The sequence below is a fragment of the Bacillus fonticola genome (genome assembly GCF_012955605.1).
GTDB lineage: Bacteria > Bacillota > Bacilli > Bacillales > JC228 > Bacillus_CG > Bacillus_CG fonticola.
The window spans coordinates 1,414,215-1,471,083 of sequence record NZ_CP052135.1; the positions used below are offsets into that span (position 1 = coordinate 1,414,215).

Annotated in this window: 62 protein-coding genes, 1 riboswitch and 2 other annotated features (2 of these 65 only partly in view); of the genes, 43 read left to right on the forward strand and 19 right to left on the reverse strand. The window is 44.2% G+C overall.

Annotated features, from left to right (window positions below; translation table 11 throughout):
* The 3 genes from HHK01_RS06945 to HHK01_RS06955 form a co-directional block, all read left to right on the forward strand.
* On the forward strand, positions 1–144 hold the 3' portion of the coding sequence (locus HHK01_RS06945) for a YozE family protein (protein ID WP_170007108.1). Its footprint begins 90 nt before the window's first position; only the last 144 of its 234 coding nucleotides appear in the window; its start codon lies off the left edge, out of view; it ends in the stop codon at positions 142–144.
* A 78-nt stretch (positions 145–222) separates the two neighbouring features.
* Positions 223–942: a hypothetical protein gene (locus tag HHK01_RS06950; protein ID WP_170007110.1), complete on the forward strand. Its 720-nt coding sequence runs from the start codon at positions 223–225 to the stop codon at positions 940–942.
* A gap of 217 nt (positions 943–1,159) precedes the next feature.
* Positions 1,160–1,333: a YozD family protein gene (locus HHK01_RS06955; RefSeq protein ID WP_170007111.1), complete on the forward strand. Its 174-nt coding sequence runs from the start codon at positions 1,160–1,162 to the stop codon at positions 1,331–1,333.
* A gap of 38 nt (positions 1,334–1,371) precedes the next feature.
* Here HHK01_RS06955 and HHK01_RS06960 read toward each other — a convergent pair whose 3' ends face one another.
* Positions 1,372–2,493, reverse strand: a complete 1,122-nt coding sequence (locus tag HHK01_RS06960; protein ID WP_170007112.1) for a DUF2515 family protein — start codon at positions 2,491–2,493, stop codon at positions 1,372–1,374.
* A 168-nt stretch (positions 2,494–2,661) separates the two neighbouring features.
* Here HHK01_RS06960 and HHK01_RS06965 point away from each other — a divergent pair, with 168 nt between their 5' ends.
* Positions 2,662–2,976: a hypothetical protein gene (locus tag HHK01_RS06965; protein ID WP_170007113.1), complete on the forward strand. Its 315-nt coding sequence runs from the start codon at positions 2,662–2,664 to the stop codon at positions 2,974–2,976.
* Positions 2,977–3,046: 70 nt separating this feature from the next.
* On the opposite strand, the gene HHK01_RS06970 is transcribed toward HHK01_RS06965, so the two are convergent.
* Positions 3,047–3,190 (reverse strand): hypothetical protein, encoded by a 144-nt coding sequence (locus HHK01_RS06970; RefSeq protein WP_170007114.1) that lies wholly within the window; start codon positions 3,188–3,190, stop codon positions 3,047–3,049.
* A 191-nt stretch (positions 3,191–3,381) separates the two neighbouring features.
* On the opposite strand from HHK01_RS06970, the gene deoD reads away from it, so the two are divergent.
* The 4 genes from deoD to HHK01_RS06990 all read left to right on the forward strand — a co-directional run bounded on the left by deoD (position 3,382) and on the right by HHK01_RS06990 (position 7,541).
* A complete protein-coding gene (gene deoD / locus HHK01_RS06975; RefSeq protein WP_170007115.1) occupies positions 3,382–4,086 on the forward strand; it encodes a purine-nucleoside phosphorylase in 705 nt (234 codons plus the stop codon).
* 119 nt (positions 4,087–4,205) lie between these two features.
* The gene (locus HHK01_RS06980) at positions 4,206–4,781 is read left to right on the forward strand and encodes a YitT family protein (RefSeq protein WP_170007116.1); all 576 of its coding nucleotides are present in this window, start codon (positions 4,206–4,208) and stop codon (positions 4,779–4,781) included.
* A gap of 99 nt (positions 4,782–4,880) precedes the next feature.
* Positions 4,881–6,467: a S41 family peptidase gene (locus HHK01_RS06985; RefSeq protein WP_228027692.1), complete on the forward strand. Its 1,587-nt coding sequence runs from the start codon at positions 4,881–4,883 to the stop codon at positions 6,465–6,467.
* 123 nt (positions 6,468–6,590) lie between these two features.
* Complete coding sequence (locus tag HHK01_RS06990; protein ID WP_170007117.1) at positions 6,591–7,541, forward strand: LCP family protein; 951 nt, start codon at positions 6,591–6,593, stop codon at positions 7,539–7,541.
* 16 nt (positions 7,542–7,557) lie between these two features.
* Here the strand turns inward: HHK01_RS06990 and HHK01_RS06995 are convergent, their stop codons facing one another.
* Complete coding sequence (locus HHK01_RS06995) at positions 7,558–8,181, reverse strand: class I SAM-dependent methyltransferase (RefSeq protein ID WP_170007118.1); 624 nt, start codon at positions 8,179–8,181, stop codon at positions 7,558–7,560.
* Positions 8,182–8,406: 225 nt separating this feature from the next.
* On the opposite strand from HHK01_RS06995, the gene HHK01_RS07000 reads away from it, so the two are divergent.
* From HHK01_RS07000 to HHK01_RS07010, 3 genes are all read left to right on the forward strand, one after another.
* Entirely contained in the window at positions 8,407–8,772 is a 366-nt protein-coding gene (locus tag HHK01_RS07000) for a MarR family winged helix-turn-helix transcriptional regulator (protein ID WP_228027693.1), read from the forward strand.
* A 29-nt stretch (positions 8,773–8,801) separates the two neighbouring features.
* The gene (locus tag HHK01_RS07005) at positions 8,802–10,433 is read left to right on the forward strand and encodes an MDR family MFS transporter (RefSeq protein ID WP_170007120.1); all 1,632 of its coding nucleotides are present in this window, start codon (positions 8,802–8,804) and stop codon (positions 10,431–10,433) included.
* 89 nt (positions 10,434–10,522) lie between these two features.
* Positions 10,523–11,338: a hypothetical protein gene (locus HHK01_RS07010; RefSeq protein WP_170007121.1), complete on the forward strand. Its 816-nt coding sequence runs from the start codon at positions 10,523–10,525 to the stop codon at positions 11,336–11,338.
* Between the two features lie 16 nt (positions 11,339–11,354).
* On the opposite strand, the gene HHK01_RS07015 is transcribed toward HHK01_RS07010, so the two are convergent.
* Positions 11,355–11,603: a DNA alkylation repair protein gene (locus HHK01_RS07015; protein ID WP_170008701.1), complete on the reverse strand. Its 249-nt coding sequence runs from the start codon at positions 11,601–11,603 to the stop codon at positions 11,355–11,357.
* A 71-nt stretch (positions 11,604–11,674) separates the two neighbouring features.
* Between HHK01_RS07015 and HHK01_RS07020 the strand changes: the two genes are divergently transcribed.
* The 4 genes from HHK01_RS07020 (at position 11,675) to HHK01_RS07035 (ending at position 14,513) form a co-directional block, all read left to right on the forward strand.
* A complete protein-coding gene (locus HHK01_RS07020; protein WP_170007122.1) occupies positions 11,675–11,935 on the forward strand; it encodes a hypothetical protein in 261 nt (86 codons plus the stop codon).
* A 330-nt stretch (positions 11,936–12,265) separates the two neighbouring features.
* Positions 12,266–13,231 carry a CAP domain-containing protein gene (locus HHK01_RS15440; RefSeq protein ID WP_228027695.1) on the forward strand — a complete coding sequence of 322 codons (966 nt, stop codon included), beginning with the start codon at positions 12,266–12,268 and terminating at the stop codon, positions 13,229–13,231.
* Between the two features lie 121 nt (positions 13,232–13,352).
* Positions 13,353–13,880: a hypothetical protein gene (locus tag HHK01_RS07030; RefSeq protein ID WP_170007123.1), complete on the forward strand. Its 528-nt coding sequence runs from the start codon at positions 13,353–13,355 to the stop codon at positions 13,878–13,880.
* A 63-nt stretch (positions 13,881–13,943) separates the two neighbouring features.
* Positions 13,944–14,513, forward strand: coding sequence for a GNAT family N-acetyltransferase (locus HHK01_RS07035; RefSeq protein ID WP_170007124.1), 570 nt, complete (start codon positions 13,944–13,946; stop codon positions 14,511–14,513).
* Here HHK01_RS07035 and HHK01_RS07040 read toward each other — a convergent pair.
* Positions 14,497–14,967 carry an Hsp20/alpha crystallin family protein gene (locus HHK01_RS07040; protein WP_170007125.1) on the reverse strand — a complete coding sequence of 157 codons (471 nt, stop codon included), beginning with the start codon at positions 14,965–14,967 and terminating at the stop codon, positions 14,497–14,499. The two genes, HHK01_RS07035 and HHK01_RS07040, sit on opposite strands and share 17 nt — an antisense overlap.
* Before the next feature lie 104 nt (positions 14,968–15,071).
* Here HHK01_RS07040 and HHK01_RS07045 point away from each other — a divergent pair, with 104 nt between their 5' ends.
* Entirely contained in the window at positions 15,072–15,845 is a 774-nt protein-coding gene (locus HHK01_RS07045; protein WP_170007126.1) for an SDR family oxidoreductase, read from the forward strand.
* A 48-nt stretch (positions 15,846–15,893) separates the two neighbouring features.
* Here the strand turns inward: HHK01_RS07045 and HHK01_RS07050 are convergent, their stop codons facing one another.
* Entirely contained in the window at positions 15,894–17,258 is a 1,365-nt protein-coding gene (locus HHK01_RS07050; RefSeq protein ID WP_170007127.1) for an MATE family efflux transporter, read from the reverse strand.
* Positions 17,259–17,521: 263 nt separating this feature from the next.
* On the opposite strand from HHK01_RS07050, the gene HHK01_RS07055 reads away from it, so the two are divergent.
* A complete protein-coding gene (locus tag HHK01_RS07055; RefSeq protein ID WP_170007128.1) occupies positions 17,522–17,680 on the forward strand; it encodes a YflJ family protein in 159 nt (52 codons plus the stop codon).
* 44 nt (positions 17,681–17,724) lie between these two features.
* Here HHK01_RS07055 and HHK01_RS07060 read toward each other — a convergent pair whose 3' ends face one another.
* The 3 genes from HHK01_RS07060 to HHK01_RS07070 form a co-directional block, all read right to left on the reverse strand.
* Entirely contained in the window at positions 17,725–18,294 is a 570-nt protein-coding gene (locus tag HHK01_RS07060; RefSeq protein WP_170007129.1) for a GNAT family N-acetyltransferase, read from the reverse strand.
* Between the two features lie 199 nt (positions 18,295–18,493).
* Complete coding sequence (locus HHK01_RS07065) at positions 18,494–19,090, reverse strand: DedA family protein (protein WP_170007130.1); 597 nt, start codon at positions 19,088–19,090, stop codon at positions 18,494–18,496.
* A complete protein-coding gene (locus HHK01_RS07070) occupies positions 19,091–19,870 on the reverse strand; it encodes an undecaprenyl-diphosphate phosphatase (protein ID WP_170007131.1) in 780 nt (259 codons plus the stop codon).
* Positions 19,871–20,130: 260 nt separating this feature from the next.
* Here HHK01_RS07070 and HHK01_RS07075 point away from each other — a divergent pair, with 260 nt between their 5' ends.
* The 5 genes from HHK01_RS07075 to ribH all read left to right on the forward strand — a co-directional run bounded on the left by HHK01_RS07075 (position 20,131) and on the right by ribH (position 25,160).
* The gene (locus HHK01_RS07075; protein WP_170007132.1) at positions 20,131–20,763 is read left to right on the forward strand and encodes a hypothetical protein; all 633 of its coding nucleotides are present in this window, start codon (positions 20,131–20,133) and stop codon (positions 20,761–20,763) included.
* 161 nt (positions 20,764–20,924) lie between these two features.
* A riboswitch (FMN riboswitch) is annotated at positions 20,925–21,072 on the forward strand.
* A 237-nt stretch (positions 21,073–21,309) separates the two neighbouring features.
* Complete coding sequence (gene ribD / locus HHK01_RS07080; protein WP_170007133.1) at positions 21,310–22,425, forward strand: bifunctional diaminohydroxyphosphoribosylaminopyrimidine deaminase/5-amino-6-(5-phosphoribosylamino)uracil reductase RibD; 1,116 nt, start codon at positions 21,310–21,312, stop codon at positions 22,423–22,425.
* Positions 22,406–23,056: a riboflavin synthase gene (ribE, locus tag HHK01_RS07085; RefSeq protein ID WP_170007134.1), complete on the forward strand. Its 651-nt coding sequence runs from the start codon at positions 22,406–22,408 to the stop codon at positions 23,054–23,056. Before ribD ends, ribE begins: the two co-directional genes overlap by 20 nt.
* Before the next feature lie 5 nt (positions 23,057–23,061).
* Complete coding sequence (locus HHK01_RS07090; protein WP_170007135.1) at positions 23,062–24,261, forward strand: bifunctional 3,4-dihydroxy-2-butanone-4-phosphate synthase/GTP cyclohydrolase II; 1,200 nt, start codon at positions 23,062–23,064, stop codon at positions 24,259–24,261.
* Between the two features lie 431 nt (positions 24,262–24,692).
* A complete protein-coding gene (gene ribH, locus HHK01_RS07095) occupies positions 24,693–25,160 on the forward strand; it encodes a 6,7-dimethyl-8-ribityllumazine synthase (protein ID WP_170007136.1) in 468 nt (155 codons plus the stop codon).
* A 499-nt stretch (positions 25,161–25,659) separates the two neighbouring features.
* On the opposite strand, the gene HHK01_RS07100 is transcribed toward ribH, so the two are convergent.
* On the reverse strand, positions 25,660–26,487 hold the full coding sequence (locus HHK01_RS07100) for a manganese catalase (RefSeq protein ID WP_170007137.1): 828 nt from the start codon (positions 26,485–26,487) through the stop codon (positions 25,660–25,662).
* Between the two features lie 254 nt (positions 26,488–26,741).
* Between HHK01_RS07100 and HHK01_RS07105 the strand changes: the two genes are divergently transcribed.
* Both HHK01_RS07105 and dapF read left to right on the forward strand, forming a co-directional pair.
* Positions 26,742–28,010 carry an NCS2 family permease gene (locus HHK01_RS07105; protein WP_170007138.1) on the forward strand — a complete coding sequence of 423 codons (1,269 nt, stop codon included), beginning with the start codon at positions 26,742–26,744 and terminating at the stop codon, positions 28,008–28,010.
* Between the two features lie 147 nt (positions 28,011–28,157).
* Positions 28,158–29,132 (forward strand): diaminopimelate epimerase, encoded by a 975-nt coding sequence (gene dapF / locus HHK01_RS07110; protein WP_170007139.1) that lies wholly within the window; start codon positions 28,158–28,160, stop codon positions 29,130–29,132.
* Here the strand turns inward: dapF and ligD are convergent.
* On the reverse strand, positions 29,129–30,961 hold the full coding sequence (ligD, locus tag HHK01_RS07115; protein ID WP_228027696.1) for a DNA ligase D: 1,833 nt from the start codon (positions 30,959–30,961) through the stop codon (positions 29,129–29,131). The genes dapF and ligD overlap by 4 nt on opposite strands.
* A 114-nt stretch (positions 30,962–31,075) precedes the next feature.
* On the opposite strand from ligD, the gene ku reads away from it, so the two are divergent.
* The gene (gene ku, locus HHK01_RS07120) at positions 31,076–31,903 is read left to right on the forward strand and encodes a non-homologous end joining protein Ku (RefSeq protein WP_170007141.1); all 828 of its coding nucleotides are present in this window, start codon (positions 31,076–31,078) and stop codon (positions 31,901–31,903) included.
* The gene (locus HHK01_RS07125; RefSeq protein ID WP_170007142.1) at positions 31,900–32,340 is read left to right on the forward strand and encodes an OsmC family protein; all 441 of its coding nucleotides are present in this window, start codon (positions 31,900–31,902) and stop codon (positions 32,338–32,340) included. The genes ku and HHK01_RS07125 overlap by 4 nt, the downstream gene beginning before the upstream one ends.
* Positions 32,341–32,704: 364 nt before the next feature.
* Here HHK01_RS07125 and sspL read toward each other — a convergent pair whose 3' ends face one another.
* Positions 32,705–32,845: a small, acid-soluble spore protein L gene (gene sspL, locus HHK01_RS07130; protein ID WP_170007143.1), complete on the reverse strand. Its 141-nt coding sequence runs from the start codon at positions 32,843–32,845 to the stop codon at positions 32,705–32,707.
* A gap of 131 nt (positions 32,846–32,976) precedes the next feature.
* Between sspL and HHK01_RS15755 the strand changes: the two genes are divergently transcribed.
* Complete coding sequence (locus HHK01_RS15755) at positions 32,977–33,099, forward strand: hypothetical protein (protein ID WP_265575560.1); 123 nt, start codon at positions 32,977–32,979, stop codon at positions 33,097–33,099.
* Positions 33,100–33,137: 38 nt separating this feature from the next.
* Here the strand turns inward: HHK01_RS15755 and HHK01_RS07135 are convergent, their stop codons facing one another.
* The gene (locus HHK01_RS07135; RefSeq protein ID WP_170007144.1) at positions 33,138–34,418 is read right to left on the reverse strand and encodes a bacillibactin exporter BcbE; all 1,281 of its coding nucleotides are present in this window, start codon (positions 34,416–34,418) and stop codon (positions 33,138–33,140) included.
* A gap of 134 nt (positions 34,419–34,552) precedes the next feature.
* Positions 34,553–34,767 (forward strand) — a binding site (T-box leader).
* A 33-nt stretch (positions 34,768–34,800) separates the two neighbouring features.
* Positions 34,801–35,044, forward strand: a binding site (T-box leader).
* A gap of 79 nt (positions 35,045–35,123) precedes the next feature.
* On the opposite strand from HHK01_RS07135, the gene trpE reads away from it, so the two are divergent.
* The 7 genes from trpE to trpA are packed head-to-tail and all read left to right on the forward strand — an operon-like array spanning position 35,124 to position 41,531.
* Positions 35,124–36,521 (forward strand): anthranilate synthase component I, encoded by a 1,398-nt coding sequence (trpE, locus tag HHK01_RS07140; protein ID WP_170007145.1) that lies wholly within the window; start codon positions 35,124–35,126, stop codon positions 36,519–36,521.
* A complete protein-coding gene (locus HHK01_RS07145; RefSeq protein ID WP_170007146.1) occupies positions 36,522–37,115 on the forward strand; it encodes an anthranilate synthase component II in 594 nt (197 codons plus the stop codon).
* Positions 37,112–38,140 carry an anthranilate phosphoribosyltransferase gene (trpD, locus tag HHK01_RS07150; protein WP_170007147.1) on the forward strand — a complete coding sequence of 343 codons (1,029 nt, stop codon included), beginning with the start codon at positions 37,112–37,114 and terminating at the stop codon, positions 38,138–38,140. The genes HHK01_RS07145 and trpD overlap by 4 nt, the downstream gene beginning before the upstream one ends.
* Positions 38,137–38,940: an indole-3-glycerol phosphate synthase TrpC gene (trpC, locus tag HHK01_RS07155; RefSeq protein WP_170007148.1), complete on the forward strand. Its 804-nt coding sequence runs from the start codon at positions 38,137–38,139 to the stop codon at positions 38,938–38,940. Before trpD ends, trpC begins: the two co-directional genes overlap by 4 nt.
* The gene (locus HHK01_RS07160; RefSeq protein ID WP_170007149.1) at positions 38,924–39,535 is read left to right on the forward strand and encodes a phosphoribosylanthranilate isomerase; all 612 of its coding nucleotides are present in this window, start codon (positions 38,924–38,926) and stop codon (positions 39,533–39,535) included. The genes trpC and HHK01_RS07160 overlap by 17 nt, the downstream gene beginning before the upstream one ends.
* Positions 39,532–40,740 carry a tryptophan synthase subunit beta gene (gene trpB / locus HHK01_RS07165; protein WP_170007150.1) on the forward strand — a complete coding sequence of 403 codons (1,209 nt, stop codon included), beginning with the start codon at positions 39,532–39,534 and terminating at the stop codon, positions 40,738–40,740. The genes HHK01_RS07160 and trpB overlap by 4 nt, the downstream gene beginning before the upstream one ends.
* Positions 40,737–41,531, forward strand: coding sequence for a tryptophan synthase subunit alpha (gene trpA, locus HHK01_RS07170; RefSeq protein WP_170007151.1), 795 nt, complete (start codon positions 40,737–40,739; stop codon positions 41,529–41,531). The genes trpB and trpA overlap by 4 nt, the downstream gene beginning before the upstream one ends.
* A gap of 95 nt (positions 41,532–41,626) precedes the next feature.
* Here the strand turns inward: trpA and HHK01_RS15760 are convergent, their stop codons facing one another.
* On the reverse strand, positions 41,627–41,755 hold the full coding sequence (locus HHK01_RS15760) for a hypothetical protein (RefSeq protein WP_265575561.1): 129 nt from the start codon (positions 41,753–41,755) through the stop codon (positions 41,627–41,629).
* A 23-nt stretch (positions 41,756–41,778) separates the two neighbouring features.
* Entirely contained in the window at positions 41,779–42,513 is a 735-nt protein-coding gene (locus tag HHK01_RS07175; RefSeq protein ID WP_170007152.1) for a class I SAM-dependent methyltransferase, read from the reverse strand.
* Positions 42,514–42,704: 191 nt separating this feature from the next.
* On the opposite strand from HHK01_RS07175, the gene HHK01_RS07180 reads away from it, so the two are divergent.
* Both HHK01_RS07180 and HHK01_RS07185 read left to right on the forward strand, forming a co-directional pair.
* Positions 42,705–42,971, forward strand: a complete 267-nt coding sequence (locus HHK01_RS07180) for a hypothetical protein (protein ID WP_170007153.1) — start codon at positions 42,705–42,707, stop codon at positions 42,969–42,971.
* Between the two features lie 39 nt (positions 42,972–43,010).
* On the forward strand, positions 43,011–43,115 hold the full coding sequence (locus HHK01_RS07185) for a YjcZ family sporulation protein (protein ID WP_170007154.1): 105 nt from the start codon (positions 43,011–43,013) through the stop codon (positions 43,113–43,115).
* Positions 43,116–43,421: 306 nt separating this feature from the next.
* Here HHK01_RS07185 and HHK01_RS07190 read toward each other — a convergent pair whose 3' ends face one another.
* Genes HHK01_RS07190 through pxpB form a run of 3 tightly spaced genes read right to left on the reverse strand, consistent with a single transcriptional unit; the run spans position 43,422 to position 45,822 of the window.
* A complete protein-coding gene (locus tag HHK01_RS07190; RefSeq protein WP_170007155.1) occupies positions 43,422–44,174 on the reverse strand; it encodes a LamB/YcsF family protein in 753 nt (250 codons plus the stop codon).
* A complete protein-coding gene (locus HHK01_RS07195) occupies positions 44,171–45,130 on the reverse strand; it encodes a 5-oxoprolinase subunit C family protein (RefSeq protein ID WP_170007156.1) in 960 nt (319 codons plus the stop codon). The genes HHK01_RS07190 and HHK01_RS07195 overlap by 4 nt, the downstream gene beginning before the upstream one ends.
* Positions 45,127–45,822: a 5-oxoprolinase subunit PxpB gene (gene pxpB, locus HHK01_RS07200; RefSeq protein ID WP_170007157.1), complete on the reverse strand. Its 696-nt coding sequence runs from the start codon at positions 45,820–45,822 to the stop codon at positions 45,127–45,129. The genes HHK01_RS07195 and pxpB overlap by 4 nt, the downstream gene beginning before the upstream one ends.
* A 507-nt stretch (positions 45,823–46,329) precedes the next feature.
* Here pxpB and HHK01_RS07205 point away from each other — a divergent pair.
* Positions 46,330–49,149, forward strand: a complete 2,820-nt coding sequence (locus tag HHK01_RS07205) for a 2-oxoglutarate dehydrogenase E1 component (protein ID WP_170007158.1) — start codon at positions 46,330–46,332, stop codon at positions 49,147–49,149.
* A gap of 28 nt (positions 49,150–49,177) precedes the next feature.
* Positions 49,178–50,440, forward strand: a complete 1,263-nt coding sequence (gene odhB / locus HHK01_RS07210; protein ID WP_170007159.1) for a 2-oxoglutarate dehydrogenase complex dihydrolipoyllysine-residue succinyltransferase — start codon at positions 49,178–49,180, stop codon at positions 50,438–50,440.
* A gap of 640 nt (positions 50,441–51,080) precedes the next feature.
* Here odhB and HHK01_RS07215 read toward each other — a convergent pair.
* On the reverse strand, positions 51,081–52,046 hold the full coding sequence (locus HHK01_RS07215) for an HD domain-containing protein (RefSeq protein ID WP_170007160.1): 966 nt from the start codon (positions 52,044–52,046) through the stop codon (positions 51,081–51,083).
* A gap of 166 nt (positions 52,047–52,212) precedes the next feature.
* Between HHK01_RS07215 and HHK01_RS07220 the strand changes: the two genes are divergently transcribed.
* The 5 genes from HHK01_RS07220 to pulA form a co-directional block, all read left to right on the forward strand.
* The gene (locus HHK01_RS07220; protein ID WP_170007161.1) at positions 52,213–52,410 is read left to right on the forward strand and encodes a DUF6501 family protein; all 198 of its coding nucleotides are present in this window, start codon (positions 52,213–52,215) and stop codon (positions 52,408–52,410) included.
* A gap of 71 nt (positions 52,411–52,481) precedes the next feature.
* Positions 52,482–53,264, forward strand: a complete 783-nt coding sequence (locus HHK01_RS07225; RefSeq protein ID WP_170007162.1) for a gamma-glutamylcyclotransferase — start codon at positions 52,482–52,484, stop codon at positions 53,262–53,264.
* A 46-nt stretch (positions 53,265–53,310) separates the two neighbouring features.
* Positions 53,311–53,733, forward strand: coding sequence for a GNAT family N-acetyltransferase (locus tag HHK01_RS07230; RefSeq protein WP_170008702.1), 423 nt, complete (start codon positions 53,311–53,313; stop codon positions 53,731–53,733).
* Between the two features lie 395 nt (positions 53,734–54,128).
* Positions 54,129–54,323 (forward strand): pullulanase-associated domain-containing protein, encoded by a 195-nt coding sequence (locus HHK01_RS15540; RefSeq protein WP_228027697.1) that lies wholly within the window; start codon positions 54,129–54,131, stop codon positions 54,321–54,323.
* Between the two features lie 85 nt (positions 54,324–54,408).
* Positions 54,409–56,869, forward strand: the 5' portion of a protein-coding gene (gene pulA / locus HHK01_RS07235; protein WP_228027698.1) for a type I pullulanase. 68 nt of this gene lie beyond the right edge of the window; only the first 2,461 of its 2,529 coding nucleotides appear in the window; its start codon is at positions 54,409–54,411; the stop codon falls past the right edge of the window.

Genomic DNA, 56,869 nt, shown 5'->3' on the forward strand with positions numbered 1-56,869 from the left:
GACCACAGCTTTCCAAAGCATACTTCCGATTACGATGAGGTAAGTCGATACTTAGAAGAGCAGGTTGATTATTTACCGTCCCTGGCTGTATTTGATTACGCGTGGCAAGAGTATGAAGAAATTGAAGAAAAAGGGAAGAGATGATTCGCTCATCTCTTCCCCTTTTTTGTGTGGTTTGCATATACTACTACTAATTCTGACAGGTCTAGGAGATGGGAGGCTATGAGCAAACGAAAACAACCGAAGTTTCAGATAGGTGATACCGTTGTTGTGACGTTGTACGGTACAGTAGGAAAAATTACAAACGTAAAGGAATTAGAAGGTGTGTATGTTTATGAAGTGAACGGCAGCGGAGGCCTTTTTATGGAGACAGTGTTAACACATTTTTCAGAATACGAAGAGGAAGCACATGAACGTGAACACATCGAACTGTATTACGCCTTTAATTTTGGAGATATCGTGCAGGTGAGAGGAAGAGGATCCGACTTGTATAAAGTGGTCGGGTTTCGGACAGAAGTATGGCGCTACGAAGAAGATGCTTGGGAAGATATCGTATATGAACTGTCACGTACGAAAGACGGTCAATGGTTAGAAGTGGGTGAAGAAGACTTGACACTCGTAGTCAAACCAGATCAGAAAAAAACATACTCACAAATGATCGGTATGCATACAGAAAAAAAGAAACAGGAACCACCTAAGCAAAACTTAACAAAGCAACCACCAAAAGTTTCGCTTTCTAAAACAAAGTTAGTGCAACTTCACGAACAAAAGCGAGAAAAAATGAATGCGTTACTCGACTTATACAATGATTATCGCTATTTACACCAATTATTTGGTGACGACCATTATCATCAGGCCCAGGGGATGATTTTGCGGAAGCTAAAGCAACTTGCGAACGAATGGAAGTCACTTCCTACCGAGAAACGAGCGTCGTCATCATAAGCATAAAAACAAAGAAACCACTTGTCACAACCGTGATGAAAACACCTTTCGTAAAAGTTTCCATATATTGAAGAATTTTTTCTTCTGACATGTATAGTGCCCCCTAAATTATCAAGATAGTGCAGTCTATGCTTGTCCTTTTAGAAACATGCCTTCCTCTCTTAACGCATAAAAAAAGTTGTTGTCTCATAGGATGGAAGTAAAAGGGGAGATGAACTTGGGTGAGATGGAAGTGTACATTGATACAGAAGAAATGGCATCGTTTATTTTTCGTGAACTCATCGAACGCGGGTTCGTCCCATCAGAGGATGAATCAAACGAATTAGCTGATATTTTTTTCGAATATTTGCTTCTTAAATGTGTTATAGACGAAGAAATGGAAGATGGATAAATGAACTGGCTACTAGGGGAAACCCAGTAGCCAGTTTTTTATTGGAAGAATTCGTGAAGCGCATCTCCTATCCAATCCATGGTTTGTAATGCGACGGTTGCTTTCCGTAAGGCGCTCGTGTGATCGGTGAGACGGCAGTAGGAAGCTTGCCCGTAATGAAATGTGTCAGGTAAGGTCGCTGTTTTACACCAGTCCTCCGGTTGCCAATCTGGAATGTTGACTGCTGGCCAAACAGAAGAAAGGCGCGGACTCCATATTTTTTTACTGCTTGTTCTGTGGCGGGAGTATATCTTTGGCCACAGATCTTCACGACTTCCTGTATGGGCAGTTTCTTTTGCCCAATTTCCCGCAAATTTCAATGTGCTTTTTTGACTATACAAAAGGGTGTAGAGCACTCGCCCTATACGAATACGCTCTGTAACTAGTTCAAATTGGGAAACCGTTACACCGCGAACGCGAGGAGAAAGGAGTAGTACACTCTTTTTATACGGAAAGATGACGTGTGTAAAGGGGAGTACATTTTGAATTCGAAACGGGAACGATGAAACGACTGCTTGACTTTCTTTTCGTGATAGATGGCGTACCTCAATCATACGTTGTTCGTTTTCGATAAGTGCACACGTCAAGAAAGCTTTGCGTGTGGCGGGAGATCGCAAAAAAAATATCCAAGCTGCTTCATTGAAAACAGATACGTGAAAATGTCGTAACAATGTAGAAGGTATGTGGAAACCACGCTGCTTATTGAGCGCATACCACATTAATTGTGGGAAAGCATCTTGAAAGATCCACGCGTTGGCGGTTTCAAGAAAGGAAAACAAGGTAGCGTGATTTTTTGGCGAGAGGAGAGAGTCTAACGTTTCCCCTTTTAAATCTGTCATTTGATAACCACCGTTGCGACTAACAAGATGTGCAAGTAACGACCAGTGAAGTTCTGGATGCTGTGCGTAAAGCTGTAAATAGGCTTTCGTTCGTGTGACATTATCTTTGTTGTGTAAAATCGTTGCGTTACGTATGGAGCGAACCCATTCCCTTTCTTGGTTCGTCGTCACGAGCGGTGTCATTCTCTCCTCCATGCAAGTTGACAGAAGTTGCTGAAATTCCTCTTCCTCTTCAAGAGATACAAAGGGAGTTAGTAAAGGAGTTTTTGTGACAAAAGACACTTCCCTCCATGTAAATTATAAAGACTGAATCCCGTTTATATTATGAAAGAAGTCGGATATTTAGACTTTTGTCTAAATTCGACAAGAGACGAGCAAGATAGACAAAGGGATTCTTGTGATGAGGTCGAAAATGGTAGTAACACTTGTCGTGAAAGGAGCGCTTGACTTATGTTTCCTGTTAAATGCGACCCTGTTCGAGAAACAGAGGATTTTCAACTTACATTGTTTCAAACACCAAGATATGGGTTGAAAAGGGGGTATAAAATCGTTTTCCGTCAAAGTTTTCAGGGGAAAACACATGAGGATGTGATGTATCAATTATTTCAGTTGTTAAACGTTCGTGAGCGGATGCCGGAAGATTACTCAGCACGCTTTGTAGGTACTGGAGATATTGTGTCTGTGGAAAGAGGATCGCATAGCCCGATTTATTATGAATTAAAGCCTGGTGGTTGGAAGGAAGTACGAAGATTACGTGTCTTATGAAAAGAAGAGGAGGGGTGGTGCTCACCCCTAAGATAAGGTTACTTTAGGTTACTCGGCGTGGTACACCTAATCACTCTGTATTGTCTCCAGGTCCATTTTTGCGTTTGGCAGATGTGAATTCTTTTTTATGTGCGACTTCTTTCGCTTCGAGTACTTCAGGGGGAACATGGTTATTCTTTTTCTGTCTTAAACTGTTGCGCGGTTTCTTACCCACTCGGAACACCTCCCTACTTGTAGGATTCTTTTTCTTGAAGAAGATATACGGATAGCGCTAAACTTCATGAGTGGGAATTCCTTCTTCTCACGTAGGAGGTGTGCACCCACTATAGGATAAAATGTATAAACGTGCTGCAAAATATGGTATAGTGTTTTTTGCTTACTTGGCAATAAAGGAGGAAATTAGAATTGAGTATTCATATTGGTGCAAAACAAGGTGACATTGCGGAAACAGTTCTGCTTCCTGGGGACCCGCTTCGTGCGAAATATATTGCGGAAACGTTTTTAGAAGATGTGACGTGCTACAATGAAGTGCGGAACATGTTTGGCTACACCGGTACATATAATGGTAAGCGCGTGTCAGTACAAGGAACTGGTATGGGGGTTCCTTCTATTTCTATTTACATTACCGAGTTGATGCAGGAGTACGGCGTACAAAATTTAATTCGGGTAGGAACGTGTGGAGCTATCCAAAAAGATGTAAAGGTTCGCGACGTAATTTTAGCTATGACCGCCTCCACGGATTCCAAGATGAACGAGATTACTTTTGGTGGGATTGATTATGCTCCGACAGCAAACTTTTCTCTTTTAAAAAAGGCATTTGATGTCGGATCGGAGCGCGGTCTCCAATTAAGAGTAGGAAACGTATTTACAGCAGATTTATTCTATAATGACAATGCTGAACACGAGAAATGGGCTCAGTATGGAATTCTTGCTTTAGAGATGGAAACGGCTGCATTGTACACACTTGCAGCTAAATATGGTAGAAAAGCGCTATCTGTACTGACCGTGAGCGATCATATCTTAACTGGCGAGGCAACATCTTCTGAGGAACGCCAACTGACTTTCAACGATATGATTGAAGTTGCTCTCGATGCAGCGATCCAAGAGTAAAAACGTCTGAGCACTTGCTTGCTATAGCGAGTGCTTTTTTTGTTGTCTTTTTTTTGTACAAGTTATACACACCTCTTTCATATAGTGAAAGGTAAGCAAACCTCTAGGAGGGGGATCAGATGCTTAGAAAAGCTATAGCTGTATTACTGGGTAGTCTTCTGTGTGCTGTCGGAATTAATGCGTTCTTCGTACCTTATCATTTAATTGATGGCGGAATGATTGGTGTCGGATTGCTTGCGCATTACGTGTGGGGCCTACCTGCAGGGCTCGTTATGGTGTTTGCGAGCATACCGCTATACATATGGGCATGGTTTTCATATAGGCCGTATTTTTATAACAGTTTACATGGGTTGCTCATTTCTTCGTTTCTTATTGATGTGTTAGCACCACTTAGAAACTGGCTTGATGTTTCTGTTATCATTAGTGCCATTTCAGGAGGACTACTTGTAGGTATTGGAATTGGTGTGATGCTTTCACAAGAGACGAGTACAGGTGGAACAGATTTGGCAGCTCAGTTAACAGGCAGACTCATCCCTTGGAATGTAGGCATAATCATTTTTTTCATAGACGGGCTCGTTCTGTTAGCTGGGGCGAATGTGATTGGGTGGGAAGCTTTCTTTCAGTCGTTGCTCGCAGTTTGCACTGTTGGAATTGCTACGAGCACGCTTGTGGCGAGAACGACGCCGAGCATGTGAATACATCTTTTTCATTGTCCAAATGATATCCGTCTGCTATGATGGTCGAAGGTACAAAATTATTGTGCAGTAATTCTTAAAGAAAGTGCGGTGGGTCAAATGGACAAACATGAGCAATCCAATCAAGATACCACTACCGACGAATCTATAGAAACAGAAAACAACCATCCAATGGACGATTCAAGGGATGAAGGAGTACTTGATTCATCCGAGGAAGAACAAGTGTCGAATCGTTGGGTTCGATTTAAACCTTTTCCTTTCGTTATGCTTATTTTCGTAACGATTTTTGCAACGGCTGGAATTACGACTTTTGCACTTACGTATGGGGAAGAGAAGGCTGTCGAAGTCGGAATGCCAGAGCCGAGAGATGAATTTTCAAAATTATACGAGGCGTACGATGAGTTGCAGGCAACCTACTTTGAACCATTAGATCAAGATGTATTGGTCGAAGGTGCTATTAATGGAATGTTTGATGCCATTGACGACCCTTACTCTGATTATATGAATATCGAAGAAGCAGAGGGATTTTACGACACACTATCCTCATCCTTTCAAGGGATAGGAGCTGAAATTCAACAGCAGAATAATACGATTATTATCGTATCACCTCTGAAAGGATCACCTGCTGAAAAGGCGGGTCTTCTCCCGAACGATCGTATTTTGGAAGTTGACGGAGAATCCATTCAAGGGATGGATGCACGAGAGGCTAGTTTAATTATCCGTGGTGAAAAAGGCTCTGAGGTGACGTTATTAATTGAAAGACCAGGAACTGATGAACCGTTTGAAGTGACTTTGACACGGGACGAAATTCCGCTTGAAACCGTTTATGAGGAAATGGTTTCTGAGACCATTGGTACAATTCAAGTTACGAATTTCTCAGAGAATACTACCGCCGACGTGAAGAAAGCAATAGCGACACTCGAAGAAGAAGGAATGGAACAATTGATCTTAGATTTGCGTGGGAACCCTGGTGGTTTGTTGCCGGAAGCCACTGCCATGAGTGAATTGTTTATTCCTAATGGAGAACCAATTCTATCTATTGAGGAACGGTCTGGAACGAAGCAAACTTACGTTTCTAAGGCAGAGAGTACTTTTGATAAACCGGTGGTCGTTCTTATCGATGGAGGAAGTGCGAGCGCTTCTGAAATCGTCGCAGCCGCAATGCAGGAAACGCTTGATACACCGATTATTGGCCAAACTTCATTTGGAAAAGGCACTGTTCAAACGGCTATCGACTTTGAGGACGGCTCGAATATGAAATACACGACAGCGAGATGGCTGACACCGGATGGGAATTGGGTTAATGAAAAAGGCGTCCAACCGGATGTGGAAGTCACACTCCCTGCTTATTATCAACTCCCGCTCGTAAATACGAAGAACACGTACGAAGAAGGTGTCGTGTCTGCAGACGTTCAAGTAATAGAAACAATATTAGAATTGCTAGGCTACGCACCGGGTACTGTTGATGAAAGTTTCGATAGCGAGACGACAGTAGCTGTGAAAGCCTTCCAAGAAGCTGAAGACCTTGAAGTTACGGGAATACTCACCGAGGAAGGCACGACGGTATTATTTCAAGCATTGCAACAATATGCTCTAAATAATGATCCGTTTGTACAAGAAGCAGAAAACGTATTGAATGGTGAAAATACTTCTACTTCTGGTGAAAAGAGCGATGATGCAGCCTAAACAAAAAAACTGCTGACCTATTAAGAGGTCAGCAGTTTTTTTGCCTTTTTAAAGGGGGAAGTATATTGAGCAGTTGATTGTTCCAAAATGTTAGTAAACGATTGGAAAAGGAGGGCCGTCGACTTGAAAAAAATAATATCCAATTTACTTGTCGTAGTTTTCGTTCTGACTGCCTGTACGCCGTGGCTATTTTCTGATCCGTCGACGGAAAATGATCCCCTCACCGATGATAAGGATAACCGCATAGAAGAGACACCAGTTCTAGACGAACGTGAGAAAAATGATTTTTCATCTTCACTCTCTTTTCTAGAGGAGAAGACAACCTTCCTCCTATTAGGTGTCGATCAGAGGGAAAATGAACCTGCCCGCTCGGATGCCATTTTATTAGCACAGTACGATCCACAGAGTGAAAAGGTCAAGCTTGTTTCCTTTATGAGAGACAGCTTTGTGAATGTTCCGGGTTACGGGGAAACGAAATTAAATCATGCCTATGTTTACGGTGGAGAAACTCTATTAAAGACTACAGTTGAAGAAAACTTTGATATTGAAGTTGATCATGTAGTGTCTATCAATTTTGATGGGTTTATAAATATGATGAACGAACTTGTGCCAGAAGGAATCGAAGTAGACGTAACAGAAGCCATGGTGACCGGTATGGACTTTGCTAAAGAGCCTGGGATACAGACGTTAAAAGGAGAGGACTTGTTACAATACGTACGATTTCGGCACGATTCAGAAAATGACTTTGGGCGAGTAGAAAGGCAACAAGAAATTCTTGTTGAGGTAAAAGAGGCTGTCCTGCAAGAAATCAAGTCTATTGACGGGATGATCAAAATTCCATCCCTGGTCAAAGAAGCAACGAAGTATGTAGAGACTGATTTACAAATAAAGGATTGGATATCGATAGGTTCTACGATCGCGATGCAAGGATTAGGTGACATTGAGACGTTACGCATTCCAGTTTCAAATGGGTTTACAAATCGTTTGGAAGCAGAGGCTGGAGCTGTTCTTCAGCTTGATATGAAAAAGAACAAAGACGCATTAAGAGCATTTTTACGTGAATCACAACAATAATCAACCACCACAGTTGTTACCGTACAGCTTGTGGTGGCTTTTTGCATAAAGCGATGCCAATTGGATAGCGTTTATTCTCTTTTTTCGGCTCAATTAATACCCCTTTTTGGTAATAAAACGTTGTTTCATATTGAGGAAATAAGTGAAGAAACTCTTCTTCTGTAAGTTGGTGAACGTGAAATGGTTCTTGCGTGGGTAGGTCTCTTCCTTGTCCAAAAGGAGTGGAAATGATAAGCGTACCCCCAGGCCGCAAACATGTATATACATTGTGTAAGAAGACTTCCTCATCTTCGAAATGCTCCAACGTTTCGAAGCTTACGATGGTATCAAAACTACCTAACAGATGGGGCAATGTTTGATCGGTAGCGTTGCCTTCTATATAGGAAACCTTTGGGTGATAATATGTTTTGTTTGCATATACAATTGCCTCTTCGCTTATATCAACGCCGACTACTTCAGAAACAGACGACCGCTTGCCTTTAGCGAGCATTTTCGTACCATATCCGGAACCACACGCAAGATCGAGTACTCGTCCTGTCGCGTAATCTTTTGCAAACGTGTACCGTGCGATATGCTCCAACAACATCGTATTGGTCGGATTCATTTTTTCGATAATCACGCGCTCTCCTGTATACTCCATCCACACACTCCTCGAAAGATCATGACGTAACTCCTCATTCAATGTTACTGTTTTCCTAAGTATAGCATAGCGAGCGATCCATCAAATAAGTTATTTCGGTTGACTAAAGACCAAGATGGTACTATAGTATAAATGTTCACCAAGTAAACTATTCGAGGGTTGATGATATTGCGAAGAGATAAGTTAATTCAGCTAGAAAGAACTTTCCGATCTTCTGTCCGCCAAATGAGAAAGGAAATGCAACGAGTTTTTGGGGAGTTCGCATCCATAAATGAATTTGCCGTGCTGTATATTTTAGATACTGACGGAGATAAGAAAGCGAGCGATCTTGCCAAAATGTTGCAGGTTAGTGCGAGTCACATAACGACCGTAACGGATTCTCTCGTACAAAAAGGGTATATTACACGTAGACGTTCTCAAAATGATCGGCGTGTTGTGCACCTGTCCTTGACAGAAGAGGGAACAGCTTTTCTTAAGGAAGTAGAAGCGAAAAAATCTGCTTATTTACAATCAAAGTTTCAAGCATTTGAAGATGCAGAACTTGATACGATGATTCATTTATTTGAAAAAATGTCCAGATCGATTGACTAAATGGAGACAGCAAGGAAGGGGAAACATCTATGGAACATTTAGAACAGAGACAAAAGATTATGATTATGCTCGCTATCATGTCTGCGATGCTCTTTGCAGCTCTTAACCAAACCATTGTAGGGACTGCATTACCAACAATCATTGCAGATTTAGGTGGCTTTGACTTATACAGTTGGATATTTACAATTTACATGTTAACTTCAAGCGTTACAGCCGTGCTTGTGGGGAAACTGTCTGATATTTATGGTAGGAAGCCTTTTATCCTAATCGGAATCGGCGTATTCACATTAGGCTCATTTCTTAGTGGTTTAAGTGAAACAACCATTCAGTTAATTATTTACCGTGGGATTCAAGGTTTTGGTGCTGGGATGATCATGTCTACAGCGTTTACAGCTGTTGGCGACTTATTTGCACCAAGAGAACGCGGGCGCTGGCAAGGGATTATGGGATCCGTATTTGGGCTCGCCAGTGTGTTCGGTCCAACTTTAGGTGGCTGGATCGTGGACAATACAGATTGGAACTGGGTGTTTTGGATCTTCCTTCCCTTTGGTCTCGTAGCATTTGGTATGATTGCTAAGTTGTTTCCAGCCCAAGAAAAGAGAGAAAGGGAACCCGTCGATTTTCAAGGCTCTATTCTTTTAACACTAACGATCGTTCCTCTTTTACTTGCATTCACGTGGGGAGGGCAAGACTATGATTGGGTTAGCTTCCCTATTATTGGTTTGTTTGTCGCCACGATTATTGCTTTAATCTTTTTTATTTGGACAGAAGGACGAACGAAAAGTGCCGTGATGCCATTGGAATTGTTTAAAAATGACATATTTACTTTATCTAATATTACAGGATTCATTCTCGGTATGGGAATGTTCGGTGCGATCATGTATATGCCAATGTTCATTCAAGGAGTTATGGGTGCATCTGCTTCTGAATCTGGTTTCATTATGATGCCAATGACCTTAAGTATGGTGGCCGCGAGTACGATTGGTGGCCAGTTGATAACAAAGACAGGAAAATATAGGATTTTTGCTTCGATTGGTTTATTCGTGATGGGTGCAGGCATGGTGTTTATATCTACCTTGAACGCAGACTCAACTTTTTGGCTTGTCATTGCAGGAATTATTATACTTGGGGCTGGACTTGGATTGAGCATGCCGGTCTTTACGCTGGCGGTACAAAATGCTGTGGATCATAAGTATTTAGGGGTAGCAACAGCGTCCTCTCAACTTTTTCGCCAAATTGGTGGTACGGTAGGAGTGGCCATTATGGGCTCGCTCATGAACCTATCTATTACGAAAAACTTAGAAGAATCGGGTATGTCTCTTCCTTCTGATCCTGCACTTGCCGGGGAACTTGGTCAGTTTGCAGATCCACAAGCACTTTTGAATCAAGACCAAATCGAATCGGTCCGCGCAAGTTTAAGTGGTGAAGAGCTGGTCGTATTTGATCAACTCATCGGTTCTTTAATTGAAGCACTAGGGAGCTCGATCTCCTTTGTCTTTCTTATTGGTGCGATCGCAATTGGCGTTGGATTTATTTTAACCTTTTTCTTACGAGAGATTCCGTTACGAACGTCTAATGAAGCTGCTGTTGGTGAGGGGGAAAAAAAGTCACTTACGAAAACATCAGCTAAATCACACCCTAGACCGTCTCAAGGGTCTTAAAATGTAAAGAATCTGGTGACTTTTGTCATCAGATTCTTTTTAATATCGGGACATACTATTGGCATCTCATAGTTAATAAGGAGAATACGATGCCTCGAAAATTACTCATTCTGTCTCTTTGTCTGATGATGTTCTCTATTGGGAAGGTGGAGGCGGACATGCGTCCAGACCCTCGCACCCCTTTGCCGTACCACGTGTCCTTACTTTCTTGGGAAGAGGCGAACAAGCTTTTGCCAAACAAATCCACATTCACTGTATTAGATATCGAAACAGGAAAGTCATTTCTTGTTCAAAGAAGAGCTGGTTCCCAACACGCTGATGTCCAACCAGTAACTAAAAAGGACACAAACATTATGAAAGATGTGTACGGAGGGGAATGGAGTTGGAAGCGGAGGGCGATTATCGTTCTATCTGGAGAAACGTGGATTGCTGCGAGCATGCATGGAATGCCACACGGTGCAGGAGCATTGCCAAATGATTTTCCAGGTCACTTTTGCATTCATTTCCTTGGGAGTACTACACATGCGTCACATAAAATGGACGTCTCGCACCATCTCATGATGTTAAAGGCGGCGCATTTACTAGATCATCACTTTTCTGTGAGCTCAATTGAAGATACGGCTCAAGCTTGGTTTGTTGCGATGAAGAATCATGACAGAGTGATTCTTACACATATTATGGCAGATCAGGACGTAGAGAAACTAGTGACGATGTGGGAACCCTTTCAATTTTCACGTTTAGATACGATTGATTTAGAAGTAGAGGGTGATTTACAAGGGAGAGTGCGCATCAGCGGTCTATTCCAAGACAACAAGCCGTTTTCTTACTACTTTGATGTAATTCGTTTTTCACCTGGAGAACCTTATACGATCGTGTTTCCTTTTGAGGAACTCACAAAAAAATGACTCGGCAAACGCCAAGTCATTTTTGGCTTTTCGCATACTGTATAAAACGGTGCTCATCCTCATTGAGACCACACACTGCACATTGTACTTTTCGTTCGGGTCCTTTATACGGCATATGGAGAGGACCACTTTCCTCTTGAGAAGTATACGTGGCAGTCACCTCACCAGTTTGTGGATCCAGTTTGACGCTAGTTGGTACTTGTTCGATCACATGGAAGCGTGTCTTATTCGTTTTGCAGTTGGGACAATGATAAGCTGAAGCGATGAAAATCCCTCCTCGTTCTATTTTAGTATAGTATGGGAAGAAGAAAACAAAAGTATGTATGAGGTGATCATGTGAGTAACCATTTATATAAATCCTTTCTCTCACTTTGGAAGGATCGGCAAGAGCAAGCTGGAGATGCTGAGCATTTACTCAGACAAGCGATAGTCGAGGAGTTGTTAGACACTGCTACCCATCCACGACTGCGTGTGTCATTAGATAGGAAACTAGTGTTTGCTTTGCAACGTATTTTAGAATCTTCTTTACTAGATGAGGAGAAAGTGCGCCTATTGGAATTTTATGCAAAAGTTTATCAAGAACTTCGTGATGTTTGAAACATTTCTGTCACATATGTTAGGAACGAGTACCGTAAAAAAAGTCGTCAATACCTATTTTTGTGCAAATGTAGGAAGGAAACCCTCCCCCTTCCAATCTCTCTTTTCTTAGATAGGGAAGTAACTCCTTTAGAAACTGAATAAAATCAAGGATTATTGGGCAAATCAACTGTTTCGTAAGGCGAAATACATACTAACAACCAGAACCTTCCTCCTTTATGACAAAAAGTACGTGCTATGATGAAGCCGTAGCAAACAACACACACGAAAGCGAAAGCAGGTTCCTGCTGAAGCTGGACAATTCTTATCATCTAGGAGGAATTTACTATTATGAATAAGAACAAATTAATGATCACAGTTGCAACGGCAGCTACGTTACTTGTATCCGGTGCAGGAGTGAAACAAGCAGACGCATCTTCAAAAGATACAAGCTATATAAAGAAAGCTATTTATTATCAAACTAGTAATTTTGGAGACTTCGAGAGCAAGTTGCAAAGCATTTTTGGTGGAAAGTTTCAATTTGACTGGTCACAATTCCAAACAAAAGTTCCAGAAGTAAAGCCAGAGACAAAACCTGAAGTAAAGCCAGAGCCGAAGCCAGAACCAAAACCTGAGCCGAAGCCAGAGCCAAAACCTGAGGCAAAGCCAGAGCCAAAACCTGAGGCAAAGCCAGAGCCAAAACCTGAGGCAAAGCCAGAGCCAAAGCATGAGGCAAAGCCAGAGCCAACACCTGAGGCAAAGCCAGAGCCAAAGCCAGAACCAAAACCTGAGCCGAAGCCGAAGCCAGAACCAAAGCCTGAGGCAAAGCCAGAGCCAAAACCTGAACCGAAGCCAGTGCCAGAGAAGCAGGAGCCAACTCCAGCCCCACAACCAGCTGAAGAAGTAGTAGAGCAACCAGCAGCAGACGAGTCTGGTGAGGTCAGTGCGTTTGAACGTGAAGTTGTTGCTCTCGTGAACGAAGAGCGAGTAGCAGCAGGACTTCAACCGCTACAATTAGACGTACAACTAAGCGTAGTTGCAGGCGATAAGTCATTAGATATGCAACAAAACAATTACTTTGATCATAACAGCCCTACGTACGGTTCTCCATTTGATATGATGAAGTCTTACGGAGTCACATACCGCACAGCTGCTGAAAACATCGCCATGGGACAACCATCACCAGAGAGCGTTATGTCTGCTTGGATGAACTCTCCAGGACACCGTCAAAACATTATGAACCCTGACTTCACACATATTGGGGTAGGGTACGTAGAAAATGGAAACTATTGGACACAAATGTTTGTAGGAAAATAATTGACTAGATTGATAGAAAACGAGCGCCCCCAGTGGGTACGCTCGTTTTTTTTTACCGAATTGTAGAGTTGCGAACTCACACACTTGAGCGGTGAATCTAGACTAATCTAATCGAGCCTGAGTGCAATACTCAGAGCAGATATCCGCGGTCAGGGGAATATATCCGCGATCAGGAGCAGATATCCGCGATCAGAGGAATATATCCGCGATCAGGGGAATATATCCGCGATCAGGAGGATATATCCGCGAACAGGGGAATATATCCGCGATCAGGGGAATATATCCGCGATCAGAGGAATATATCCGCGATCAGGAGCAGATATCCGCGAACAGGGGAATATATCCGCGAACAGGGGAATATATCCGCGATCAGAGGAATATATCCGCGATCAGGAGCAGATATCCGCGAACAGGGGAATATATCCGCGATCAGAGGAATATATCCGCGATCAGAGGCGGATATCCGCGATCAGGGGAATATATCCGCGATCAGAGGCGGATATCCGCGATCAGAGGAATATATCCGCGATCAGGGGAATATATCCGCGATCAGAGGAATATATCCGCGATCAGGAGCAGATATCCGCGATCAGAGGAATATATCCGCGATCAAAGGCGGATATCCGCGGTCAGAGCAAGCATATCCTGATCGTTTCTAATCTAAGGCATGTTTGGCTATACTAACCGTGTGTAATTAAAAAGAGGTGACAGCATGAATATTAGACAAGGAATAATGGCGGACTTGCCTTCTATAATGGACATTGTTAAGGAAACGGTGGTCTTGATGGAACTGGAAGAAAACGATCAGTGGACAGGTGAGTATCCGCAACGTGATCATTTTGCAGCTGATATTGCGTCAGGCACCCTGTTTGTTGCCAAAAATGAACAAGGGAAACTCGTTGGATCCATTACGGTTGACCAAGAGGAACCTGCTCCTTATGCAAAAATAGATTGGCGTCAATCCTATACAAAACCGTTTATTTTTCATCGTCTGGCTGTCGATGTTCACGAACGAGGGGCAGGTGTTGCTTCTAAGCTAATTCGTTTTGCAGAGGGGTATGCGCTTACTCGTGGTACAATGTATATGAAAACCGATACATACTCGCTAAACAAAAAGGCGCAGCGCTTATTTGAAAAGCTTGGTTATGTGAAGGTAGGTACGATGTTATTTCAAGGAAAAGGCGAACCATTTTATTGTTATGACAAGCTTCTGCAAACGACAGACTCTTACAAATCAAGTGATGACTTTTGTACTGTGATCGAAACTAAATTTCCTCAATAGGAGGGAGTTCAATCTCTGTCCATTGGTAGTCAATGCTTTTCGGTATGCGTATTTCAAGTACATCTTCTTTGAGAGTGGCTTTTGCTCCTTTTCGTCTTACAATAGCTGGTAGTGTCCACGTCCATTCATCGTCATGCTCAGGTGCATGGGACACAATCAGTTGGTTGGATGTGTAATGGAGCCTCATTTGTTCAAGCCACTCTCTTTTTTTTATATGCATTCGTACATATACATCTTCATGGGTTTCAAAAATTTGCTCTTGTAGCCCACTATCGCTTGCTGAATGGCTGTTCGGCGGTGTATGGTTTTGTTGAAGAACAGATGCCATTTGCTCAGGTGAGAATTGCTTCATCATGGACTCAAAGTATGAAGTGAATTGGTCTGTATTCATATTTGAAAAGGGTGATTGTGAAGTGGAATTTTGAAAAGGAAATTGGAACTTCCAAGGTAGCATCGTGCTCCCTCCTTTTTCCGGACAGTTGGGCGTTAGTTATTCCTAGTGTATGCTCTCGTTATGAAAATGTCAGGAAGTAGTTGGAAAAGAGGTGAACGGGTTTCATGAAGAGGAAGTATGCATTTCTAACAGGTGGTACGAAAGGGATTGGACATCAGATTGCCACCCGATTGGCTAAGGATGGTTTCGATTTATTCGTCAATTACCGTAGTGATGAATCACAGGCTAGGCGGTGGGCGAAATCGCTTGAAGAAACAGAACAATGCCGAATACAACTACTTTATGGAGACATTACGAAAAAAGAAGATTGTTTGCATATAACAGAACAAATTTTAATGAAAACCGATGTATTGCACGCATGCATTCATAACGCAGGTCCGTTTGTAAGAGACCGTATGTTATTTGCTGACTATGACGAAGAAAAGTGGGATGAGTTGTTTAAAGGAAATGTGTATGCGCTACTTTGGCTAACAAAGCCGCTCATGCCATTATTAAGAGAAGCTTCATATGGTAGAGTTGTAACGTTCGGATTTGACGAAGTAGAACATGCACCAGGATGGGCTTATCGGAGCGCCTTTGCTGCAGCCAAAACAGCGACGGCTTCTCTTACAAAATCAATCGCAAAAGAAGAGGCAACGAACGGAATTACTGCTCATATGGTTTGTCCTGGTGATATTGTGCCTCCATGGAAGGAAGCAACGAGGGAAGAAGCTTTGCTCGTTCAAGACGATCTCACGCCTGTAGGTAGACCTGGAACTGGGGAAGATGTTGCTAGAGTAGTATCATTCCTTTGCCAAGAAGACTCAGATTTTTTAACTGGTAACGTTATTCATGTAGGTGGCGGTGCTGAAGTTTTACATAAACATTCTGTTAAATAAACCGTAAAAAGGGAAGTGAACGCAGCACGTTCGCTTCCCTTTTTAGTATCATGTAGCGATCTGCTTTGTTTTTCGGAATTTGTTTTGTACATGCCATAATCGAGCGCCTAATCCGATAGCTCCGAGCGTGAGGCCTGTTGTTAAGCCAATCCAATAACCAAATGGCCCGAGTTCCGTCATGTTGGCTAGCATGTAACCGGTTGGTAGTCCCAACACCCAGTAAGATACAAGCGTGACAAAGAACGTTGTGTTTACGTCTTTGTATGCACGTAACGCCCCTTGAATAGGTGCTTGCAAAGCATCAGACACCTGGAAGAAGGCAGCAAAAATTAGAAACGTACTTGTCAGTGTGAAAACCTCTTTGTCGTTTGTATAAATAAGCGCGATCGGTTCGCGGAAGACGATAAGAATCATGGCACTGAATAACGATATGAGAACGGCGAATGCAATGCCAATCATGCTATATTGACGAGCATCTGCCGCCCGTTTTGCGCCGACCTCGTAGCTAACTACGATGGTCAGTGCCATGGAAATGCTAAGTGGCACCATGTACATAAATGAAGCAAAATTGATCGCTGCTTGGTGTGAGGCGATAGTGACCGTATCGTATACGCTCATAAACAGAGTGACGGCAGCAAAAATACTCGTCTCAAAAAAGATTGAGCTCCCGATCGGAATGCCGATGGTCAACAACGCACGCCATTCTTTCCAATCAATGTGAACCCAACTCGAAAATAAGCCGTACTTCACAAACGGAATCTTTTTTCGAACGATCCACAGAGCAATAAAGAAAATAGACCAGTACGTCACAGAAGAGGCGACACCTGCTCCGATTCCACCAAGCTGCGGGGCACCGAATTTTCCGTAAATAAAAATATAGTTTGTGGTCACGTTTAAGGGTACTGTTGTCAACGTAATCCACATCGTCACCCGTGTCATCCCTAAAGCATCAATGAAACAGCGTAGTACGTTATAAATAAATAAAGGAAAGATACCAAAAGAGAGGGCAATCAAGTAGCCTCTTGCCACATCCCTTACTTCTTGCTCGAGCGACATCAAGTTCAGAACTGGATCTAGTAAAAAGGCGCCAGCGGTAAGCACAAGTATAGCCATCGCAATCGATACATAAATAGCCTGCATGACAGAGGGAGCGACCTTTTCATAACGTTCACCACCAATTTGTTGGGCGACAATCGGTGTGGTCGCAAGTAAGATACCTGTAAATCCCGTAAAAACAGGCATCCAAAGGGAAGAACCAACTGCCACGCCAGCTAAGTCTGCCGGACTCGCTTGCCCGGACATAAAGGTGTCAAAAAAGCTCATAGAGAACAGTCCGACCTGTGTGAAAAGTATCGGGAGGAAGATTATAAGAAATTGTTTCATTTTGTCTTTTTTTGTTAAGGTTCTCTTCATATATGTCCCTCCAGTCCTTGCTGCAGGAAACAGTATACCATGAAGATTTACATAAGGGCATAGTTTCTCAGTAACCACTGGGACAGAGCTTGACACGAAGGAACAACGCTAAAGAATTTCGTCTACTCAAATTGACTATGTATATACGTAGCATTATAGTGCAGGCGCACACAGAATAAATTAGGGGAAATGGCTAAAAGTTTCGTCTACTCGCCATGCCTCATTCATACCTTATTAGAAAAGGGGAAATGGGGTAGATCGCTTTGGCATACTTTGGATCGAAGGGCTGGTTTGTTCAACAATTAAAAGAAAATGGCATCCGGTATCATCCAGTAGAACGAAAAAAGCTAGAAACATATAAAACGCATATTTTGCGCAATTTGTATCGGGATTTAGTTGAGAACAAATCTGAAAATAAATAACCAAATAAGGACAGGGGGTAGATCCTCTGTCCTTTACTATTTTATTAAGCTTCCAAACGATCCTCAGCTAAAACTACTTCCACGCGGTCCACACGTTTCGTATGAAGCACATACAAGTCTTTCGGAACCATATATAAGTCAAACACAGGCTCCTCAAAGGGTGCATTCACAGCTTCATAAATAGAAGGGTGTGTTTCGACTGCGTTGACGACATAAGGTAATTTTTCTGCAGCTTTTTTGCTACGAATATTGAGCTTGCGAATGCGCATATACACCGTAGTAATATCCAAATCGTAAAAAAGCTCATCAAAGAAAGCATCCTTTGCCAATCGGTTGTATCCTTTGCCGTGATAAGGTTTTCCGATCCAAGTGCCTAAAAAGCCAGCGCCACCCTCAATGTCAAATAAAGAAATAGTGCCGATCGGTTGGTTCCATTCATCCAAAATGGTACGAGAAATGGTGTTTCCATTCTCCTCTTCTTCCAACGTGTGTTTTGTTAGAAATAGATACTCCTCATACGATTGTGCTTTTTGTCTCACAAAGGGGAAAATCGCCGGGTCGCATAGGAGTGGATAGAGCTGTTCGCAATCTTTCAACTCTCGTCTTTTTAACATACAAAGACCCCCCTCGAAATTTTATATGGAATCAAAATTTCGGGGTGGGAATCGAACCCACTAGAACCTTAAAGGTGGCGCACCATTTGCCTTCCCACTCTATTCAATTTCACTACACGTATCATACTGTGTTTTCTTGATAAAGGGAATAGGTTTTTTTACGGTGTTTTATCATTATTTTTCGACGTGATTCGACGCATTAATCAGTCGTTTTTTCACTCCGTTTCGTCCACCAAAAGAAAAGAAACATGCCGATAAGTGCAAACAAAATAATGGGCATCATCATCGGTTTTGCTACTGCCTCCACTTGATGCCAATGGGTGCTTAACTGATACCCGATAAGTAGAAACAAAACGGTCCACGGAATCATCGCAGCGAACGTGTATAAGACGAATTGAGAAAGCTTCATTTGTACGAGTCCACACGGAATACTTATCGCGTGCCGAACGATCGGGATGAAGCGTGCAAAGAAAATCATACCCGTTCCATACTGATCAACCCAGCGCTCTGCCTTTTCGATGTGGTGCGGATGGAGGAAAAGCCATTTGCCATACCGCATGACAAAGGGGCGGCCACCGTATCTTCCGATGGCATAAAGGATAAGTTGCGCTAAGGTGCCACCAATTACTCCGGCCACACCAGCAGCGATCCAACCGAAGTGACCGGCTTTTACCATCGCTCCGCCGAGACTCAGAACAATTTCACTGGGGATGACCTCCACGAGTAACCCGAGGAAAATGCCCCAAGCTCCTATTGAGTGAAAGGATGCTAAAACTGTCTCCGTAAGCGTCTCCACTTATAACACCTCCACTTGTTGTAGCACAAGAATTACAAGCCCAAGTACCGTCACGTAAATTGCAAAGGGTGTGAGTGATTTTTGCTGTAAAAACTTTAGAAGCCAAACAATAGCAAAATAACCAAACAAACTGGCAGCTATAGTAGCGACGAGCAAACTTGAAAAGGGGACGACTTCCACGCCACCTTGGAATAACTCTCTTCCTTGTAATACGACACCACCCGAGATGACTGGAATTGAGAGAAAAAAGCTGAAATAGGCAGCACTTGCGCGGTCCATTTTGCAAAACAGTCCCGCAGCAATGGTTAAAGCAGAACGACTAACCGCTGGAAGAATTGCCACCGCTTGAAAGCTACCAATAATAAGACCGTCGCGCCAAGTCAAATCTTCCATTGATTTGGACCCACCCTTGTTCTTAACTGCCCAGAAAAGGATGAAGCCGGTAAACAGGAACTCATACGGAATGGTCACGCCGCTTACACTAATCGATTCTAATACATCCCCAAACAACAGTGCTGCAATTACAGCGGGTATGGTCCCGATAACAAGAAGAAGTGTGAGCGGTTGAAAAGGATTTCGTAAAATAGACAAGAGCTCTTTATGGTACACGACAAGCACAGCCAAAAGGGTACCTAGATGCAACATCGTATCTAAAAACAAACCCGCTTCCTCTAAATCGAAAAACTGTCTTCCAATATATAAGTGACCTGTTGAAGAAATCGGTAGAAATTCTGTTAATCCTTGAATGATTCCGAGCAAAAAAGCTTCTATTTTCGACACCGTCTAACCTCCTCATTACTTCGGACAGGCATACATTGCTATCAATGTATTCGGTTGATGGGTCGTTCATGAGGGAAAATGAAACTTTCCTGTAGTGGAAGAAATTTGAGAACTGTAACCACCCGCGATTCTCGGAACAGCAAAAGGGAAGGTAGACACGCAAAGTATATGTGTCAAAAGGTGGCATTGAAAAAGTCTTCTTTCTTCATAATCCTACTAGAAGATTCATAGAGTAGAGTGGAGGAAAGGAGGGGCGTTTCTTGGACAACCTTCATATTGCAAAAAGCGAAGCGAACTATTGGGCGAAATGGTCTGTACCGTGGCTCGTCATGAGCGTGTGTATTCTTTTGGCTACGATAAAATGGGCCACACCTTCTCTACTATTTCTAGCAGCCGTTCCCTTTGTATGTGGAACAGGCTCCCTTTTATACGGGTGGTCACGTTTGCAAGTAGATGGGGAACAAGACTCTTTACAACAGAATCTAACCTATAGATTATCTTATACGGGTACGGAGCGAACGTATGCCTTGAGTGCTAGTGGACAAGCTCTTTCAACTGTTCACATAAAACGAGATCGCTGTGAATGTAAGCATCGAATAGAACACGGCGTGCATAAACAAACCTTTTTATACGGATGGTCTGCCGATAACAAGCAACCGACAGTAGAACTGCAAACTACACAAACCACTTCGAAGGAACTCTATCAACTCCTTCCTTCCAAAAGGGGCTGGAATCTCGTACAAATTAGTCTAGAAGGAGAGAAAACAGTTGTGGCACAGGTGTATTTTGAGAACTGTAGTAATGGATCCTTACAAGTTCAGTTTTATCGGCAGCTAGAGCCGTCTCATAGCTGCGTACTTACCCTTTTTCGAGCAAACTATTTCTTTTTGTGAGGATTCACTTTCATTATGTGGGAGTTCAGAATCAATTTACCAAAACAAATCCTTTAGTAGTCGAAGCAGTGGATCTAGTATCAAGTTATTTTCCTCCTACAAGACCTTTCCCTAGGCAATATGACCCCAACTCTGCTATGATGTTGGAAACAGGATAAGTACATTTCCTTCGGGGCAGGGTGAAATTCCCTACCGACGGTGATAGCATGGCGTTCCATGCTTAGCCCGTGACCCGCACTGGTAACGGTGCGGCTGACAGTGGTGAGAACCCACGGCCGACAGTGAAAGTCTGGATGGGAGAAGGAAAAATGCGTTTCGTTGCTTACAGTAGTCAGACGAACGGCGAATTTCTCGTGAATCATGAGTATTCCTTAAAAGTCTTTGTACTAACGGACGTTTATTTACACATGCAAAGAAAGCCCCGTCTTGCAAAAAAAGACGGGGCTTTTTTATTTTCAGGGTTGTGTTAAAGGTCATTGTTGATGATGCAATCAACAGGCAGGTTTAACAGATCCAGTTTAAAAAAGAAAGGGGGTCGAAGAGAAGATGGGTCACGAAATGCACATGAACACAGCGATTCAACTCGCTAAAGCTACGATGGGTCAAACGTCACCAAACCCAGCAGTAGGCTGCGTGTTGGTAAATGACGGAAGAATCGTTGGTATGGGGGCTCACCTCCGGGCTGGCGGGGCTCATGCTGAAGTACAGGCAATCAGGATGGCTGGAGACGAGGCAAAAGGCGCAACGGCGTATGTAACGCTAGAACCTTGCAGTCATTACGGAAAAACGCCGCCGTGTGCGCATGCACTTGTTGAGGCTGGCGTTCGTACCGTATTTGTCGCGATGAAAGATCCTCACCATGTTGTGAAGGGAAAAGGCATCGAGCATTTACGGCAAGCAGGTCTAGACGTACATGTCGGTTTATGTGGAGAAGAGGCTGGAAGGTTAAACACGTTTTTCTTTCATACGCTCACCCAACGTCTTCCTTATGTAACGCTCAAAGTAGCGCAAACTATTGATGGAAAAACGAGTACGACAACTGGAGAAAGCAAATGGATTACTACAGAAGAAGCCCGTCAAGACGTTCACGATGATCGTCATCGCTACGATGCCATTTTAGTTGGTATCGGTACGATTCTTCACGACGACCCTTCTCTCACAACTCGTCGCCCCGAGGGTGGACTACATTCTGTTCGAGTCATCGTAGACTCAAAGCTTTCAATACCTTTTGAAGCCCAAGTTGTCACAGATCAGCAAGCAGAGACGTGGATTTTCACGACCGCAAAAGCTGACAAAGAAAAAGTAAGTGCTTTGCGCCATCTAGGTATCCGTGTATTTGTACAAAATACCAAAACTGAAATAGACCTAGAGAGTTTGTTGTCCACTTTGTATGAAGAAGACATTGTGAGTTTGTATGTAGAAGGTGGGCGTAAAATTCACGGCTCGTTTTTACAGGCAGGTTTGTTTCAGAAACTTATCGTGTACACCGGTCCGCGCCTAATTGGGGATATAGCTGCAGGAAGCTTTGCTGATCGGGGAAACGTTCCCGAGATGAATGACTCCTACACACTATCACTTGAAGACGTGATCCGAATTGGGGAAAACATAAAGGCAACGTACAAGAAAAAGGAGGTGACGTCACATGTTCACGGGGATTATTGAAGAAGTCGGAAAGATACGAAATATAGCGCAAGCTCGCGAACATATGACCTTGAACATTGACGCCTCTACTGTATTACAAGATGTTCACCTCGGAGACTCGATCTCAATTAATGGAGTTTGTTTGACGGTTACCCAGTTTACATCGTCTTCTTTTGCAGCTGATGTAATGCCGGAAACCTTTCACTCTACAACGCTGCGAACGTTGAAAAATGGTGATCCTGTCAACCTAGAACGTGCCATGGCAGCAGGCGGACGCTTCGGTGGGCATTTCGTGTCGGGTCACGTGGACGGGGTAGGAACCATTGTGTCAAAGCGTCGTGAACAAAATGCGATCTATGTGCACATCGAAATTCCTGAAGAGTTGCTAACTACAGTCATTTATAAAGGATCGATTGCAATAGATGGGACTTCTCTAACCGTTTTTGGAGTGGAGGGGAAGACAGTGACTGTATCCCTCATCCCCCATACGAGTGACCAAACCATTCTTGCAAAAAAATCAGTTGGCGAATCTGTCAATATTGAAACAGATCTTTTGGCAAAATATGTACAGCGTATTCCGAGACAACACGATCAGCAATCAGGTGGGATCACGATGGATACATTACATCGATCAGGCTTTATGGAAGGGTGAGGAACATGTTTGATTCTATTCAGAAAGCTTTAGAAGATTTACGAAATGGGAAAGTCATTATTGTGTGTGATGATGAGGATCGCGAAAACGAAGGCGATTTTATTGCGCTTACTGAATTTGCGACTCCAGAAGTGATTAACTTTATGGTGACAAAAGGGCGGGGGCTCGTCTGTGCACCAATTACGGAAGAGCGCGCACGAGAGCTTGATTTGCACTTAATGACGAATAAAAATACTGATTCGCATCAAACCGCATTCACCATTAGTGTCGATCATATCGAGACGACAACGGGTATTTCTGCAGGTGAGCGATCACATACAGTGCAAAAATTGATTGCAAAGGATGCACAGTCAGAGCATTTCAAAAGACCGGGTCACATCTTTCCTTTAATTGCAAAAGACGGTGGTGTGCTAAGAAGAGCGGGACACACGGAAGCTGCAGTTGATTTAGCAAGACTTGCCGGCAGTGAACCAGCTGGTGTGATTTGTGAAATTATGAATGAGGATGGTTCGATGGCTCGCGTTCCCGAGCTCCGCGAGATTGCAGATGAGCACAAGTTAACGATGGTTACGATCCAAGACTTGATTCGGTATCGTCTACAGTACGACTCAATCGTAACACGAGAAGTAGAAATAAAGTTGCCGACTGAATTTGGAGAGTTTCGCGCCATCGGTTACACAAACAAGGTAGACGGTAAAGAGCATATTGCTTTAGTGAAAGGCACACCAGACCTTTCGAAACCCGTACTCACTCGGGTTCACTCAGAATGTTTAACCGGAGATGTGCTCGGTTCGTTCCGATGTGACTGCGGACCACAGTTACACGCCGCGCTCGCCCAAATTGAAAAAGAAGGCGCAGGGATTCTGTTGTACATGCGCCAAGAAGGTCGCGGTATCGGGCTCATTAATAAATTGAAAGCTTACAAACTGCAAGAAGAAGGCTATGACACGGTAGAAGCGAATCATAAGCTCGGTTTTGGGGCAGATTTACGCGATTATGGAGTCGGGGCACAAATGCTACGAGACCTTGGTGTGAAACAAATGAGACTCCTAACGAACAACCCGCGCAAAATCGCCGGCTTAAAAGGATACGGTCTTGAAGTAGTTGACCGCGTTCCGATCCAAATGCCAACGAAGGAAGAGAACGAAAACTACTTACGCACAAAGCACGAAAAGCTAGGGCATTTCTTGCACTTTACAAAATAAGCAAAGGTACGCCCTTATTTTGGGACTAACGCTCTTATCTGGGGATTAACGCTCTTATCCCGGGATTAACGCTCTTATCCCGGGATTAACGCTCTTATCCCGGGATTAACGCTCTTATCTCGGGGTTAACGCTCTTATCTCGGGGTTAACGCTCTTATCCCGGGATTAACGCTCTTATCTGGGGATTAACGCTCTTATCCCGGGATTAACGCTCTTATCCCAGGATTAACGCTCTTATCTCGGGGTTAACGCTCTTATCCCAGGAATAACGCTCTTATCTCGGGGTTAACGCTCTTATCCCGGGATTAACGCTCTTATCCCAGGATTAACGCTCTTATCTCGGGGTTAACGCTCTTATCCCAGGATTAACGCTCTTATCCCGGAATTAACGCTCTTATCCCAGGATTCAAAACATTTGAGGAGGAACAAAGATGAACGTATTTGAAGGAAATGTAGTAGGAACAGGTCAGAAGATTGGTATCGTTGTAAGTCGATTTAATGAGTTTATTACGAGTAAACTACTGGGTGGTGCTGTGGATGCGTTAACGCGCCATGGTGTAGAAAAAGACGATATTTCGGTCGTATGGGTACCTGGTGCATACGAAATTCCACTCATGTCAAAACAAATGGCGGCAACAAATCGATACGATGCCGTCGTCACACTTGGTACGGTTATTCGTGGGGCGACTCCACACTTTGACTTTGTAAGCAGCGAGGTAGCAAAAGGCGTGGCATCTGCCAGCATGGAAAGTGGCATCCCGATCATTTTTGGCGTACTCACTACAGATACGATCGAGCAAGCAATTGAAAGAGCGGGAACAAAAGCTGGGAATAAAGGGGCAGAAGCAGCGACTGGCGCTATTGAAATGGTGAACGTGTTGAAACAGATTAACGGGTAATTTGAAATGTATTAAAGGTTCAGTAGGGTAGAAAAACGAACTAACTCCCCGAAATTTAGTTCGTTTTTCATGTAGGAATACCATACGCAGACCAAGACCGTATACAGACTTCTGCGGCAAATTGCTCAGACTTAGGCACCGGAAACGCAGACTCCAAGGAGAATGCTCAGACTTAGGCTTCGAAACGCAGACTCAAGGAAGAATGCTCAGACTTAGGCACCGGAAACGCAGACTCAGAGGAGAATGCTCAGACTTAGGCTTCGAAACGCAGACTCAGAGGAGAATGCTCAGACTTAGGCACCGGAAACGCAGACTCAAGGAAGAATGCTCAGACTTAGGCACCGGAAACGCAGACTCAGAGGAGAATGCTCAGACTTAGGCTTCGAAACGCAGACTCAGAGGAGAATGCTCAGACTTAGGAATGCTGTTTATCGACATTTAAAGAAACACCTCCTTTAAATCGGATTCGACCGATAGGAGGTGTTTTTGTAATATCTATTTATAGTGGAGGAGTTGGCGGTGTTCCGTGAATATTTGGCGGTGCCGGATTTAACGTAGGAATTTCCCCCATTGGTTCTGGGTTTGCTAAGTACTCGAAGTTGGCAGTGCCATCAAACATCGGTCCGTTTGCCCATCGACCTTGGCTACTTTCTGTTCCTTTAGAGCAGTCCCAGAACTGATTGGACACTTCTTGCTTCTCATATTCGCGGTTAAACGTGCTTGGGACGATAATATCCCCTTTCGATTGCAGTTCATCTATTGCCGCTAGCCATTGGTTTTGGTGCATCGTATCACGAGCGATCATGAAGGATAGCATGTCTCGTACGCCAGGGTCTGTGGTAGATTCATACAACCGAACGACTTGCAAACGTCCTTGCGATTCTGCATTTAAATTTGCACGAAAATCTGCTAACAAATTATTGCTTGCCACCATGTATCTTGAGACCCATGGGTAACCTGCACTGTCAGTTGGGGTAGCACCCAAGCCTGATACGATCATATGTTGTGGGTTCATACCGCCTAACACAGCCCCGATGAGTGGATCTTTAGCCGCTTCCTCTTGATCTTCAACAGGTGCCCCGTCTAGTAGTCGAGAGATCATCGTACATAACATTTCTACGTGGGCAATTTCCTCTGTGCCAATGTCTAATAACATGTCTCGGTATTTTTGTTCTCCTCGACAGTTAAATCCTTGGAATAAATATTGCATCATAACCGTCATTTCACCAAATTGACCTCCAAGTACTTCTTGAAGTTTTTTGGCATAGACCGGATCTGGACGCTCTGGTTTAGCGTTATATTGAAGCTCTTTTACGTGAAAAAACATATTCATAACACCTCCATTTTTAATATACCTAGGTAAGGAAGAACTATGCGGAAGTTGAGAATGAATAGGAAAAAACTTTAAGGACAAAACAAAAGCACACTTTCTATTTCAGCCCTTCTATTACTTTCTCGTATACATAACTAGTGAGACGCGGTATAATAAACGACTGTGGTTTAAAAGTGCGACGTCTTCAAAAGAGTTGCGCTATTTAAACGGGTGGGAGAGGGCTAAACAACATAAGGATCGAACCTTCGATGAAAACATCTTTGTTCTCTTTTTCTAAAAAAGAGTGTCTCGCAGGCGTGATTGGCTTTTTTACGACTGCGTATATCATTGCGGTAAATAGTTTTATTTTGCAAGAAGCTGGAGTACCTGCAATGGAGAGCTTGTATGCGACCATTTTGAGCGCTGTGATTGGCTGTTTGTTAATGGGCTTTTACGCTAAAACGCCAATTTTAATTATTCCAGGGATGGGCATTAATGCGCTATTTACGTATACAGTCGTTGGACAGCTTGGTCTTTCGTGGCAGGAAGCATTACTCAGCGTCGTTGTCAGTGGCGCGGTGTTCAGCTTACTTACGTTTACAAAGCTGACTGGCAAAATCATCACCCTTTTGCCAGCATCGTTAAAGTATGGAATGACAGTGGGGCTCGGCTTGTACATCTTTTTTATCGGACTGGAAATGGGTGGTCTCATTGTAGCGGGAGACTCATCTCTCGTTCGGTTAGGGGATTTAACTAATCGAGACGTGCTTTGGACGATGGCCGCTTTTTTGCTTATGCTCATTTTGTTTGTGAGAAAGCGGAATGGATACTTCTTTATCGGGCTCGTCGTTATCTCTGTCGCGAGCTTTTTTACAGGAGATCTTGCTAAACCATCTGGAACGTATTTACCTGGATGGGCAAACGTATTTGCCTGGATGACAGACGTAGATGCTTCCGTATTCTTGTCTTCTTCCTTTTGGATTGCAGTGTTCACGTTTACACTTGTTCTTCTCTTTGAAAACATTGGCCTCGTTGAAGCACACACGCGTGCGTCTCATACTGTAGATCGCTACGTACCGGCACTCCGTGGAACAGCCTTATCAACTTTTTTTGCGGGATTGGTGGGGTCTAGCCCGACTGTTGCGAGTATAGAGACACAGGCAGTTATTCAATCAGGCGGTAAAAGTGGCGGTAGCGCAATCGTTACCGGAATTTTGTTTATAGCAAGCTTTTTCATGCTACCGCTTATTTCAATTATTCCGACGAGTGCAATTGCCGCAATTCTACTCATCATTGGCTTTTTCATGATTCTTGACATTCAGCACATTCCATTTGATGACGTAACGGAAGCATTTCCAGCTGTCTTTTTACTGGCTACCATTCCGTTTACACAAAGCATCATTGACGGAATGGCGATCGGGTTTCTTTTATACCCAATTGTCAAAATTGGAGCAGGAAAGTGGCGGGACGTGAATCCATTTCTTGCAGTCTCAGCCTTTTTATTCTTTGTATACTTTCTATTACAGGCATTTGTTTAAAAAGTGGGCGTATTTTAATTTGTAAACATAGCTATCACCCACTCATACTATATTTTCAAAAGGTCGATCTTTGTTTCTTTTATTGCACTTTTGGCGATTGTGTGGCAGTCTATAGACAATGTTTTTGTTGCTTCTGGGGGGATACAGATGAAAATTCCATTTTTAAAGGTTCATGGCTCTAAAAATGATTTTTTATTAATAGATGAACGAACACAAAGTTTTACTCTTACTGAAGGAGAGCGTGCTCAACTTGCCCTTACGTATTGCAACAGAGAGAAGGGTATCGGCGCTGACGGTATTCTTTTTGTATCTGAAAGTGATCACGCGGAGGCGAAGATGATCGTCATGAACGCAGACGGTACGGAAGCTTCCATGTGTGGGAACGGGCTGCGCTGTGTCGCTCGTTACGTCTCTGAAACGAACGGAAAAGATATGTTTCTAGTAGAGACGAAGCAAAAGACCCTTCATGTAGGAAAAGAGGCCCCGATGGCTACGGGTGTGCCAGCAATGAAAGTAGAAATATCTCCTGTTTCGTTCCGAGCAGCTACTAGTGGGTGGCTCGGGGACGAAGAGTCAGTCCAAAATCAAGTACTTTCTTTCGGACCTTCAAGCCGTCTGTACACGATTGTCTCCATTCCGAACCCTCATCTTGTTACATTTGTAGATGAAGAGGTGCTAGAAACAACTGAACAAGAGACCGTTGCCAAACAGCTGAATGAGAAAAACTCATTTTTTGAAGATGGTGTAAATGTTAGCTATGTTGTTCCGACAGATGACGGTTTGTTTGTAAGAACGTATGAGCGTGGCGTAGGCTTTACAAACGCTTGTGGAACTGCGATGAGTGCCTCAACGTACGTAGCCTGCCTACAAAGACGTTTCAATTTTGGCGAGAAAGTGGACGTATGGAATCCAGGCGGCAAGGTTCAGTGTGTCGCCTACAACACAGATGACGAAGCATACGTTTATTTGATCGGTAACGCCACGTACGAACAAAAGGGCCACATCGATGTCACAACTGGGCATACTGACGTTGAAGAAATCTTTCACGATGAGGCCACCGCATATGCTCGTTTTGAACAAGAAGTAAAAGACTCGCAAAAACGTAAAAGTGGATGCTTCTAGGATGTTCGTGATCGGATTTCATGGATAAGGGTTCTGACCGGTTGATCGTTTTCTACGGAAAAAAACGTAGCAAATGGGCAACCGGTTTTTTCTATTTTGCGCAACACATCATCTGGCGAGAATTTAGGTGGTCGATCTTGTTCCTCTAACTCGTTCCAATACAGAGGCGTGGCGACAGTAGGGGGGAGGTCTGGATCTCCTCTCCGTAGCGAGTACGGTGCAATGACCGTTTTTTCCTTTCCGTGTTGAATGTAGTCCACATATAATTTCCCTGCTCTCTTTTCTTTGAAGCGTTCAATCGTATACCGATCTAGATCGTTTTCTACAAGCCATTTTGCAAAAAAAGATGTGATGACACTAGCTTCTTGATACGTAATCGGTTTTTGCAACGGAACGTATACTTGTATTCCTTTTCTCCCAGATGTTTTTACGAAAGATGTGATATGAAAAGAGGAGAGGGCGTCGTGCAATAAATGAGCTGCTATAACGGCAGATCGGTAATCTGCTTCATCAGCAGGATCTAAATCCCACAATATCATATCTGTTTTTTGCGAACGCAACGTCTGGAAGGGAAGGTGCCACTCCATTGCGAGTTGATTCGCGAGCCAAATTGCCGTTTCCACAGAATCGCAGCGGATCCCACCCTCTAATTGACGTACAAAGCTAGGCGCCGATTTTGGACGGTTCTTTTGATAAAACCCTTCGTCGTACATCCCATGTGGATAGCGAATAACAGTCAGCACCCGATTATGGCAAAAAGGCAGTATGTATGGGAAGACTTCACGAATATAACGAATGTAGTCCAGCTTTAAAAAATCATCCCAAAGCGGTTTGCTTACATGGGTAAGAGGTACTTCCTCTGGTAATAAAGCTCCATCCAGTAAAAATTGTTCCCACGTACACTCCTCAGCACGTTTATCGGGAAGAAAGCCAAGAAAGTGTGGTTCTCGGAATTCTCTCTTTCCCTTTGACCATTCAGTATACCCGACTTCCATACAAAGGGCTGGGTGTAGATAGTAGATTCCGTTTTCGTACGTTCCATTTTGTTTTAACAGTTGTATGACTGCTTGCTTTTCATGGGGTTGCATGCCCGTTCGAAACGCCCCAAGTGAAACCACTTTGTTACCATCTCCAAATACGCCCACTTCGATATTATCGTTAGAAGTTTGCAGGCTTAGAAAGAAACAAGAAACCTTACGCCGTAGCTTCTTTTTTTGCCACTGCTCGCTCCGTGTTCCAGCTCGGTATACGCTGTTCCTGCGCTTGGCAATGATCCCTTCCCCACGCTCTTCCCAAATATGTGAGAGAAGTTTCTCTGCGTCTGTATGCAATTCAATACGTTGAATGGAACTTGACCGGGTTATGTCAACAGGACTTTCAATGAACGTCCCTAATTGTTTTTTCCGATCTTCTATTGGCACGGAGCGCAGTGATTTTCCTTTCATTTCCAACATATCAAAGACTACATAGGAAATTCTCTTGTCATGTTGCACAGTAACTTTACTCGAAGCAGCACGAGACTTCACTACTTGAAACACACTACGATAGTTTGATACTAATGCTACCACCTCCCCATCAAAGCATACAGGCAAATGATCATTCAGCCCCTTTTGTAGGGAAGAAGCTGCCTCGATAACTTCTGGGAATTTATCGTCAAGTGGCTTGCCTGTTCGACTCGTTAAGCGAATCGTCGTTTTTGTTATTTTTAAGAGGGCACGATAACCGTCGTATTTCGGTTCGAACCACCATGAGTCTTGATTGTCAGCTGGCCAGTTTTTTGACGAAACAAGCATAGGCCGAACGTCTTGCTCCATTTCTGATTCCTCCATTATTAAAACACTGTACACACCTTTTATCGGTTATAGTTTCCAACGAACAAGAAGCATGTATGCACGAAAACGGACACACACTAGTGTATAAAAAGATGTGAAGGGGAGATGGCCATGCATACGATGTGGAAAGGCAGTATCCGATTTGGATTAGTGAATATACCGATTAAACTGCACACGGCAACAGAAGATAAAGGCATTCATTTTCGGACCTTGCACAAAAAATGCCACACACCGATCTCGTACCAGAAGTTTTGTAGTACGTGCGAAGAAGTTGTGGGAAATGAAGACATTGAAAAAGGCTTTGAAACTGAGAATGGCGAGTTTATCACTGTAGAGGAAAGTGAAAGAAAAGAAATTGAACAGCAGTTTGATGCTAGTGGAGTCGATATTCTCGACTTTGTAAAATTAGATGAAATTGACCCACTTTACTTCAAGAAAAGCTATTACATTTCGCCACAGGATGGGGGAGAGAAGGCTTACGCGCTTCTTCGCAGTGCACTTGAGGAATCTAAGTGTATCGGGATTGCGACGTTTGTCTTACGGGCAAAGCAACAACTGGCAGCTCTTCGCATTGTTGATCAATGTCTCGTAGTCGAAACAATGCATTTCTACGATGAAGTGCGCGATGTGAAGGACGTCCCAAATGTTCCTGAACGTATTGACTGGTCGAAGAAGGAATTATCTACCGCCCTGCTTCTCATTGATCAGCTCACAAAACCGTTTGACCCTACTGCATACAAAGATGAATATAGAGAAGCAATGCTAAAGCAAATCTCATCCAAAACGACAACTAAGGCGAAGAAAAAAGAGCCAAAGAAGCGGGCAACTACTTCGACAGACTTGCTAGAGGCACTACAAGCTTCTATTGATCGCACAAAACCGAAGGAACAGAAAAAGGCACCTGCTCGTACTCGTAAGAAAAAGGAAAGCTCTTCATGAGTGAACGCACGGTGCGCATTGATGCAAATGGAAGTGGCCTTCATGTACAGGCTGTCAGTGGAAGTGGACATACGTTGCAATTGGACGAACCTGTTAAAGTGGGTGGGACGAACAAAGGTGCGAATCCACTTGAAACGGTTTTAGCCGCACTCGCAGGTTGTGAACATATAACGGCCATGGCGTTTGCTAACAAAAAAGGCCTCACCGTACACGACATTACTTTTTCGGTTGTGGGACGCTATGACCCTAAGGGAATGTCCACGAGAAACGATATTCGTCCTTACTTCCAATCTGTAGAAATGAAAGTATCTGTTCATTTGGATGAAGGAGATGAAGAGGTGAAATGGTTACACGAAAAAACGGAGAACAGCTGTCCTGTTGTCCAACTTATGAAGGCAGCTGATGTTAAGGTGGAAGCTGTTTGGGAGAAGGCCTAAGACTTAAGTCATCTTTACTGGAAGGGAATTGGCAAATTAGTACGTGGTGGAGCGGAAGAAAAAATGCAATGGCTGCTTGACAAATACGAACAACCATTTATAATGATATTGAGAATCGTTTTCATAAACATTCAACACCCCCCTCTTTTGTTGAATGAATAAGAGGGACGCGCTGGATTTACTTGCGCGTCCCTTATTTTTTACATAGAGCAGAGGAGGCATTATCTATGAAGAGTTGGTTTTGGCAAGGTGCCTTTTTGTGGTTAGGCTTGGCTACACTAGTTGCTTTATTTACTTTTGGAGTACAACAGCTCTAATAAAAAAAGAATACCTGACTACGGAGCCAGGTATAGGGTACTGTATGTTAGATCTTCGTATTAGATTTTTTAGCTCTATTCTCTAATTCACTTTTAGGACTCTCTGTTAATTCAGCATCTTGACCGTACCCTTGAGGATTAACGCCAGGTGCTTTTTTTCCTCGGCTTGTTTTATCCTTCTTGTTCATTTTCGCTCACCTCCCACTAATTAGTAGTTCCCGTTTTCGATGATGTTTATTTCGAATTTGTTTCCTTCACCTGACAGGGATGACCTTTTCGGAGATAAGCCAACCTAAGAAAGAAGAAGGGAGGCGTTATCGTGACGAAACGAAACCGCAAAACGAAATCTGGAATGCAGTCGACTAAAAAGCTCAACACAGAAATGGCCGAAGAGATGAAAGATAAAGCACCCACGAAAGCCGAGAAAAAAAACCCAGAGTAATAAAAAAGGAGCCCGATTCGCTGGCTCCTTTTTATTTTTTAAGATGGATTCCCTTGTGGAGCACCCTCATCATTCTCTGGTTTTATCGCGAAGAATGATAACAGTGCAGAGATCGCACACAATCCAGCGAGGCCATAAAACATGGGGGTTTCGTATGATTTCATGACGATAGCGATAATCGGTGGACCAAGAGCAACCCCTACAAACCGCATCGAACTATACAGACAAGTGATTGTTCCTCGTTGTTCCTTCTCAATACCTTCAGTAATCATGGCGTCCAGGCAAGGGAGTGCCATGCCGATACCGATTCCGCTTACTGCAAACATGGATATTAAGTACCACAAGTTATCAGAAAAGCTAGTGAGCACTACAGCAATCCCTAAAATCACAATGCCACTAAAAGTAAGCCACTTCATTAACACCTTGTTCTTTTTGATGGTCATGCCTGTACCAAAGCTTGTCAAGCAGAGGGCGCCGAGTGGGATAGCTAAGTATAATCCTTTTTTTACGTCTTTTACGGCGTATGCATCTTCAAGCGTACTTGATAAATAAAAGAGGACACCGAACAACACAAACATCATCACACCACCAATAATAAACGTGGTGTATAGCCAGCGACCGTTGTCCTTAAAAATCTTTTTCAATTTCGTCCCGTACTCTTTCACCGTAGTTTTGTTCTTTTGTTCCTGTTTAGGTGCTTTTACAAGAAAAGCGACAAGCAAGATCGCTGCTAGACAGAAAATAGGAAATGAAAAAAATGGGATAAACCAAATCCATGCAGCTAAAAGCGCACCCAAAATCGGACTTAGTACTTTTCCAAGTGTATTAGCAGTTTCAATAATCCCGAGCGAGCTACTCACTTTTTCTTCACTTTTAAACATGTCGCCAACTAGTGGAATGACGATCGGGGCAGCACCAGAAGCACCAATCCCCTGTAATGTTCTCCCGATTAAGATCATGAAGTAGGCATCCTTCATAAACCAAGCCGCAAACCCAGAGACTAAACCACCAACCCCTGCAATAATTAAGCTCGGGATTAGTATCGCTTTCCGTCCCAGTTTGTCTGAGAGAAATCCAGCAACTGGGATTAACAAGATAGCTACGATGGAGTATACGGTAATGATTAAGCTTGATTGGAATGAAGAGATAGACAATTGCTTTTCCATAGTTGGCAAAACTGGAATCAGCATAGAATTGCCAAGCGTCATAACAAGCGGTATAGATGATAAGGCTAACACAGCACTCGTTTTCCCATCATCACCCTCAGACGAAGCTTCTTTCTTTTGAAATGCATGATGGATACTCCCGATATGTTCCATAGGTCTCTCCTTATAACAATAGTGTGTGTTGGTTATAGAGTGCACGAAAGCCGTTCAAATTATAGATCATGCTTTTTGAAAAAAGTTGACATCTTAGCACACACGTCATATGATAATAGACAACAACAAAATGGAAATGCGCGTTGACGAAGAAGAGTACTCTTTTTAGGTCTACTTAAGAGAGCTAGTGGTCGGTGGGAACTAGTGTAGGCGGAAGACGAATGGACTTCTGAGCGACCAAACTGAACGAATCCTAGTAGGTTATGGCGGTTTCTCTCCGTTACAGAGGCAAAGTGAGTCAGCACAAGCTGGCTAACAAAGGTGGCACCGCGGAAACTCCGTCCTTTTTATTGGATAGGTGTTTTTTTATTTGGTTTCACTTGTCAAATCGACGAGAAAGAGGAGTACGATCAGCACATTGACGCACAGAGAGCTGCCGGTAGGTGCAAGGCAGTCGTTCGAGCAGATCGGAATGGACTTTCGAGAGCTTCTTTGAAAGAGGTGTAGGTAACCTTTAGTAGAAGAAGACGGGTTCGCCCGTTACAGCGAACAGGGATGATTGTCCCTAATTAAGTGTGAGCGTTAAGCTCAAACAGAGGTGGTACCGCGGAATTTTCGCCCTCTACACTTGCATCTATCTATACTAGATGTGAGTGTAGAGGGCGTTTTTTGTTTAGACGAGGAGAGAAGAGGGGAGCGAGCGAAATGGCACACAATAGTACGATGAAGGCCATTCAATTTGATGGGGATACGTTAACACCCATTGCAATAAAGAAGCGTTTATCAGGTACAAAAGGCTTTCTACTTGAAAGCTCCTTAAAGCACGAACAAAAAGGACGCTATTCATTTCTTGGCGTAAATCCTTCAATAGAACTGATCACAACAGAAGAAGAGCATACGATTCTTTTTCACGAGCAGGGAAAGAAGGTCTCTCGTCAAAAACACGAGCGGACTGTTGATATACTAGCAGAACTTGTCCAGACAGTAGACACGACGACGCTAGGTCTCCCGCCATTGCCATTTCTTGGTGGGGCTGTCGGTTACGTTGGGTATGACTGCATCCGTCAAGTGGAGGAGATTGGGGAGTTACTAAATAATGACGCGTCGCTACCGATGGCACACCTTTTGATCTACGACACAGTGGTGGCATACGATCATAAACAACAAACTGTCCATATCGTTGCAATCGGCAGAAATGGAGAAACTGAGGAAGAGTTAGAAACTCGATGTGTACAGGTGAAAACAGAAATACAAACTCCGCAAAGAGAAAGCGACGAACGAATTGAATTTGGTCAAATCGAGTCCAATTGTACGAAGAAAGAGTTTGAAGCGAATGTGCTAAAGGCAAAGGAACTGATTAGAGAAGGAGAAGTATTCCAAATTGTGCTATCCCAAAGATTACAGCGTACGTACAGTGGAGATGCGTTTTCATTCTATCGGGAGCTAAGAAGACAAAATCCTTCACCGTATTTATATTATGTAAACTTTGGTGACTACATCGTTCTTGGCTCTTCACCGGAAAGTCTCGTAAGTGTGCAAGGGGATAACGTCAAAACGAACCCGATCGCTGGAACAAGACGGCGAGGTGCGACAGAAGAAGAGGACACTGCCTTAGAAAAAGAGCTCCGCCATGACGAGAAGGAACAAGCAGAACACGATATGCTCGTCGATCTAGGTAGAAATGATTTAGGGAAAGTGTGCAAAACGGGCTCAGTACATGTGAATAGATATCAAGAGGTAGATCGTTACCGTCATGTGATGCACCTCGTATCAGAAGTGACGGGTACTTTGCAAGATGGTGTTCAACCACTTGATGCTTTAATGAGTTGTTTACCTGCAGGGACCGTATCCGGAGCTCCAAAGATTCGTGCCATGCAGTGGATTAACACTTTAGAATCTGTGCAGCGTGGCCCGTACGGAGGAGCACTCGGGTACTTTTCGTACAACGGAAACTTAGACTTTGCCCTTGTCATTCGTACGATGATTTTGAAAGATGATGTTGCCTACGTACAAGCAGGAGCGGGAATTGTCCATGATTCAATTCCAGAAAGCGAGTACGAAGAGACGTTACACAAAGCGAAAGCCTTGTTAGGAGGAGCGTAAATGATCTTACTACTTGATAATTACGATTCGTTCACATATAACCTATACCAGCAAATCGCGCAGTACAAAGAAGTTGAAGTAGTGCGCAATGACGAACAAACGGCAGAAGAGCTACTAGCTAAGATGCCTGAGGCCATTATCCTTTCCCCTGGTCCGGGCCACCCGAGAGATGCGGGGATGATGATGGACCTTATTCAAAAAGGTGCTGAGCAAGTTCCGATGCTCGGCATTTGCTTAGGTCACCAAGCGATATTTGAAGCCTTCGGTGGCACAATTCGCCAAGCAAAGCGAATCATGCATGGGAAACGGTCCAACATCCAACACGACGGAGAAGGGGTTTTCGCTTACATGCCACAGCCTCTTCAAGTGATGCGCTACCATTCCTTAACTGCAGACCACGCGACGTGTCCTAGTAGTTTGGCGATGACAGCAACGAGCATGGATGATGGTGAAGTGATGGCGATTCGTCACCGTACGAAGCCGATCTTTGGATTTCAGTTTCATCCGGAATCAATCGGAACAGGAAAAGGAAATGACTTAATCGCTGGATTTTTCCAGCAGATCGAACATTCTAAGGAGGTAACTACAAAGTGAAGCAATTTTTGCAACGGGTAGTTGAGGGAAGCGATTTGAGCCGAGATGAGATGAGAGAAGCAGCACGTGAAATGTTTAAAGAAGAGACCCCCGATGTACAGATTGCTGGCTTTCTCCTTTCTTTACGAACAAAAGGGGAGACAGTAGATGAAATTGTTGGGCTAGTCGATGTGCTCCAAGAAAAAGCACTGCCTTTTTCTAAAAAGCCAATCGCGTATATGGATAACTGTGGCACTGGGGGCGACGGCTCGCAAAGTTTTAATGTGAGTACGACAAGCGCGTTTGTGTTAGCAGCTGCTGGTTGCCACGTTGCGAAGCACGGCAACCGAAGCGTGACCTCTCGTAGTGGGAGTGCTGATGTGTTGGAGGTACTTAATATTTCACTGACACTGTCAGCTACACAAACCGAACGTGTACTACAAGAAGCGAACATTGCCTTTTTGTTTGCGCAGCATGTTCACAAAAGCATGAAACGGGTCATGAAAGTAAGGAAAGATCTTGGTGTACCGACCATTTTAAACTTAATTGGTCCACTAACAAATCCATTTCCTTTACAGTATCAGGTACTCGGCATGTATCGCGGTGACTTGCTTGAGAAATTTGCACACGTTTTGCACGAGCTGGGCAGAAAACGGGCAGTCGTTATACACGGAGCAGATGGAGTTGATGAAGCGAGTCTATCTGGAGAGAACAAGCTCGTCTTTCTAGAAGAAGGAAAGATTCGTACGGAAATCCTTTGCCCAGAAGACGTCGGATTAGCTCGCTATTCTTTACAGGATATTCGTGGCGGTGACGCGACCCAAAACGCACAATTACTGCAAAATATACTGAACGGAACAGCACCTCAAGCTTATGTGGATACGGTTCTCTTTAACGCAGGTATCGGCTTGTATGTCGCTGAAAAGGCAAACACGATAGCAGAAGGAGTTCACTTAGCTCGTCAAATCATCGAAAATAGCAGTGCGAAAGAAGCACTTGAAACGTTGCAACAATCGATGGATCGTATACAGGAGGTCGCGCAATGACGAAAACAGGTACCATTTTAGATCGCATTTTAGAAACGAAGCGGGAGGAAATTGCCGAGCTACCGCGCGTGACACCACCAAGCCGAGTGAAGGTGCCACACGGATTTACGAAGCAACTTGCGATACGTACAAATTTGGCAGTGATAAGCGAATTCAAACGCGCCTCACCTTCAAAAGGGGATATTGCACCGGATGCAGTAGCGAAGGAACGAGCTTGGCACTATGAAAGAAGCGGCGCTAGTGCTATTTCGTGCTTAACAGACGCGACGTATTTTAAAGGTTCCTTCGATGATTTAGAGGAAATGGCTAATGCCACACATCTTCCTGTACTATGTAAAGATTTTATTATAGATAAATCGCAAATCGACTACGCGGTGGTAAAAGGTGCGAGCCTTATTCTTTTAATCGTGAGTGCTTTGACAGAAGCAGAGTTGAAAGCTTTACATGAGTACGCATCTTCTTTTGATGCGGACGTACTTGTGGAGGTACACAACGAAGAAGAATTAGAAACTGCTTTCCGTATAGGGGCAACGTTAATCGGGGTGAACAACAGAAACTTAGCTACTTTTGAAGTGGATCTGTGTACTTCAGAAAAGCTCGGACCACTCATTCATAACAAAGGGGCATTTTTCATTGCAGAAAGCGGCATTGCAACAAGCGAGGATGTAGCCCGGATGCGCGATGTGTATGCTGATGGCTTACTTGTTGGTGAATCACTTATGCGCCAGGAAGATCCTTCTAATGCTCTCCAATCTTTTCAAATAGAGAAGAGGGGACGCAATCATGGAAACGAAGGTTAAGATTTGTGGAATCCGTGATTTGGAAAGCGCTCAAGCTGCCGTTCAATATGGAGCAGATGCCATCGGGTTCGTATTTGCTGCAAGTAAGCGGCGTATTAGTAAGGAAGAAGCGAAACATATCATCGATCAGCTACCAGTAGACGTCGAAAAGGTTGGAGTGTTTGTGAATGAAAGTCGTGACGTCATGGAGGAGATCGCCGAATGCGGGCTGACGATGTTTCAATGCCACGGAGAAGAGACGTATGAGTTTTGTCAGTCGTTATCATTACCCGTAATAAAGGCGTTACCACTCAAGTCAAAACAGGATGCGCTAAAGCTAGATGAGTATGAAACGTCCTATGTTCTCGTCGACAGCGGAAACGGTCCGTATCGTGGAGGAAATGGCACCACATTTCCGTGGGAGTGGCTACAAGGGATGTCTTTTCCAGCGCCACTCGTTTTAGCAGGAGGACTTCACTCAGGAAATGTACAAACAGCTATCGAAACAGTGAGGCCAGCCATGATCGACACGTCCAGCGGCGTTGAAACAGACGGTGTCAAGGATCTAGAAAAAATTAAAGCCTTTTTACAGGCAGTAAAGGGGAGAACAAAATGAGCAACACATACCAGTTCCCGACCCATTTAGGTTACTACGGAGAATTCGGCGGAAGATTTGTTCCCGAAACGTTGATGCACGCTGTGCTAGAGCTTGAGGAAGCCTACCAAGCTGTAAAAAATGATCCGGCGTTTCAAAAGGAAATGAACGAGTTGTTGACAGAATACGTGGGACGCGAAACACCGCTATACTTTGCTAAAAACTTAACAGAGCACATCGGCGGACCGGACATTTATTTGAAGCGCGAAGACCTCAACCACACAGGCGCACACAAAATTAACAACACCGTCGGACAGGCGCTCCTTGCTAAACGAATGGGCAAAGAGAAAATCGTCGCAGAAACAGGTGCAGGTCAACACGGTGTCGCAACCGCAACCGTTTGTGCGTTGCTCAATTTGGAATGTGTCATTTTTATGGGGGAAGAGGATGTAAGGCGCCAGCAATTGAACGTATTTCGTATGGAGCTACTTGGTGCGAAAGTCGTTTCCGTTTCACAAGGGAGTGCTACGTTGAAAGATGCTGTTAACGAAGCGTTACGCTACTGGGTTGCTCACGTTGATGATACGCATTACATCATCGGTTCAGTACTAGGTCCACACCCGTTTCCACAAATCGTACGGGACTTCCAAAGTGTTATTGGTGCTGAAACAAAGCAACAGCTACACGCAAAAACAGGCGCGCTTCCTGATGCAGTTGTCGCGTGTATCGGTGGGGGAAGTAACGCCATGGGGATGTTCTATCCTTTTGTGGAGGACGAACAGGTTCGTTTATACGGAGTGGAAGCTGCGGGAAGTGGAATTGACACAGAAAAGCATGCTGCTAGCTTAACGAAAGGAAAACTTGGCGTTTTGCACGGTGCAAAAATGTATTTACTCCAAGACGACGACGGACAAGTGCAAGAAGCACATTCTGTATCTGCAGGTCTTGACTACCCCGGAGTAGGTCCAGAGCATAGCCACCTGAAAGATATCGAACGTGTTCAGTACACGTCGATTACTGACGAAGAAGCCCTAGCAGCTTTTCAATTATTAGCGAAAAAAGAGGGCATCATTCCAGCGCTCGAAAGTTCTCATGCGGTCGCATACGCAGAAAAGCTCGGCAAAACGATGAACAAAGGAGAAACACTCGTTATTTGTTTGTCAGGTCGAGGCGATAAAGACGTCAATCAAGTGAGAGAGCTACTAAAAGGAGGAGACGCGCAATGAACCCGATCCACGAAAGAACACAAACCGTTCAACAACAAGGCGGAAAAGCGTTCGTTCCGTACGTCATGGCCGGTGACCCCTCACTAGAAAAATTACCGGAACAGCTACTCTTTTTACAAGAAGCTGGCGCTACGTGCATTGAGGTCGGCATCCCGTTTTCTGATCCGGTAGCAGACGGTCCGACCATTCAGGCTGCTGGTATCCGGGCACTAGCTGCAGGAGTGACGACAGAAAAAGTATTTCAAACATTAGATGGAGTCAAGGAAGAGCTAAACACACCGCTCTTGTTAATGGTGTATACGAACACGCTATTTGCCTACGGAGTAGATGCATTTTTAGAACGTGCCAACGCTGTAGGAGTGAGCGGACTCATCGTACCGGATCTACCTTATGAGGAAGAGTCACTACTCTCCAACGCAATTGAGAAGGAAGGTCTCATCCTCATCCGACTCGTCACCTTAACAAGTCCAGATTCACGCGTAGAGATGGTGACAAAAGAGGCAAAAGGCTTCCTCTACGCAGTGACAGTAAAAGGAACAACCGGCGCACGCGAAGGGTTCCCGATCGAAGAACTACAACAATTTGCCGACCGCATCCGCAACGTCAGCAACCTACCCGTTTACGCTGGCTTCGGCATCTCCACACCAGTACACGTACAAGAGATGACAAATATATTCGACGGCGTCATCGTAGGAAGCAAAATCGTCCAATCCTTCCACGAAGGAGATCTCGACACCATCCAGGAACTCATTGCCGGAACTGGTACGCCCCGAATTTTGTCGAAAAAGTAACTCATTACCGGAACTGGCACGCCCCGAATTTTGTCGGAAAAGTTAGCGGTACTCATAAAAAAAGAGGGACCTCCTTTATGTGGGAGTCCCTCTAACTATTTAGTGAATGAACGATCTCCCCAATGATGCCCTTCATTTCGATGTACACCTAAATCTGCATTGGTCATGATGACAGCGGTTCTGTTATCCTGCCCGAGTCCATTTTTACCATTGCCCCTCCCCAATTTCTCTCTACACTTCGAAAACCCTACTCCATCTTCGTCGCCTTCATAACTCTGTAGCCAAGATCCTCTGCATAGTCTAGTAGCAGCTGACTGTGGTCTAGTAATACGTTTTGTACTTTACGGTCCATCTTTTTCACTTGTGAAGAAGTAGTCCCCTTGTCTTCATTCATATCGTATTCTTGGAGTTCTTGGAGAATCGTTTTTGATTTTAGCACGTCTACTTTATGAAACCCCGCCTGTTGGATGGCTCGAATCCAGTCTTTTTCAGAAAACATTTTTTCAATGTTATAAAACTTCTTTATTCTGTCTTCCTCGTTTTTAGTTAAGGAATCCTCTTTTGTCATTTCAATACATAAAAGTGATCCATTTGGTGTGAGCACTCGAAAATACTCTGCTAATGATTTCGATACGCTCGTAAAAACGGTAGAGGACTCCGCAATAATCCAGTCAAATGATTCATCTTCAAAAGGCAGGTTTTCTAAGCTTGCTTCCACTATGTTTATCGGCAGTTTTTCTTTCTTACAGCGTTTAGTCGCTTGTTGAATCATTTGCGGGTGTTTGTCAACGGCATATACTGTACATTTCAGTTCTTTGGCGACATAGAGAGAGGTTAAACCAGTTCCACACCCTGCATCAAGAACTTTCGCGCCAGGAATAATTTTTTCGCTTTTGAGGATTTTTTTTGTTAGAACGTGTCCACCAGGGTGTGCTTCGGCAATTCCACCATAAGCTAACGCATCTTGATAGGTTAGTGTCATAAAACGTTTGCCCCTTTTTGAAAATGAGTTGCTTCTATGCTATGTCATCATTTGAGTTGTGGTTCCCCTGTTGATTTACAAACGTAATAAACAACGCCTATTTCCGTGAAGTATCGTACAGGTGTCTATTCCTTTATGGACAAATATGCATAGTCTGTTAATGGCTATAAAAAGAGGAGGTGTAACAATCCATGTCTGTTACACGTTATCACAGCATGTGTCGTCAAGGAATCGGCAGACCTGTACAAATTAGAACCTTTAACGGGCAAGTGCATAGAGGTGTCATTGAAAGAGTAGGAGGCAACAGAGTATACCTGCGTCCATTTGGCAGAGCAAACTTTGCCGGCTACGGATACCCCTACTATGGCGGCTATGGAGGCTATGGCGGCTGGGGATGGGGTGCAGGAATTGCGCTCGGTGCCATTGCGGCTCTAGCCTTCATTCCATTTTTCTTCTAATTACTTTTTGAAACTGAAAGCTGAAGAGGGGGTGAAAAAATGAACGGAGGAAGCGGATTTGCATTAATCGTTGTGCTATTTATCCTACTCATTATTGTAGGAGCAGCATACGTCGGCGGTGGATTCGGGGGCGGCGCATACTAGAAACGGGCACGCCCCAGAAATTTGTAAAATGAGTAAGTACGTCCTCGGGAGACCGAGGGCTTATTTGCATAATTTAAACGTACATTTCAGGAAAAAACGAAAAAGGCTCAATTAAAGCGTACTCTGGAGCAACAGGAACGACAGGCAGCACGACTAGCAAAAAAGTCAAAAAAGATGTCGTCGAGCGAGCGGGACAACTATAAAAACTTTGCCATTGGAAAGACAGGGAAAGCGAGAACAATTCGAGGAACAGCTAGAGCGACTTGACGACGTAAAGAAACCTAAAGATCAAAAGAGTTCTAGTCACTAAATTCTCTCTAAAGAAATTCCACGCTCCGTAAGTGCCTTAGTCACGGCTGAAATAAAATTCAACGCCTCACACGTATCCGCGTGAACACACAACGTGTCAACAGGCATAGAAATCACCTTGTCATTACTAGCGGTGACCGTTCCTCTTTCAATCATTTGCAGGGCTTGCTGGAGTGCCACTCGTGGGTCTTCCAAAACTGCACCGCTTTTCAAACGAGAAACGAGGGTGCCGTCTTCCTCATAGCAACGGTCCATAAAACCTTCCGATGCAAACCGGAGTCTAGCCGCTACCACAACTTCCCGCAACACACCCGTTGGCTGCCCATAAATCAGGAGATCATCACGAAAGGATTTGATAGCCTCTACGAATGCCTCAGCATACACTCTTTCCTCATGAATTTTGTGATACAACGCTCCATGTGCTTTGACATGATGGAGAGAGGCTGACTGTTCACCCACAAATGCTTGCAAACTACCTAACTGGGCCAATACGAGGGCATACACTTCATCAGGTGTTCTATCCGTCCACCGCCGACCAAAGCCAGCTCGATCGTCTAGACCAGGGTGGGCTCCAATAGCCAATCCATGTTTTTTCGCTAATTGAACTGTCTTCCGCATCGTTACCGGGTCCCCCGCATGCATACCACAAGCAATGTTCACTGAGCTCACATGCGAAAATAATGCCTCATCCATCCCAAACGAATAAGCACCAAACCCTTCACCTGCATCACAATTCAAATCAATTTTCATAACGAAATTTCCCCCTTTTGTAAACCTACTAATCTTTGTATGGCCATTTGTTTTCTTTGGTGTTGTTCTCGATACGCCTCTTGTACAGAGGTCACCGAAATACGCTCAAAACTACAGCTTTGTCCGATGCGAATCTGTGCGAGGCGAGGTCGGTCTACGGATGCGACAACCCCAAGTAGGGGATAGCCACCGGTCACTTGTGCATCTTGCCCGAGTATGATCGGTTGTCCGTTTGGAGGGAGTTGAATACTTCCTTCTATAACACCTTGTGTTCGTAGGGCATGAGCTTTCCGCCACAGAGGATCACCTTCTAAGCGAGTGCCCATCCGATTTGTAGAAGCAGAGATTTTGTACATTGTTGATTGAAAAACCTTTTGCAAAGAACTCGTTAGTTTTTCTGTGCTTCCTTCTGTAACGTAGCGAATAGGTGCCCCATATTGTGACGTTACCCAATGAGATGATAATTGGACTTTTCGTACGTGCGTATTTGTCGATCGTACCGGCACTTTCTCGTCCTTTGAAAAAGGACGACCGATAGACGAGGCCAATCCGCAAGCTGTATGAGAACTGCTACTTCCATAAAGCACGTCACTTAACCACAGCCCTTGGATCGCAACATATCCGTACACGCCTTTCGTCACCACTCCGACGTCGAGCACATCCCCAGCCTGAATCTGTATGGATTGTAAAGAAACGCAGGGCTGTTTGTTGTGGCGTAAAGAACCTTCTTGCCAGACAACGCTAACGATAGCGTCTTCTTCAAATGCTAGAGTTGGTCCTTTGTAGGCAAATTCCAATACAGGCGTAGACAATGGGTTTTGTACGAGTTGATTAGCGAGTAATGCATACCAAGGGACCATCGCTCCACTTTGACTCCAGCCGAATGTTCTAGCTAATAATCGTCCTTGGTCTTGGATCGTTGTCAGTGGGCCAGGAGAAAGGATCGTTACACTCATGGCGATGCCTCCCATTCTTTCATTCTTTCAGCAGAGATGGCGAAAAACGTGACGATATCCCCGGCTCTCATGATGGGATCTCCCTCTCTTTCTGGAAGAAGGGATAAAGGAGTCTGCCCGATAATGTGCCATCCACCTGGAGACGGCGAAGGATAAATTCCCGTTTGATCATCTGCGATCGCCACAGACCCTCGTGGGATACGAACCCGAGGGGAGGATTTTCTATTGATGTGAAGACGAGAGCAAGTGGGTCCCATAAAAGGAAAGCCAGGTAGAAAGCCGTGAAAATAAATCGGATACGACCTCCTTGTATGAAGTTGGATAAGGTCTTGTTTTGATATACCGAGCTGTTTGCATACGTCTTGTATATCCAGTGCATATGGTTCATCGTAGCAAACCGGAACTCGATGTGTGCGAGTATCGGGACGAGAGACTGAATCGTTTATTTCCATCTGTTGCAACGATTGTTGAAGTCTTTCTCTTGCCTCTAGATGGGATATAGAAAGCACATCGTAAACAACTAGCAATGTGTCGTACGCAGCATTCGCTTCCAGAAAACCCAAAAAGGGGTGCTTATGTAAGTATGCATAAGTTAAGTGGACGTGTTGATTGATTTGCTGTAGCTCGTGCGTGTCGCTTTTCCAGCGTACAAGAAGAGCACGGTCACCTATCGTCTCTATTGTTCGAATCATATGACATCAACTCCACCTCTATCGTAGCAACTCCCTGCGAAAGTGACAATATAAAGGGGCACACAGAGTGGAGTTTTATGGTCTATCGCTTTCGCTTATTTTAGAGGTTGGCTTTTTTCACCAATGGGTGTATGATGGAGGTGCAATTTTGTCAATTATTGTTTTCTGTGTTCAAATTTTATAGACTACAAGAGAATTGTGGATCGGTATCATTTCTGAAAATCTTATGAAACACGTGCGAATTTCTTTGTAGTTCATGCTTTGCAGTGGTAAAATAAACGTGTAAGCGTTTCACTCGTATCATGCTTTCATGCTAGGGTTCTTAAAGAGTTTTTTTGTAACTCTGACATTAGTTATGAGCGTGGTGTGAAGTGTTCGAATAGTTAAAGCATCCGAAGATTGTGCGAAGACTCCGTTTTTTTTTAAGCGGAATCAACGAGCACATCCTGTGGGTGTGTAAAACAATAAAGAAACAGTAAAATTTCCATTTGGAGGGTTTACAAAACCATGAGCAAGAAAGCAGGAGGCCTACCCGGCCCATGGGATCGCTTTCATGGACCGAACTTAGGCTACATTATTGAGGCGTACGACGCGTACGTGGAAGATCCAGAGTCGGTGGACGCTGAACTACAGGATCTGTTTCAACAATGGGGAGCTCCGACGATGCAACAAGCAAGTGATACACCGGCAACAGCTGGGAGTGTATCTACGAGCGATTTGCAAAAAACAATCGCCGCCTCCAAATTAGCGGAAGCTATCCGTACATATGGACATCTTGCAGCGGACGTGTATCCGTTACAAAACGAAACAAAAGATACAGAGCGCATTGATTACCAAGCGTATGATCTTACAGAAGATGATTTGCGCAACCTACCAGCTGCAGTTGTAGGAGACGTTCATGCCAACCATTTTCAAAACGGGCTCGATGCAATCCAACACTTAACAAAAATGTATACAAAATCGCTTGCTTTTGAATTCGCTCACGTACACGATTCAAAGGAAAGAGCTTGGCTTCGGGAAATGGTAGAGTCTGAAGCGTACAAACCAGAAATGACAAACGAGCGCAAACAGCAACTCGTGAAACGTCTGATCGAGGTAGAAGGCTTTGAGCACTTTGTACACCGTACGTTTGTCGGACAAAAGCGTTTCTCTGTGGAAGGAGTCGACACACTCATCCCCCTTCTCGACGAAATGATCGCAGACACCGTAAAGGCTGGTGCGAAAACGATTAACATCGGAATGGCTCACCGTGGCCGTTTAAATGTATTGGCTCATGTACTCGAGAAGCCATATGAGCTTGTTTTCTCTGAGTTCCAACATGCGCCGAACAAAGAACTTGTTCCATCAGAAGGTTCCATTGGCATTAACTACGGTTGGACAGGGGACGTAAAATATCACCTCGGTCTCAATAGACAAATTAAAGAAGAGAACACAGTGCGCGCACGGGTTACGCTAGCGAACAATCCGAGTCACTTAGAATTCGTTGACCCTGTTGTAGAAGGCTTTACAAGAGCGGCACAAGAAAAGCGTACAAAAGCTGGTTTCCCTGAACAAAACGAAGACAGCGCACTCGCTGTACTCATTCACGGGGACGCTGCATTTCCTGGCCAAGGGATCGTAGCGGAAACGTTGAATATGAGTCAATTACGTGGCTATCAAACGGGTGGCACGATACACATTATCGCAAACAACATGATTGGGTTTACTACAGAGAGCGCAGATTCAAGATCGACTAAGTATGCAAGTGATTTAGCAAAGGGGTACGAAATTCCGATTGTGCACGTCAATGCAGACGATCCAGAAGCTGTTGTAGACGCAGCTCACTTCGCATCCTTATACAGACAGACGTTTAAAAAGGATTTCTTGATTGACTTAATCGGTTATCGCCGTTACGGACATAACGAAATGGACGAACCTTTTGTGACGAATCCGTTGATGTACAAACTCATTCACGGACGCGAAACCATCAAAAGTTTGTATGCGAAAGATCTTCAAGAGGCACAGGTGATTTCGCAAGATGATCTTCAAAAGTGGGAAGACGATCATTTGTCTAAACTGAAAGCAGCTTACGACAAAGTTCCTCCTCAAGAAGACGACGCTGACACAGAGATGAGACCGCCTGAAACGGTTGAAAAAGGGTTCCCAACCTTGCAAACTGCCATTAGTTTGGATGCACTGGGACAAATCAACAAAGAATTGATCGAGTGGCCAGAGGGTTTCCAAGTATTCAAAAAGCTTGATAAAATTTTAAAACGTCGTAAAGCTGCCTTCGAAAACGATCAAATTGATTGGGCGCACGCTGAAAGTCTTGCATTTGGTTCTATTTTACAGGACGGCACGCCGATTCGACTATCAGGTCAAGATTCTGAACGTGGAACATTTGCACATCGTCACGTTATTTTACATGATACTGAGACGGGTGAAGTGTTCTCACCATTTCACCAACTGAGTGGTGCAAAGGCGAGCTTTGCAGTGCACAATTCTCCTTTATCAGAGGGGTCTATTCTTGGATTTGAATATGGATATAACGTATTCTCTCCAGAAACGCTTGTCCTTTGGGAGGCACAGTATGGGGATTTTGCGAACGCTGCTCAAGTCATCTTTGACCAATTCATTTCTGCAGGTCGTGCCAAATGGGGACAAAAGAGTGGACTTGTCGTGCTACTTCCTCATGGATACGAAGGGCAAGGACCGGAACACTCGAGTGCACGCTTAGAACGCTTCTTAACGCTTGCAGCAGAGAATAACTGGACAGTCGCCTATTTGTCAAGCTCTGCACAGTATTTCCATTTACTCCGTCGTCAAGCTGCATCATTAGGAAAAGAGGAAATTCGTCCATTGATCATTATGGCTCCAAAAAGCTTGCTACGTCATCCAGTCGTTGCAAGTAGTAAAGAGTCGTTTACTGATGACGTATTCCGACCGATCGTTCAGCAGCCAAACACGGGCGAAAAGGTAACAAAAGTAGAGCGTCTTGTGTTGGCAACGGGTAAGATGGCGATCGATTTAAACGATGCATTAAAAGATAAAGAGGCTGATGATACGTTGAGCGTGGTACGGGTCGAAGAACTATACCCGTTCCCGAAAGAACCGCTTCAAGAGCTCATCAAACGCTACCGGAACTTGAAAGAGATTGTCTGGGTACAAGAGGAACCAAAAAATATGGGAGCTTGGACGTACATCCAGCCATATTTAGAAGTCCTTGCTTCTTCCAACTGTGAGGTCAAGTACGTTGGTAGACGCCGTCGTTCCTCAACCGCTGAGGGAGACCCAATTGTGCACAAAAAAGAACAGGCGCGCATTATCTCGGAAGCGTTACAACAATAGGGCAAAGACTAGAAAGGGGACTTTCAAAGTGGCAGAAGTAAAAGTGCCAGAACTAGCAGAATCGATTACAGAGGGAACGGTGGCCCAATGGTTAAAGCAACCAGGGGACACCGTAGAAAAAGGCGAATATATCGTCGAACTCGAAACAGATAAAGTCAACGTAGAAATTATTTCTGAAGAAGCTGGCGTCCTGAAAGAACAGTTAAAAGAAGAAGGCGACGTCGTGCAAGTAGGCGAAGCGATCGCGATTGTAGAAGCAGGGGAAGGCGGAGCATCAAGTCAACCTGCTGAAGCGAAAGAAAGTGCTCCAGAAAAAGCAGAAGAAAAGAAAGAAGAAGCACCCGCTCAAGAAACAGCGAAAGAACAGCCTGCGCAGGAAGAAACGAAACCGAGCGAGCGCACAGTCGCTTCACCTGCAGCACGTAAGCTTGCTCGTGAAAAAGGAATCGACCTTACCCAAGTACCAACTGTCGATCCACTTGGACGCGTTCGCAAACAGGACGTAGACGCTTACGAGCAAAAACCGGCTAGTGCACCAGCAAAAGGACCGGCTTCCAAACCGGCAACAGCTGAAAAGCCAGTCGATCCGGCAAAACCTGTTGAGCGCCAAAAAATGTCTCGTCGCCGCCAAACGATTGCAAAACGTCTCGTTGATGTTCAGCAAACGGCTGCGATGTTGACGACGTTCAACGAAATTGATATGACTGCTGTAATGGACTTGCGTAAGCGTAGAAAAGACGCTTTCTTTGAAGAAAACGACGTACGCCTCGGTTTCATGTCTTTCTTTACAAAAGCAGTCGTGATTGCTCTTCGTCAATTCCCGCTGCTCAACGCAGAGATCGATGGCGATGAGATCGTGAAGAAAATGTTTTACGATATCGGTGTGGCCGTTTCCACTGACGATGGATTAATCGTTCCGGTCGTACGAGATGCTGACCGTAAATCATTTGCACAGCTTGAAGGTGACATTGTTGACATGGCTAAAAAAGCGCGTGACAATAAACTCGGCCTACAAGACTTACAAGGAGGTACGTTCACCATCACAAACGGTGGAGTGTTCGGATCCTTACTATCTACACCAATCCTAAACGGCCCACAAGTCGGAATTCTTGGGATGCACACAATTCAATGGCGTCCAGTTGCCATTGATCAAGAGAAAATGGAAAACCGCCCGATGATGTACGTGGCTCTTTCTTACGACCACCGTATCGTCGATGGAAAAGAAGCGGTCAGCTTCCTTGTGAAAGTGAAGCAGCTCCTTGAAGACCCGGAAAAATTATTACTTGGATAATACAGAACTCCTCTTTGATAAATCTTCTTTCAAAGGGGAGTTTTTTTGCGTGGATTAACGCTCATATCCCGGGATTAACGCTCATATCCCGGGATTAACGCTCTTATCCCGGGATTAACGCTCATATCCCGGGATTAACGCTCATATCCCAGGATTAACGCTCATATCCCGGGATTAACGCTCATATCCCGGGATTAACGCTCATATCCCAGGATTAACGCTCATATCCCGGGGTTAACGCTCATATCTCCGGATTAACGCTCTTATCCCGGGATTAACGCTCATATCCCCGGATTAACGCTCATATCTCGGGATTAACGCTCATATCCCGGGATTAACGCTCATATCCCAGGATTAACGCTCTTATCCAGTGCACTTATTTAGAGAAGCAAGTTATGTAGGTCGGCTTGAATTTTTCCCACAGGCAACTTTTTGCCCTGACTGCATATTCTGTGGTAAGGGTCAAAGAAAAGGAGTGACAAACATGTCAGGAAGAATTGCAAAACGGCAAAGAAGGATTCACCAGGCGTTACAAAAGTTTGGGGTAGTGAGGAAAGAAGACTTGGAGAAAGAAGTGAAACAGTGAAATTCTATAAGAAAGCGCTTTCTAAACAATCAGACGAAAAGAGGGCGTTCTGATTTAACTCACGCTCTCTTCTTTCATACACGCATAAAAGGCGTCTGGAATGGACAACGACTTTGTATAATTTTGATAAAACTTTCCGTTTACATAGGGCTTTTTCAAATAAGTTTTTCGAACAGAAACGTAAAAAGCACCGTCTTGTTTGGTTTTTGTAATAAAAATCCGTTCAGGGTGGTGCAGAAGTGCCTCAGTCATTTTTTGAACTTGAGGAACGGTAGACTGTTGAAGAGCGGTTAGTAAATCAGCATCGGTTTCAATCTCATACGTTTCGACTTTTTGACGAATTGACTTGTCTTGGCGAACTGCTTCGGCTAGCAAATGATCAATTGCTAAGATAAGTGGATGACAATACATGGAGTGATCATAAGCAATTCTCTCTAACACTTCAATTGCAACCTCTTCTGTTGTGTGGACTTCCCCATCTATAAAGCGAACACGATGAATACAGTCACTTGGGGTGAGTTTTCCGAAACCAGCCATTTGTGTGTCGCGAATGAAGCTATCTAAGTGATCGATTGAAATGCCTTTTTTGCTATGAGAGAGGGCACTGTCTTCATCCAATAATCTGATTACGTCTTCAGCGTCAAGTCCAGCCTCTTGCAAAACTCCCCTCACCTCTTTACTCCGAATTCTACGCTTTGTTTCCTCATGATGATCAAGTCCAAGTGGCTTCTCTAGCGTATGTGAAAACGGGTAGTGACCAAGATCGTGTAAAATTGCCGCAGCCCGTAACAAAGGATCGTTTGGAAAAAAGTGTGCAGTTAACACCCAAACACCCGTCGTATGTTCGTACCGGGTATGTGTTACTGGCGAAACGAAAGAGCTAGCGCCGTAATGCGCCAAGTGCTTCAGACGTTTTACCGCGGTGGTTTTAAATAATGTCTGTTCCCAAGCATGAAAACGAATGTTTAAACGATAAAACGGATCATGGTATACACCTTTGTCAGCAAAAATAGAAAACATAAAAAGTACCTCCTTATAAGTTAAATTCTCCATATCATATCGGAAGTTGCGCTTATTGACAACAGGAAAGTTTTTTAGCAGTCAAGAAAATAGGGCAGACATTGTCACAGGGTCGTTTGTTCGCTATACTACGGATACAAAGAATACGTGAAAGGGATGACAGACTTTGCGCCACGAAACTTGGGAAGAAACAGCACCGATTCGCCAAATCACTTGCCGTCATACGGATGCGAAAAAATACAAAGTAACCGGCTGCTTAACGCCTGGAAAAACGTACGATTTGCAAAATGAAACGGAAGAATTTTATTTTGTCAAAGACGATACAGGCGTAGTTGGAGGGTTTTATAAAACCTATTTCGAATAGATTGTTTTGTAGGAAGCACAGACCTAGGGGTTTGTGTTTTTTACTACAGAGATAAAAGGGAGAGGACGTAAATGTATTTGTTTGTTTACGGTGAAACAGGTGCTGCAAAGCCTATGTGTATTGCTGAACAAGCGTGGATCAAAGGATGGAGTGCCTGGGAAACGGAGCAGGGGGTGACTCTTGTTCAAAAAGAAGAAGGGAGCACTGTATACGGAAGGCTCTATCATGTCTTAGGGAAGCAAACTTCTTCACATACTCCTGTCACCGTATTCACTGATAATGGTGAGATACAAGCATTTGTAGCCGAAGGAGAACATTCTAATATTCAGTCAATTAAATGGGTAGCATACGGAAATGTCCGCCTTCAAGAGTGGCTAAACAAAACGGAAAAACCACGCTACTATTTTGCCTACGGATCATGTATGGATCTAGAACGAATCGAGCAGGCCGGGAAGCTCGCCCATTTTTCTCTTGGCAAAGAAGCCGTCACCTTGCCACACTACCGCCATGCGTACACGTTTGCCGTAGAAGACGGTGGTCGAGCAGATTGTGTGGAGGACCATGATTCGGTTGTGGAAGGAATACTGTATGAAACGACCGTGGAGGGTATAGAATATTTGTTTCATAGAGAAGGCGTACATAAAGGACACTACCGTCCAGCGATCGTTGACACGCTCGACCAAAGCGGTGAGAAAAGAGTGTGCCTTACCTTTCTTGTGCTCGACAAGCAACAGGAGACACCACCTCCCGTGCACTACGCGACAGAGATCGTGCGCGGTGCAACACCGTTATTACCACAAGCCTATATAGAATCACTCAAAGCTCGATACAAAGCGTGGGGCTTGACTGTATAATAACTTTATAAAACGAGTTTTACACAAAGAGGGGCGAGCATTTTTGATTACAACAAAACATGTAACGAATTCAACCGAACTAGCTCAAGTATTTGAAATCAGAACAGCGGTGTTCATCGAAGAACAAGGCACTCCAGCAGAAGATGAATTTGATGAGTACGAGCAGACCGCAGAGCATATTCTTGTGTACGATGACAACGAACCCGTTGCTAGTGGAAGGTTGCGCGTTGTCGACGGAGTCGGTAAGCTAGAAAGAATTTGTGTAGTAGCCTCCCACCGTAAACATGGGTTTGGCAAGGTCGTTGTCGAAACACTAGAGAACATGACGAAGGAAAAAGGACTCTCCAAAGCAAAATTACACGGGCAAACGCAGGCAGAGGATTTTTATAAAAGACTAGGTTATGTAACAGCGTCTGACGTATTTATGGAGGACAACATTCCTCACGTGTTAATGATTAAGAACATGTAATGCATCGACTGACCGCGGATGTGTGAGGTACTGAGCTCAGCCTCACTTGTTATTTATTATACCATAAATATCCAAAAAATCCGTTTTGCTCCCTCTGAAAGATGTTCTTTGGCTATAGAGGCCTTTTCAACTTTTTTCATGTTTTTGACCCACGGGCGGGTGCTGTATATCTCCGAAGATCTGTCGTGATTTTTACTTTATATACTTTTTGGCAGATGCCTTCATCGGCCAGAGGACAATCTGTACACATGACTTGGGGAGAGGTACTCTATTTATTGTGCCTGAAAACCCTTGTGTCGCAGGGGCTCTGATTTATGAAATTCATTCAACTATGTGAATAATTTGTTTGAGTTGTCAGTGGTGGTCTTATGTATACCAACTTTTTTATCGCCATAATGCAAGCGTTTGCATCTTCGGAGACTGTCGGAAGCACGAAGGTCATCATACACTATCAAGAGGCCACAATCACCACGAAGGATTGGAATTTATGGGTGTGGCCTAAAGGGAAAGATGGGCAAAAATATGAGCTCACTGGCGAGGATGAGTTTGGTCGAATTGCGGTTAATATGCAGACGGATGTGGGGCCATAGTAAGGTAACTCTGCTAAGAACGAGCCATCCTTGGCGTAACGCAGCGCCACTCGCATCCTGCGAGCGGAAAGTAGGTGATGGAACTATGTATACTTCACCACCCGATGGAGAGTATCGTGACGTTCCTTCTTTTGAAGAGGTACACGTGACTTTTCACTACTATCGATATGATGAGAACTACGAAAACTGGAATCTGTGGATTTGGAACCCTGGAAAAGACGGGCAACGATTTGGTTTTTTGGGAGAAGATGAATTTGGAAAAACAGCTACTGTCAAACTTGCAGACGGTGATGGGATAGAAGGGCTCGGCTTTATACTCCGTAAGAGCGAACAAAACAACGATTGGGCAGGTCAAGAATTAAACGATCGCTTCGTTACAAGCTTTGATGAAGAGGGAAAAGCCCACGTATGGCTAGTTCAAGGCCAGCAACGTGTGTACGAAGATCCTAATTTAATTGATACAACGCCTCGTATTTTAGAAGCTGAATGGGATGAAATGAACCAAGTGCTGTTAACAGCGAACTTCCCGATTGCCAAAGATGACATGGCGCAGGACGGGTTAAGTATTCAAGAAGATAACACGCTTTCCCCGCAAGTCAAAGCAGTGGAAGGGAAGCCCAATCAGCTTAAGCTTAACCTAGATAAGCCAATTAATTTTCAAAAAGAATACGCACTCGTAAGCGATAAATTTGGTACCACACCGATTACAGTCGGTGCAGTTGTTCGCTCCGAAAGCTTTGATGAACACTATTTCTATGAAGGAGACGATCTCGGAAATACGTACACAAAAGGCGAGACAAAGTTCCGCGTGTGGGCTCCGACTGCGCGCGTTGCCCAGCTCGTATTATATGATAGTTGGCAAGATACAAAGGGTGAGATTGTACCGATGGAAGAGGACGAACGTGGAACCTGGACAGCGAGTTTGCAAGGCGACCAAGACGGGCAAATATACAACTATCGTGTACAGATCGGAAATGACTGGAACGAAGCGGTAGACCCTTACGTTCGTGCAGTCACTGTAAACGGCGATCGCGGTGTGGTCGTGAACTTAGACAAGACGGATCCTAAGAAGTGGAATGAGAAAAAGCCGAAGTTCACAAGCCAAATAGACGCGATTATTTACGAATTGCATGTCCGGGATCTGTCCATCCAAAAGGAAAGCGGTATTACAAACAAAGGCAAGTTCCTTGGTGTTACAGAAACAGGCACTCGTGGTCCTGATGGCATGACAACCGGTCTTGATTTTATAAAAGATCTGGGTGTATCACACGTTCAATTTTTACCGATTTACGATTATCGTACAGTGGACGAAACAAGAATTGACGACCCACAGTATAATTGGGGATACGACCCGAAAAATTACAACGTTCCAGAAGGATCCTATTCAACGGATCCGTACAATCCAACAACGAGAATTACCGAGCTAAAGGACATGATCCAGACGCTGCACGACAACGATTTGCGTGTTGTGATGGACGTTGTTTACAACCACGTATTCTCTGCCGAAGAATCTTCTTTCCAAAAAATCGTCCCAGGCTACTACTTCCGCTACAACGAACATGGAGAACTGGCGAATGGCACGGGTGTAGGTAACGATGTGGCTTCGGAGCGAAATATGATGCAAAAGTTCATTATTGATTCTGTCACCTATTGGGTAGAAGAATACAATATGGATGGCTTCCGCTTTGACTTAATGGGGATTCTTGACACGGAAACGATGAACAAAGTACGCGAAGCTGTAGACAAAATTGACCCGTCTATCGTCATCATCGGAGAAGGCTGGGATCTCGGCACGCCGTTAGATGCGAAACTAAAAGCGAATCAAAAGAACGCAGAAGATATGCCGAGCATCGGTCAATTCAATGATGCATTGCGAGATGGAATAAAGGGTAGCGTCTGGGATGACAAAGAACCTGGATTTGTGAACGGAAAACAAGGCACGGAAGACTTCATCCGACAATCAATAGCTGGTGGGCTTACGTTTGATGAGCAGATGGCCACGTATCGCTCGCCGGAACAAGTCGTCCAGTATGTCGAGGCGCACGATAATTTAACGCTTTGGGATAAACTCAAAAAAACAAACCCTGACGCAACAGAGGAAGAACTAAAACGAATGCACAAGCTGGCGACGAGTATTGTACTCACGAGTCAAGGTGTCAGCTTCCTCCACGCAGGTCAAGAGTTTATGCGTACAAAAGACGGTGACCCTAATAGCTACCAATCGCCAGATGGTATCAATCAACTCGACTGGCAAAGAAGAGCGGAATTTTCTGAAGAAGTTAATTATGTGAAGGGGCTTATCGAGTTGCGAAATACGTACAAATCGTTCCGTATGCCTACTAAAGATAAGATCGAGGAGAATTTGCAATTTTTAGATACCCCTGCCGGAACAGTAGGATATACTCTCGATGCAAAAGCAAACAAAGACCAAGCGAAGACGTTAGTCGTTTTGCATAATGCAAATAAAGAAGACATGGAAGTTCAACTCAGTGACAAAGGCACGTGGCAAGTTCTCATTAACAGTAAGGCAGCCGGTACGAAACCGC

Coding starts and splice junctions, on each gene's coding strand:
- HHK01_RS06950 (WP_170007110.1), top strand. CDS start 223: ATGAGCAAACGAAAACAACCGAAGTTTCAGATAGGTGATACCGTTGTT.
- HHK01_RS06965 (WP_170007113.1), top strand. CDS start 2,662: ATGTTTCCTGTTAAATGCGACCCTGTTCGAGAAACAGAGGATTTTCAA.
- HHK01_RS06980 (WP_170007116.1), top strand. CDS start 4,206: ATGCTTAGAAAAGCTATAGCTGTATTACTGGGTAGTCTTCTGTGTGCT.
- HHK01_RS06985 (WP_228027692.1), top strand. CDS start 4,881: ATGGACAAACATGAGCAATCCAATCAAGATACCACTACCGACGAATCT.
- HHK01_RS06995 (WP_170007118.1), bottom strand. CDS start 8,181: ATGGAGTATACAGGAGAGCGCGTGATTATCGAAAAAATGAATCCGACC.
- HHK01_RS07000 (WP_228027693.1), top strand. CDS start 8,407: ATGAGAAAGGAAATGCAACGAGTTTTTGGGGAGTTCGCATCCATAAAT.
- HHK01_RS07005 (WP_170007120.1), top strand. CDS start 8,802: ATGGAACATTTAGAACAGAGACAAAAGATTATGATTATGCTCGCTATC.
- HHK01_RS07010 (WP_170007121.1), top strand. CDS start 10,523: ATGCCTCGAAAATTACTCATTCTGTCTCTTTGTCTGATGATGTTCTCT.
- HHK01_RS15440 (WP_228027695.1), top strand. CDS start 12,266: ATGAATAAGAACAAATTAATGATCACAGTTGCAACGGCAGCTACGTTA.
- HHK01_RS07035 (WP_170007124.1), top strand. CDS start 13,944: ATGAATATTAGACAAGGAATAATGGCGGACTTGCCTTCTATAATGGAC.
- HHK01_RS07040 (WP_170007125.1), bottom strand. CDS start 14,967: ATGCTACCTTGGAAGTTCCAATTTCCTTTTCAAAATTCCACTTCACAA.
- HHK01_RS07045 (WP_170007126.1), top strand. CDS start 15,072: ATGAAGAGGAAGTATGCATTTCTAACAGGTGGTACGAAAGGGATTGGA.
- HHK01_RS07050 (WP_170007127.1), bottom strand. CDS start 17,258: ATGAAGAGAACCTTAACAAAAAAAGACAAAATGAAACAATTTCTTATA.
- HHK01_RS07060 (WP_170007129.1), bottom strand. CDS start 18,294: ATGTTAAAAAGACGAGAGTTGAAAGATTGCGAACAGCTCTATCCACTC.
- ribD (WP_170007133.1), top strand. CDS start 21,310: ATGGGTCACGAAATGCACATGAACACAGCGATTCAACTCGCTAAAGCT.
- ribE (WP_170007134.1), top strand. CDS start 22,406: ATGTTCACGGGGATTATTGAAGAAGTCGGAAAGATACGAAATATAGCG.
- HHK01_RS07090 (WP_170007135.1), top strand. CDS start 23,062: ATGTTTGATTCTATTCAGAAAGCTTTAGAAGATTTACGAAATGGGAAA.
- ribH (WP_170007136.1), top strand. CDS start 24,693: ATGAACGTATTTGAAGGAAATGTAGTAGGAACAGGTCAGAAGATTGGT.
- HHK01_RS07100 (WP_170007137.1), bottom strand. CDS start 26,487: ATGTTTTTTCACGTAAAAGAGCTTCAATATAACGCTAAACCAGAGCGT.
- HHK01_RS07105 (WP_170007138.1), top strand. CDS start 26,742: ATGAAAACATCTTTGTTCTCTTTTTCTAAAAAAGAGTGTCTCGCAGGC.
- dapF (WP_170007139.1), top strand. CDS start 28,158: ATGAAAATTCCATTTTTAAAGGTTCATGGCTCTAAAAATGATTTTTTA.
- ligD (WP_228027696.1), bottom strand. CDS start 30,961: ATGGAGGAATCAGAAATGGAGCAAGACGTTCGGCCTATGCTTGTTTCG.
- ku (WP_170007141.1), top strand. CDS start 31,076: ATGCATACGATGTGGAAAGGCAGTATCCGATTTGGATTAGTGAATATA.
- HHK01_RS07125 (WP_170007142.1), top strand. CDS start 31,900: ATGAGTGAACGCACGGTGCGCATTGATGCAAATGGAAGTGGCCTTCAT.
- sspL (WP_170007143.1), bottom strand. CDS start 32,845: ATGAACAAGAAGGATAAAACAAGCCGAGGAAAAAAAGCACCTGGCGTT.
- HHK01_RS07135 (WP_170007144.1), bottom strand. CDS start 34,418: ATGGAACATATCGGGAGTATCCATCATGCATTTCAAAAGAAAGAAGCT.
- trpE (WP_170007145.1), top strand. CDS start 35,124: ATGGCACACAATAGTACGATGAAGGCCATTCAATTTGATGGGGATACG.
- HHK01_RS07145 (WP_170007146.1), top strand. CDS start 36,522: ATGATCTTACTACTTGATAATTACGATTCGTTCACATATAACCTATAC.
- trpC (WP_170007148.1), top strand. CDS start 38,137: ATGACGAAAACAGGTACCATTTTAGATCGCATTTTAGAAACGAAGCGG.
- HHK01_RS07160 (WP_170007149.1), top strand. CDS start 38,924: ATGGAAACGAAGGTTAAGATTTGTGGAATCCGTGATTTGGAAAGCGCT.
- trpB (WP_170007150.1), top strand. CDS start 39,532: ATGAGCAACACATACCAGTTCCCGACCCATTTAGGTTACTACGGAGAA.
- trpA (WP_170007151.1), top strand. CDS start 40,737: ATGAACCCGATCCACGAAAGAACACAAACCGTTCAACAACAAGGCGGA.
- HHK01_RS07175 (WP_170007152.1), bottom strand. CDS start 42,513: ATGACACTAACCTATCAAGATGCGTTAGCTTATGGTGGAATTGCCGAA.
- HHK01_RS07180 (WP_170007153.1), top strand. CDS start 42,705: ATGTCTGTTACACGTTATCACAGCATGTGTCGTCAAGGAATCGGCAGA.
- HHK01_RS07185 (WP_170007154.1), top strand. CDS start 43,011: ATGAACGGAGGAAGCGGATTTGCATTAATCGTTGTGCTATTTATCCTA.
- HHK01_RS07190 (WP_170007155.1), bottom strand. CDS start 44,174: ATGAAAATTGATTTGAATTGTGATGCAGGTGAAGGGTTTGGTGCTTAT.
- HHK01_RS07195 (WP_170007156.1), bottom strand. CDS start 45,130: ATGAGTGTAACGATCCTTTCTCCTGGCCCACTGACAACGATCCAAGAC.
- pxpB (WP_170007157.1), bottom strand. CDS start 45,822: ATGATTCGAACAATAGAGACGATAGGTGACCGTGCTCTTCTTGTACGC.
- HHK01_RS07205 (WP_170007158.1), top strand. CDS start 46,330: ATGAGCAAGAAAGCAGGAGGCCTACCCGGCCCATGGGATCGCTTTCAT.
- HHK01_RS07215 (WP_170007160.1), bottom strand. CDS start 52,046: ATGTTTTCTATTTTTGCTGACAAAGGTGTATACCATGATCCGTTTTAT.
- HHK01_RS07225 (WP_170007162.1), top strand. CDS start 52,482: ATGTATTTGTTTGTTTACGGTGAAACAGGTGCTGCAAAGCCTATGTGT.
- HHK01_RS15540 (WP_228027697.1), top strand. CDS start 54,129: ATGCAAGCGTTTGCATCTTCGGAGACTGTCGGAAGCACGAAGGTCATC.